Below are 57,671 nucleotides of genomic sequence, written 5' to 3' on the forward strand. Positions count from 1 at the left end.
CGAGCCGTATCGTTCACAGACCAACTGGCTGGCCAGTGCCGCCGCCGGTATTCGCGGTGCGGTGGTGTTGCTGCTGCTGGGCAGCTATTGGATCGCCACGGCCTGGCCCAGCGGGGCGACCATGACCTTGGTCGCCGCCGCCACCGTCGGCTTGTCGGCCGCCTCGCCGAACCCTCGGCGGATGTCGTTTCAGATGGCTTGCGGCACCTTGCTCGGGGCGCTGGTCGGCTTCTACACGACATTCTTCGTATTGCCCTGGATCGACGGTTTCGCGCTGCTGTGCCTGACGCTTGCGCCAGTGCTCACGCTGGGCGCCTTTCTTGCCTCGCGGCCGCGCTTCGTCGGTTACGGGCTGGGCCTGCTGATCTTCTTCTCCATGGGCTCGGTGCCCGGCAACCTGACCCAATACGATCCGTATGCGTTCATCAACGACTACATCGGCATGGTTGTGGGCATGCTGTTCTGCGCCGCCGCCGGGGCGATCATCCTGCCGCCCAACAGTCGCTGGATGTGGCAGCGCCTGGAGCAGGACCTGCGTTCCCTGGTGGTGTTCGCCATCAGCGGCAAGCTGCGCGGCCTGGGTTCGGCCTTCGAGAGCCGCAGCCGCGACCTGCTGCACCAGGCGTACGGTTTGGCAGCCGGACAGCCAAAGGTGCAGCGCAACCTGCTGCGCTGGATGTTCGTGGTCATGGAGGTAGGACACGCGATCATCGAACTGCGCCGCGAGCAGGAGCGCTTGCCGGTGCATCCGGCCTACGCCCCCTGGCAGCCCTGGCGCCAGTCGATCCGGGTCATGGGGCGCGCGCTGATGCGCCTGTTCATCCAGCCCCAGGAGGGCAATCTGCAGCGTGCCATGGCGGCGGTCGAACAGGCCATTCATCTGGTCAGGAACACCGATGAACCCTTCGCCCGACATTTCGACACATCGGCACTGCGCCGGGTCCAGAGCTACCTGCACTTCATCCGCAGTTCGTTGCTGGACCCGCAATCGCCACTCGCCGAACTGGCCGCTCCAGGAGCCGACCATGCCCCGTGAAATCGCTTTCCATGGCCTGTACATGCCGACCATGACCCTGTTGTTCGTGGTCGCCGCCGGTATCGCCTGGGCCTTCGATCGGCTGTTCGCCAGCCTGGATCTGTACCGTTTCTTCTGGCACCCGGCGCTGCTGCGCCTGAGCCTGTTCGTCTGTCTGTTCGGCGCGATGGCGCTGACTGTCTACCGTTGAGAACCGCGCAATGAAAAAGTTTTTCAGTCTGTTGGCTACCCTGTTGGTGCTGGGGCTGGCGATCTTCATCGGTCGTCAATTATGGGTGCACTACATGCAGACACCCTGGACCCGTGACGGGCGCGTGCGCGCGGACATCATCAACGTCGCCGCCGATGTGTCCGGCTACGTGACGGCGGTGCCGGTACGCGACAACCAGCGCGTGCGCAAGGGCGACGTGCTGCTGCAGATCGATCCGGCCCACTACCGTCTGGCCGTCAAGCAGGCCCAGGCGCTGGTGGCGTCGCGCAAGGCTGCCTGGGAAATGCGCAAGGTCAACGCCAGTCGCCGTGCCGACCTGGATGAACTGGTGATCTCCAAGGAAAGCCGTGAGGACGCTAGCAATGTCGCGGCCTCGGCCCTGGCCTACTATCAACAGGCCGAGGCGCGCCTGGAGGCGGCGCAGCTGAACCTGGATCGCACCCGCGTGCTTGCGACCGTGGATGGCTACGTCACCAACCTCAACGTCCATGTCGGCGACTATGCGCGAGTGGGCGAGGCGAAGCTCGCCGTGGTCGACGAGCATTCGTTCTGGGTCTACGGCTTCTTCGAGGAAACCAAGCTGCCCCACGTGCACGTGGGGGATCCAGCGCAGTTGCAGATGATGAGCGGTGAAACCCTCACCGGCCATGTGGAAAGCATCTCGCGCGGCATCTATGACCGCGACAACCCGCAGAGCCGCGAGCTGATCGCCGACGTCAACCCGACCTTCAACTGGGTGCGTCTGGCCCAGCGAGTGCCGGTGCGCATCCAACTGGACCCGGTGCCCGACGGCATCCTGCTGGCAGCGGGCACGACGTGCACGGTGATCGTCACGCCGACGTTGCCCTGACCGGCGCTTGCGCTGCTGTCAGAGGGGACGATCCAGCCCGAACTTTCTACGCAAGGCTTTCTCCAGCAACCCCTTGGGCATCCACATCGCCAGTAACGGTAGCGCGCGGCTGCCGTTGCCCAGCCGTACCAGGCGAGCCGGCTTGGGGCGCTGCACGGCCTTGAGCAGCGCCGTGGCGAATTCAGCGACCGAGGTAGGGCGATCCTGGGACGCGCGGGCCCGGGCGCGCACGTATTCGCGAACCGGCCACCAGGGCGAATGCTCACCGATGACCTGCTCCGCTTCGGCACTGGCATGGCGGGCGAACTGCGTACCGATCGCCCCAGGTTGCACCTCCATGACACGGATGCCGAAGGGCGCAAGCTCCATGCGCAAAGCATCGCTGATGGCGTGGATCGCAGCTTTGGACGCGCAGTAGGCGCCTGCGAACGGAGTCGCCAGCACACCGGAGACGCTGCCGATGTTGACCACCAGGCCGTGTCGCCGACGCAGCGCCGGGAACAGCGCGCGGGTGATGCCCACCAGCGCAAACACGTTGGTCTGGAACTGCCGTTGCAGGACCTCGGTGCCGCCATCGAGCAGCGGCCCCATGGTGCCGTAGCCCGCGTTGTTGATGAGGATATCCAACTCCGGCACGTCGTCGGCCAGACGCAACAGCGCAGACTGATCGTTCACGTCCAACGGGCGGGCATCGAAGCCGGCCGCGGCCAGGCGGGCAACGTCGTGCTCCTTGCGCGCGGTGGCTATCACGTCGAAACCGGCATCTTTGAAGGCTTCGGCGAGGGCTAGGCCAATACCCGACGAGCAGCCGGTGATCAGTACGCGCGTCATGCGTCGCTCCTTGCGTTATCGAGAAAAGCTGCCTTGCAGCCGTTCGGCACGAAACTCCAGAGTCTGTGGGCGGTAGCCGGGACGCAGCGGTGGCAGCGGCAGGCAGTCTTGCCAGTCGGCGCCGGCCTGCAGCTCACCAGGGCCACGGTAGCGGGGAGCGGTGTAGAGGTTTTCTGCCAGGTTGGCGGTCTGGCCCGGCGCGTAGGCCGCGATCTGCCATTGCAGCTCGACCATGGGGACGTTGTTGCCATTGTTCAGGTTCAGGCGCAACGGACGGTCGGCGGGGCAGCCTTGCGGATCGAAGGTGATGCGCATCTCCAGCCGGGCCAGGCGATGGGCTTCGCGCGTGTCGCTCATGATGACCCACAGCGCGAGCAATGCCAGGGCGAACACGGCGGCGCCGGAGATCGGCAGCGCCTTGGAGGGATAGCGGATCAGCAGGATGACCCAGGAAATGATCAGGAAGATGCCGATTAACATGACTGCCAGCCTTGGTGAAGAAGTGGGGCGTATCGTACAGAACGTTCGCGTGTCTGTGAAAACCACGCCCGCACAGGCTCAGTCGTCGGGCTGATCGCGCAGGAACACCAGGTGGTCGGGCCGCGACTCGTCGGCACTGTAGCGATAGCCCTGACGGTCGAACCCTTTGAGCTGCGCCGGGTCGTGGATCTTTTCGTCGATCACGAACCGGGCCATCATGCCGCGGGCTTTCTTGGCGTAGAAACTGATGATCTTGTATTGGCCATTCTTCAGGTCCTTGAAGTCGGCGGTGATCAGGCGCGCCTGCAAGGCCTTGCGTTTGACGGCAGAGAAGTACTCGTTCGACGCCAGGTTGAACAGCACGTCGTCGCCCTGGTCGGCCAGCGCCTGATTGAGCCATTCGCTGATGCGCTCGCCCCAGAACGCGTACAGGTCCTTGCCGCGGGCATTGGCCAGCTTGGTGCCCATTTCCAGCCGATACGGCTGCATCAGGTCCAGGGGGCGCAGCAGGCCGTAGAGTCCCGACAGCATGCGCAGATGTTTCTGCGCGTAGTCGAAACCGGCTTTATCCAGCGTCGTTGCATCCAGGCCGGTGTAGACGTCGCCCTTGAAGGCGAGCAGGGCCTGCTTGGCATTGTCGGGCGTGAAGTCGGGGGTCCAACTGCCGAAGCGTGCAGCGTTGAGTCCGGCCAGCTTGTCGGAAAGGTGCATGAGCTCGGCAATCTGCGCCGGGCTGAGTTCGCGCAGCTGTTCGATGAGCACCTGGGAGTGGTCGAGAAACTCAGGCTGGGTGTAGCGCTGGATGACCGGGGGGGTATCGAAATCCAGGGTCTTGGCGGGGGATATCACCATCAGCATGCAAAGGTTCTCCTGTGGGCGTCGGTAAATTCTGGAGCAGTGCCGGCACCTCGTCCACCCTTAAGCGTGGGGGCATCCAGATGGACCGCAGCGACCCCGGACGCGGCTCGCGCCGCTGCTACAGGGGATCGCGTGTGCCGTTCGTACGGCTCTCCTCTGTAGCAGCGGCGCAAGCCGCGTCCGGCCACACCGCGAACCCTCTGGCACACCCCCCAACCCCCCACCGTATTGACGCCATCAATCCCGCTCCCCCACAGTGCCCGGAAAAAAGGAAACCCGCGCATGGACTACGCACTCGTCGATTGGAGCATCATGCTCCTGGCCATCGCTGCCGCCTACATCGTCTTCGGCATCGCCGGCTTCGGCACGGCCCTGGCGGCAGGCCTGTGGATCGGGCGTCGTCTGACCCTGCGCATGTCCCGCGAGGCCTTCGTGCGGCTGGTGACCTGGCTGGTGCTGGCCAGCGGCCTGGCGCTGCTGTACCGCTATTTCAATCCTTGACCTGCGCCCGCAGGGGGCTATCCTGCCGGTTTTGCGTACCGTCGGGCCCTTGCATGAACACTCAGAACATTCTCGTTCCGCGCCTCTCCACCTTGCCGGTGCACGAGCCCCGTGCGCGGGCGATCCTGCGCTGGCTGGTACGCAAGGAGATCGTCGAGGAACAACTGAGCACCTGCGGTCGCAACGGCAATCGCATGGCCTACGCCATCGGACCGGGTGCGAGAAACGTCGTCGAACAGCCGGACCTGCTGCCCTATGGGCAGCTCGTCAATGGCCTGGAAGTAATCACCGACCGCTGCATCTTCACCCCCATCGATGGCTTCCTGCACGAGGCCGGCTGCCCGGAATGCCGCCAGGAAGTCGGCGAGGCCCTGTTCGATAGCCTGGAAGAATGGATGCCCGGCCTCACCGACAACTTCACCTGCCCCCTGTGCGGCCATGAAGACGACATCAACGGCTTCCTGTTCCTGCAACCCTGCGCGTTCTCCAACCTGGGGTTCATCTTCAATAACTGGGGCCAGACCTCGTTCAAGCCGACGTTCATCGCCGAATTCGCCGACTGGCTCGACCAGCCGATCGCGCAGGTGCTGGTGAAGTTCCAGGACAATTGATCGCCAGGCCATCTTTGCCTTTCTTGTGGGGGCATGTGTGGGTATAATGGCGCGCTTCCATTTTCCCGCTCGGGAGCCCCCGCATGCTGCGTATCAGCCAAGAAGCCCTGACCTTCGACGACATTCTCCTAGTGCCCGGTTATTCCGAAGTACTGCCCAATGAAGTCAGCCTCAAGACCCGTTTGACCCGCGGCATCGAGTTGAACATCCCGCTGATTTCCGCGGCGATGGACACCGTGACCGAAGCCCGCCTCGCCATTGCCATGGCTCAGGAAGGCGGCATCGGGATCATCCACAAGAACATGACCATCGAGCAGCAGGCTGCCGAAGTGCGCAAGGTCAAGAAGTTCGAGGCCGGCGTGGTCAAGGACCCGATCACCATCGAGGCTGATGCCACCGTTCGCGATCTGTTCGAACTGACCTCCCTGCACAACATCTCCGGCGTCCCGGTGCTGCATGACGGCAACCTGGTCGGCATCGTCACCTCGCGTGACGTGCGCTTCGAAAACCGCCTGGAAATCCCCGTCCGCGAAGTGATGACGCCCAAAGAGCGCCTGGTCACCGTCCGCGAAGGGGCCGACAAGGAGCTGGTCCGCGACCTGCTGCACAAGCACCGCATCGAGAAAGTGCTGATCGTCGACGGCGAGTTCCACCTCAAGGGCATGATGACCGTCAAGGACATCGAGAAAGCCAAGGCCTACCCGCTGGCGAGCAAGGATGACCAAGGTCGTCTGCGCGTCGGCGCAGCCGTCGGTACCGGCAAGGACACCGGCGAGCGCGTCAGCGCCCTGGTTGCAGCCGGCGTCGACGTGGTCGTGGTCGACACCGCCCACGGTCACTCCAAAGGCGTGATCGACCGCGTGCGCTGGGTCAAGCAGAACTTCCCCGACGTCCAGGTCATCGGTGGCAACATCGCCACCGGCGAGGCTGCCAAGGCCCTGGCCGAAGCGGGCGCCGATGCGGTCAAGGTCGGCATCGGCCCAGGCTCCATCTGCACCACCCGTATCGTCGCCGGTGTCGGCGTGCCGCAGATCAGCGCCATCGCCAACGTCGCCGCTGCCCTCGAAGGCACCGGCGTGCCGTTGATCGCCGACGGTGGCATCCGCTTCTCCGGTGACCTGTCCAAGGCCATCGTCGCCGGTGCCTACTGCGTGATGATGGGCTCGATGTTCGCCGGTACCGAAGAAGCACCGGGCGAGATCGAACTGTTCCAGGGGCGTTCCTACAAGGCCTACCGCGGCATGGGCTCGCTGGGCGCCATGTCCCAGGCCCAGGGCTCCTCGGACCGTTACTTCCAGGACTCCTCGGCCGGTGCCGAGAAGCTCGTGCCCGAGGGCATCGAAGGCCGTGTCGCCTACAAGGGCGGCCTGTCGGCGATCATCCATCAGTTGATGGGTGGCCTGCGTTCTTCCATGGGTTACACCGGCAGCGCCGACATCCAGGAAATGCGCACCAAGCCCGAGTTCGTCCGCATCACCGGCGCCGGCATGGCTGAATCCCACGTCCACGACGTGCAGATCACCAAGGAAGCGCCCAACTACCGCGTGGGCTGACCCCGGTAGCCCGTCTGCCGCCTGGTACCGGGCGGCGAGCGGACATTCAATCTAGCGGGGCTGTTCACTACAGCCCCGTGTTGTTTCCGAATACATCTGACGAGAATGAGTCATGGCCCTCGACATTCACGCCCACCGTATCCTGATCCTCGATTTCGGTTCCCAGTACACCCAGCTGATCGCCCGCCGCGTGCGCGAAATCGGCGTGTACTGCGAGCTGCACCCGTTCGACATGGACGATGAAGCGATTCGCCAATTCGCCCCGCGCGGCGTCATCCTCGCCGGTGGCCCCGAGTCGGTCCACGAAGCCAACAGCCCGCGCTGCCCACAGGCCGTGTTCGACCTGGGCGTGCCGGTCTTCGGCATCTGCTACGGCATGCAGACCATGGCAGAGCAGCTAGGCGGCAAGGTGGCCGGCTCCGATATGCGTGAATTCGGCTACGCCCGCGTCGACGTGGTCGGCAAGAGCCGCATCCTCGAAGGCATCGAAGACCACATCGACGCCGATGGCGTGTTCGGCCTGGACGTGTGGATGAGCCACGGCGACAAGGTCACCGAGATCCCCCAGGGTTTCAACGTGCTGGCCAGCACCCCGAGCTGCCCGATCGCCGGCATGTTCGACGACGACCGCAACTACTACGGCGTGCAGTTCCACCCCGAGGTGACCCACACCAAGCAGGGCGAACGCATCCTGTCGCGCTTCATCATCGACATCTGCGGTTGCGAAGCGCTGTGGACCCCGTCGAAGATCGCCGAAGACGCCATCGCCCAGGTCCGTGCCCAGGTCGGTACCGACAACGTCCTGCTGGGCTTGTCCGGCGGTGTCGATTCCTCGGTGGTCGCGGCCCTGCTGCACAAGGCCATCGGTGATCAGCTGACCTGCGTCTTCGTCGACAACGGCCTGCTGCGCCTGCACGAAGGCGAGCAGGTCATGGCCATGTTCGCCGAGAACATGGGCGTCAAGGTCATCCGCGCCAACGCCGAAGCGCAGTTCCTCGACAACCTGGCCGGCGAAGCCGACCCGGAGAAGAAGCGCAAGATCATCGGTCGCACCTTCATCGACGTGTTCGACGCCGAATCCTGCAAGCTGGACAACATCAAGTACCTGGCCCAGGGCACCATCTACCCCGACGTGATCGAGTCGGCCGGTGCCAAGAGCGGCAAGGCCCACGTGATCAAGTCGCACCACAACGTCGGCGGCCTGCCCGAGGAAATGAACCTCAAGCTGGTCGAGCCACTGCGTGAGCTGTTCAAGGACGAAGTCCGCCGTCTGGGCCTGGAGCTGGGCCTGCCGTACGACATGGTCTACCGCCACCCATTCCCCGGCCCGGGCCTGGGCGTGCGCATCCTGGGTGAAGTGAAGAAGGAATACGCCGACCTGCTGCGTCGCGCCGACCACATCTTCATCGAAGAACTGCGCAAGGCCGACTGGTACCACAAGGTCAGCCAGGCATTCGTCGTGTTCCAGCCGGTCAAATCGGTTGGCGTCGTCGGCGACGGTCGCCGCTACGCCTGGGTCGTCGCCCTGCGCGCCGTGGAAACCATCGACTTCATGACCGCGCGTTGGGCCCACCTGCCTTACGAACTGCTGGAAACGGTGAGCGGCCGCATCATCAACGAGATCGAAGGCATCTCGCGGGTGACCTACGACGTTTCGAGCAAGCCGCCGGCTACGATTGAGTGGGAGTGATCCCGCGTCCGGCATTGCCCGGCACCTACTAGCAGGAAATGCCCTGAAGCCCGCGTAATTGCGGGCTTTTTTGTTTCACTTCAACACATACCCCCCAATCAACCGCGAAATCTCCACCATCGACGTCTTCCCCGAGAACTCGAACCGCACCTTCCCCAGCGCCGAGAAATACACCTCCAGCTCCGAATCCAGATCGAACGTGCCCGAGGTCTCGATCGAGTACGCCACGATGTTCTTGTAGGGCAGGGAGGTGAAATCCTTCTTGCTGCCGGTCAGGCCCTGCACGTTCACGGCAATGATGCGCTTGTTGGTGAACACCACGCCGTCACGCATCGACTTGTAGGCGTCGACCACGTGCTCGTCTTCCAGCAGCAGCGCGGTGACGCGTTCGCCGTATTCTGCATTCTGCTTGAGTTTGAAGAAGCCTTTGTTGTTGAAGTCGATCATGGCCTTGAATCCTGCGAGCAGAAGGTTTGCCGAAGTCTACCTTGATGCTGGCGTCAGCGAGAGTGTTGGCGGCGTCGTCGGGCGCCTGGACGATGGGGCCAAATATGTAGGCCGGTCGGGTCCGGGGCAGTGGCCATACTCGCAGCCCGTTCAGAAATCGATCTCTTTGATATGACTGATGCACCTTCCAATACGCAATTAGGCGAGGTTCTCGCAGGCCTCGCGGGGCAAATCACCCACCGCTTGCCCAACCTGCACCAAATGGCCGTAGACGCGGCTACCCAACTGCTCACTTCCATGGGCATCGACGCTCACCCCGACGCCTTCTACTGGCATCGTTTCGACAACGCCCAATCCAGCCATCGTTCGTTCAGCGGGTACGCACACATGGGGCCACCGAGCGAATCGATGACGTTTACGGAGCTGGTGATGCGACGGTTTCGCGCGAGCGATCAGGATAATGCTGACTTGCTGCATGTCATGGGCGGGTTCTACACAGGTGATGCGAAGACGCTGTGGTTCGACGAGCGCAACGAGGTACGGCTGCAGCCGGACAAGGTATTGACCGCGTTATGGCACATCGACTTTGCGGCGGTCTATCACCAGGCCTTGGCGACGTTCTGGGCCGACAATGAGGAAGGGGTGCAGACGCTGATTCGGATCAACTGCCTGCGCGCTGCGGTAGATGCTTGCCAGGCCGGTCACATAACGCGCCGACAGGTGCAGTCGGTGTTCGATGGTTTGGGGTGCGAGTACGCCATGGCTCCGACCCTGGCCGGGTTGACCGGCACTCATCCGGCCACCCAGGGTGTCACGGTCTGTGCGCTGCAGATCGCCGGTCATGTCTTCCCCAGCGTCCTGTGCTTCAACACTGTGGCGGGCGAGCGTTTGCTCTACCTGGCGGGCCGCGACGTGGCCTTCCAGGTCTTCGCCGATACGAAAGCGATTCAGGCGTGGTTGTACCAACAGGTCCAGGCACAGACGAGCCGGGAGCGTTTGCTCGATCACGGCAGGCTGATCGAGGCTGCAGCGGCAGTGGCACGGGCTCGAAGCTTCGCGCTGCTGGCGCAGAAGCCACTGTCGTTGTTCGCGGCAAAGGTGACGTGGCCGGCCGTCTCTACGGATGCAGCGCACTGGCTGCACGTGCAGGCCCGCGAGCAGATGCTGGCCGAGGCCAACCTGCAACTGCATAGCAACAGCGAGCTGCGCAAGCAGTTGTGGATCGGTTATCTGGGCGCCGGGGTGCACCTGTTCGGCGCAGCGGCCATGGTCAGTTGGCCCATCGCGTTGATCGTAGTGGTGGCCAGCGCCGGGAAATTCGCACTCAATGTCGAGCGCGCGGTGAATGCGTCGGAGGCCACGGACCGTCGCGCAGCGCTGTATGCGTCGATAGTCAGTGGCATAGAACTGCTGTTGAACATGACGCTGCTGATTCCTCAGCGGGCACCACAGACCGCCGAGTTGCAGTCTCTGCAAGCGCATCCGCAGGTGTCCGCGCTGACGCCTCTGCTGCCGAGCACGGAAGGGTTGCTGACGGTCGAGGGCGAGCAGATGATCCGCTTACGTGGCGATCTGTATCGGGTGCGCTATGACTCCCACCTGGGTTACTGGATGATCGTCGATCCGCAGCGGCCCTTTGCGTTCACCGGCAATTATCCGGTGCGCTTCAACAGCCAATTGCAATGGGAACTGGTACCTGGCGGTTGCCTGCGTGGGGGCGGTGGCTGCATGAGTATTTCGGGTGAGGTAGAGCTTGAGCCTCCACCGGTGAGTTACGTGCAGTTCGAACGCTTGGCCAGTCGCTATGAGGTGCCACTCGTGGCACGTGCCGCGACGCGCGAGCTGTTGAGCGACCAGTTTCGAAAAATGCTGTCAGGTGATTATTTCGACCCCTATACACCGCTGAATCCGGTGCTCGACAGCCTCAACAAATTGCGTGTGCAACTGATCGAAGATGCCAATGCATTCATTGCCCAATGGCGCTCGCCAGGTAGATCGCCGTTACGTGCGCCTGATCCTTCGCTGCCTCCCTATGTAGCGGTGCGCCGTTTGCTGGATGAATCTCGGGGGCTGGTCATTGGCGAGTCCCATCAGTCCATCGCCAGCAAGCAATTTCTGATCGAGCATATGCCGGCCCTGGCTCGCGATGGCGTCGACACCCTGTACATGGAGCACCTGATGACCGATCTGCATCAGGCCGAGCTCGATCAAGTCGCCAGCGACGGGCGTCTGCCCAGCCAATTGCAGGACTACCTGCGCGACCAGGACCTGGGCCATCGCACCGACCCCACGCGTCGATACAATTACACCACACTGGTACAGGCCGCACGCCGCGAAGGCATTCAGGTGCGGGCGCTGGATTGCGCGGCCAGCTATCGACTCGACGGCATGGAGGATCTCTACAACGTGGGTGGGACTCTGCGGCATAGGGTGTTCAGCTACCACGCCAGCCGCGTGATCGCGGCGCGTGGTGTGCTGCCAGGCAGTGGCAAGTGGATCGCGTTGGTTGGCGATACCCATGCATCCACCTACAAAGGCATTCCTGGTCTTGCGCAGTTACACGATGTGACGGCGCTGCGCATCGTCGATGCTGGCGCAGGTCAACAGACCAACATCACTTTGGATCCTGGCGAATATTATCTGCCATCCATGGGCCACCCCGATGGTGTGGTCAAAGCCGATTGGCGCTTGGCATTGACCGTACGCGAAGCCCCCTTCACCTACCTGGATCCGTCGCTGGCACCACTAGGCGTGATCAGACCCTGATGCGTCAGCACGCATGCGGTTCGTCCGGCTCTGTAGCAGCGGTGCAAGCCGCGTCGGCGGCGCATGCGGTTTGTCTGGCACTGCGCGGTAAGGCCGGACGCGGCTCGCGCTGCTGCCACAGAGATCGCGAGCGTTACCGTGGCGGTGCAAGCCGCGTTCTGGGTCGCAGGAACCCCACCGCGCGGCAGTTCAAGTCTTAATCTTTCTCAATTGCAGGTGTATCGTGTCGGCCTTTCGCGTTCATTGAGCAGGTGCCGTCCCCATGTCTTTCACACGTCGACGATTTCTCGGTGGCCTGGCAGGTGTGGTGGCGGTCGGTGTGGGTGCCGGTGGTGCTGCCCGCTACTGGCTGGGAACGCCCGTCGACCAGGCCGGTGTCGACTATCAACTGATCGCTGCGCCGCTCGACGTCGAGCTGGTGGCAGGCCATCAGACCCCCGCCTGGGCCTTCGGCGGTTCGGCACCTGGCCAGGAACTGCGCGTGCGCCAGGGCGAATGGTTGCGGGTTCGCTTCATCAACCAGTTGCCGGTAGAGACCACCATTCACTGGCACGGCATCCGCCTGCCGCTGGACATGGACGGCGTGCCCTACGTGTCGCAGCTGCCGGTAAAGCCCGGTGAATACTTCGATTACCGCTTCCGCGTACCCGACGCCGGCAGCTACTGGTATCACCCCCATGTCGCCAGCAGCGAGGAACTGGGCCGCGGCCTGGTCGGCCCGTTGATCGTCGAGGAGCGCGAGCCGACCGGTTTCGCTCACGAGGCGGTACTCGATCTGAAGAACTGGCACGTGGACGAGGAGGGCGCGTTCCTGCCGTTCAGCATTCCCCGTGAAGCGGCGCGAAACGGCACTCTGGGGCGACTCTCGACGATCAACGGTGTGCATCGGGCAACCATCGATCTGCCGGCCGGGCAGATCGTCCGGGTGCGCATTCTGAACCTGGACAACACCGCCACCTACCGCCTGAATTTCCGTGGCGACGCCGAGATGCGCCTGTATGCGCTGGACGGCAACCCGATCGAGCCCCGTGCGTTCGGCAAGGATTACTGGATGGGCCCCGGCATGCGCGTCTGCCTTGCGGTCAAGATGCCGCCTGCCGGTGAAGAGATCGCCATCCGCGATGGCTCGGTGCGTCTGGGCACGCTGCGCTCGGTGCCGGCCGAGGCAGCGGCCAGCGACTGGCCACCTTCCTTGCCCGCCAACCCCATCGCCGAGCCGGACTTGGCCAACGCCGAAAAGCTCAATTTCAACTTCGAATGGGTAGGCGAGGTGTCCGACACCACCGAAGGCAAGCCGCCCAGCCTGTGGCAGATCAACGGCATCGCCTGGGACATCACAGACAAGACCTGCGCTGATCGCCCCATTGCCAAGATGCAGTTGGGCAAGAGCTACGTGCTGGAGCTGAAGAACATGACGCAGTATCAGCACCCCATTCACTTGCATGGCATGAGCTTCAAGGTGATCGCGTCCAATCGGCGCAAGATCATTCCGTACTTCACTGACACGTTCCTCCTGGGCAAGAACGAACGTGCCCAAGTGGCCCTGGTAGCGGATAATCCGGGTATCTGGATGTTCCACTGCCATGTGATCGACCACATGGAAACCGGACTCATGGCCGCAATAGAGGTTGCCTGAACGTTGAAGTACGCACAGATCATCGATCGCAGCCGCGATCAGTTCTTCATGGCCGAGGCCCTGGCCTTGGCAGCCCAGGGCGCGGCGCTGGGCGAGGTGCCGGTGGGCGCGGTGCTGGTGCAGCAGGGCGAAATCGTCGGGCGCGGATTCAATTGCCCGATCAGTGGCCATGACCCCAGCGCCCACGCCGAGATGGTCGCGATCCGCAACGCGGCGCAAGCGGTGCAGAACTATCGGCTGCCGGGCAGCACCCTATACGTCACCCTGGAGCCTTGCAGCATGTGTGCGGGGCTTATCGTGCATTCGCGCATTGCGCGGGTGGTGTTCGGTGCGCTCGAACCCAAGGCCGGTGTCGTGCAGAGCCAAGGGCAGTTCTTCAATCAGGGCTTTCTGAACCACCGGCTGGTGGTGGAGGGGGGGGTGTTGGCTGAAGAATGCGGGGCTATCTTGAGCGAGTTTTTCAGGGCGCGGCGGGCGAAGGGTTGAGATTGAAGGAAGGTGTCGAGGGCCTTTTCGCGGGCAGAGCCCGCTCCCACAAGATCACCGCGTGCTTTTAGAGGGGTGGGGTCTGCTGTGCGGGCTTTGACTGGTCGACACCCGGCACATGCAGGTTGCCATCGGCAACCTGGCTGCCTTCGAGCTGCGGCTGGGTTACCCAGGTGAGAATGTCGTAATAGCGGCGGATGTTGGCGACGAAGTGCACCGGCTCACCACCGCGGGCGTAGCCGTAGCGAGTCTTGCTGTACCACTTCTTCTGCGCCAGGCGCGGCAGCATCTTCTTTACGTCCAGCCATTTGTTCGGGTTCAACCCTTCGCCTTCGGCCAGCTTGCGCGCGTCGTCCAAATGACCACCGCCAATGTTGTAGGCCGCCAGCGCGAACCAGGTCCGGTCGGGCTCCTCGATGCTGGCGTCGAGCTGGTCCTTGACGTAGGCAAAGTACTTGGCACCGCCGTTGATGCTTTGCTTGGGGTCCAGGCGGTTGCTCACGCCCATGGCCTGGGCAGTGTTCTGGGTCAGCATCATCAAGCCGCGCACGCCGGTCTTGGAGGTCACGCTGGCCTGCCACATGGACTCCTGATAGCCGATGGCTGCCAGCAGTCGCCAGTCGACCTTTTCCTGCTTGGCGGAGGACTGGAAGGTTTTCTCGAACTTGGGCAGACGTTGTTGCAGGTGCTGGGCGAAGGTGTAGGCACCGACGTAGCCAAGGACGTCGACATGGCCGTAGTAGCGATCCTTGAGTCGCTGCAGGGTGCCGTTGCCCTTGACCTTGTCGATAAAGCGGTTGACCTCGTCTAGCAGGCTGTTGTCCTCACCGCTGGCCACGGCCCAGCGCTGATCGCGGCCATCGCCCAGGTCGAAGGCGACCCGCACATTGGGGAAATACACCTGGTTCATGGCGACTTCGTTGGAGTCGACCAGGGTCAGATCGATCTGCCCTTCGTCGACCATGCGCAGCAGATCCACGACCTCGACCGCGTCGGACTCTTCGTATTCAATGGCTGGATATTGCAGCTTCAGCTTGGCCAATTGCTCGGCGTGGCTGCTGCCCTTGAGCACCATGATCTTCTTGCCGACCAGCTCGGCGGCATCGGTGGGTCGGTTCTGGCCGTTGCGATAGATGACCTGCGGCGTCACTTCCAGGTAAGGGTGCGAGAAGCGCGCCTGTTTCTCCCGCACCTCGCTGGTGACCAGGCCAGCGGCTGCCAGCACCGGGCCCTGTGGCTGGCTCAGGCCGGCGAAGATATCGTCGAGATTGTCGGCGGTTTCGATCTTGAGCTCGACACCCAGGTCATCGGCGAAACGCTTGACCAGCTCGTATTCGAAGCCGGTTTCACCGTTGCGATCCTGGAAATAGGTCGCCGGGCTGTTGCGGGTTATGACGCGCAGCACGCCGTCCTCCTTGACCCGCTCGAGCGTGCTGGGTTTATCAACACAGCCACTGAGCAGCAGGAGAAGTCCGGTTGCGAAGAGCCATTTGGCGCAGCGCGAGCGTAAGACGGTCTGGGTGAGCATGGGTGCAGTATACGCAAACGGCCGCGTCAGCCATATCTCGACAGTATGTAGGGGAGTCTGCTAGAGCTGCCAGACCTGCGTGGCCACCCCTCGACCGCCCGTCCTGCGGGATCTGACGAACGAACGCGGTGTTTTCCATCCGTCGGGTGCCTAGCGCAACGGTTTAGGCTAGAATGCACGGCCTCCAAGCACACCCCCTTTCGAGGCTGTCCCGACGATGTTGATCCTGCGCGGCGCTCCTGCCCTTTCTGCCTTTCGCCACGGTAAATTACTCGAGCAACTGAGCCAGAAGGTCCCCGCTGTTACTGGCCTGTATGCTGAATTCGCCCACTTCGCCGAAGTCGAAGGCGAGCTGGCCAGCGACGACCAGCAAGTCCTTGCCCGTCTGCTCAAATACGGCCCCAGCGTTCCGGTTCAGGAGCCCACCGGGCGGCTGTTCCTGGTGCTGCCGCGTTTCGGCACCATCTCGCCATGGTCGAGCAAGGCCAGCGATATCGCCCACAACTGCGGCCTGACCCAGGTTCAACGTCTGGAGCGCGGCATTGCCTTTTATGTGTCTGGTGATTTCAGCGAGGCTGACGCCGAGCTGATCGGCGCCGTACTGCATGACCGCATGACTCAGGTGGTGCTGTCCCGTCTGGAAGAGGCCGCCGGCCTGTTCCGTCATGCCGAACCCAAGCCGCTCACCGCCGTGGACATCCTGGGTGGCGGTCGTGCCGCGCTGGAAAAGGCCAACGTCGAACTGGGTCTGGCCCTGGCCGAAGACGAAATCGATTACCTGGTCAGCAGCTTCCAGGGGCTGGCGCGCAATCCGCACGACATCGAACTGATGATGTTCGCCCAGGCCAACTCCGAGCACTGCCGCCACAAGATCTTCAACGCCAGTTGGGACATCGACGGCCAGAGCCAGGAAAAAAGCCTGTTCGGCATGATCAAGAACACCTACCAGATGCACAGCGAAGGCGTGCTCTCGGCGTACAAGGACAACGCTTCGGTCATCGTCGGCAGCGTGGCCGGGCGCTTCTTCCCGAACCCCGAGACCCGCCAGTACGGTGCGGTGCAGGAGCCGGTGCACATCCTGATGAAGGTGGAAACCCACAACCACCCTACGGCGATCGCGCCGTTTCCAGGTGCCTCCACCGGGTCTGGCGGCGAGATCCGCGACGAAGGCGCGACCGGCCGTGGTGCCAAGCCCAAGGCTGGCCTGACTGGTTTCACCGTCTCCAACCTGAACATTCCGGGCTTCGAGCAGCCGTGGGAAAAACCCTACGGCAAGCCCGAGCGCATCGTCACCGCGCTGGACATTATGATCGACGGTCCTCTGGGCGGCGCGGCGTTCAACAACGAATTCGGTCGCCCGGCCCTGACTGGCTACTTCCGTACCTTCGAGCAAAGCATCGACACCCCCCACGGCGAAGAAGTGCGCGGCTATCACAAGCCGATCATGCTCGCCGGCGGCATGGGCAACATTCGCGAAGAGCATGTACAGAAGGGCGAGATCACTGTCGGCTCCAAGCTGATCGTGCTCGGTGGCCCGGCCATGCTCATCGGTCTGGGCGGCGGCGCCGCCTCCTCCATGGCCACCGGCACCAGCTCGGCCGACCTGGACTTCGCGTCGGTACAGCGCGAAAACCCGGAAATGGAGCGTCGCTGCCAGGAAGTCATCGACCGTTGCTGGCAGCTGGGTGACAAGAACCCCATCAGCTTCATCCACGACGTGGGCGCGGGCGGTCTGTCCAACGCGTTCCCCGAGCTGGTGAACGACGGTGGCCGCGGCGGTCGCTTCGAACTGCGCAACGTGCCCAACGACGAGCCGGGCATGGCCCCGCTGGAAATCTGGAGCAACGAATCCCAGGAACGTTACGTGCTGGCCGTCGATGCGGCCGACTTCGAGCGTTTCCAGGCCATCTGCGAGCGTGAACGCTGCCCGTTCGCCGTCGTCGGCGAGGCCACCGCAGAGCCGCAATTGACCGTCACCGACAGCCACTTCGGCAACAGCCCGGTCGACATGCCACTCGAAGTGCTGCTGGGCAAGGCGCCACGCATGCACCGCAGTGCCGTGCGCGAGCAGGCGCTGGGCGACGACTTCGACCCGGCCCAGCTGGACCTGGCCGAATCCATCGAACGCGTGCTGCATCACCCGGCCGTGGCCAGCAAGAGTTTCCTGATCACCATCGGCGACCGCACCATCACCGGCCTGGTGGCACGCGACCAGATGGTCGGCCCGTGGCAGGTACCGGTGGCCGACGTCGCCGTCACCGCCACCAGTTTCGATGTCTACAGCGGCGAAGCCATGGCCATGGGCGAGCGCACGCCGCTCGCATTGCTCGACGCCCCGGCCTCGGCCCGCATGGCGGTCGGCGAAACCCTGACCAACATCGCCGCATCGAGCATCGCGAAAATCTCCGACATCAAGCTGTCGGCCAACTGGATGTCCGCGGCTGGCCATCCAGGTGAAGACGCGCGTCTGTACGACGCCGTGCAAGCGGTCGGCATGCAGTTGTGCCCGGCGCTGGGTATCACCATTCCGGTCGGCAAGGACTCCATGTCCATGAAGACCCAATGGAGCGAGGAGGGCACCGACAAGAGCGTGACCTCACCGATGTCGCTGATCATCACCGGCTTCGCTCCGGTGGTCGACATCCGCAAGACCCTGACCCCGCAACTGCGCATGGACAAGGGCGAAACCGACCTCATCCTCATCGACCTGGGTCGTGGTCAGAACCGCATGGGCGCCTCGATCCTGGCTCAGGCGCATGGCAAGTTGGCCAACCGGGCACCGGACGTCGACGATGCCGAAGACCTCAAGGCATTCTTCGCCGTGATCCAGGGCCTGAACGCCGACGGCCATCTGCTGGCCTACCATGACCGTTCCGACGGCGGCCTGTTGGCCAGCGTGGTGGAAATGGCCTTTGCCGGTCATTGCGGGCTCAACCTGCAACTGGCCACCGTGGCGCACAGCCGCGAGGAAGTGGGCGCAGTGCTGTTCAACGAAGAACTGGGTGCAGTGATCCAGGTCCGTCAGGACGCCACGCCGATGATCCTGGCGCAGTTCAGCGCTGCGGGCCTGGGTAATGACTGCGTCGCGGTGATCGGCCAGCCGATCAACAACGGTGCGGTGAACATCCGCTACCACGACGACGTATTGTTCAGCGGTGAGCGCCGTCTGCTGCAACGCCAATGGGCCGAGACCAGCTACCAGATCCAGCGACTGCGTGACAACGCCGTCGGCGCCGATCAGGAATTCGATGCGCTGCTCGAAGAAGACAACCCAGGCCTGAGCTTCAACCTCAGCTACGACGTCAACGAAGACATCGCTGCGCCGTACATCAAGAAGGGTGTCCGTCCACAGGTGGCCGTGCTGCGCGAGCAGGGCGTCAATGGCCAGGTCGAGATGGCCGCAGCCTTTGACCGTGCCGGCTTCAATGCCATCGACGTGCACATGAGCGATATTCTTGCTGGGCGTGTCGATCTCAACGAGTTCAAAGGCCTGGTCGCCTGCGGCGGCTTCTCCTACGGTGACGTTCTGGGTGCTGGTGAGGGCTGGGCCAAGTCGGCACTGTTCAATGCCCGTGCCCGTGATGCGTTCCAGCAGTACTTCGAGCGCAGCGACAGCTTCACCCTTGGCGTGTGCAACGGTTGCCAGATGATGTCCAACCTGCACGAACTGATTCCGGGCAGCGAGTTCTGGCCGCACTTCGTGCGCAACCGTTCCGAGCAGTTCGAAGCGCGCGTTGCGATGGTCCAGGTGCAGGAATCCAATTCGATCTTCCTGCAGGGCATGGCCGGTTCGCGCATGCCGATCGCCATCGCCCACGGTGAAGGCCACGCCGAATTCGCTTCGGCCGACGCCTTGCTGCAGGCCGATGTATCGGGCTGTGTGGCCCTGCGCTTCGTCGACAACCACGGCAAGGTCACCGAGCAATACCCGGCCAACCCGAACGGCTCGCCGCGCGGGATCACCGGGTTGACCAGCCGCGACGGCCGCGTGACCATCATGATGCCGCACCCGGAGCGGGTCTTCCGTGCGGTGCAGAACTCCTGGAAGCCTGAGGAGTGGAACGAGGACGGTGCCTGGATGCGCATGTTCCGCAACGCCCGTGTCTGGGTCGACTAAAGCGTGTTCAAACTGGCCTTCTTCGTTCCCGACAGCCATGTCGAGCTTGTCAAAAGCGCTGTATTCGCCGCCGGTGGCGGTCGCATCGGCGCCTACGACAGCTGCGCTTGGCAGGTGATGGGGCAGGGCCAGTTTCGGCCGCTTGCAGGTAGCCAACCCTTTTGCGGGCAAGCGGACGTCGTGGAAAAGGTCGAAGAGTGGAAGGTCGAGCTGGTCGTGGCCGATCCGCTCATCGCACAGGTGGTGCAAGCACTCAAGCTTGCCCACCCTTACGAAACGCCGGCCTATGAAGTGTGGCGGCTTCACGAGCTGTAAGCCGCCACTGTTCTTTAGCGCAGACGCATCTGGCCGTACACTCGTTTGGCCATGTCGAGATTGCCCCCGCGCACGTTCACCAGGTTGTGACTCTGCAGCTCGTTCACGCCTTGAGTTTCCTGCGCCTGATCGACTACCCCAGCCACCTTCAGACTCACGCCGTCGCTGGCCGACAAAGCGGACGCCTGGGCAATGCCCTGCCGGTCAGTACGCTTGAAATCGAAACGGCCTTGCTCTATCAGGCTGCCTGTACCTGCCAGACCATAGGCGTGCAAGGCTGCGGTTGCCGGTTCATTCCATTTGCCGGCAAGCAGTGCAGCCTCGCTGGCCAATGTGTCGGGCGCTAGCTTGCCACCCAGTTGAGCTTGTCCTTCCACGTTCAGCACCTTCACATCGTCACTGCGGCTGGTGACCACCAGATTGCCGCCCACGCTGCCCGTGATCGTCTGCGCCTGAACTTCGGCACCATTGAGTCGCAGTTGGCCCTGGGTATCGACAGTGACGGCATCGGCTACCAGCTTGGCGTTGCGATAGGTCTTGCTGTCTTCCTTGTACTGGGTGATGGCCAGTTGCGAGCCGCCGGTGGACGAGCCGATGCCGAACGTCTTCACGTCCGCCTGGGTGCGCTGAGTCGAAGCCTCAAGTTGCACGCCGCCATTGGTAGCCTGGAGTCGAATGCGGGCGGCATCGAGCTCGGTGCCTTGCAGGGTGATTGCCTGGTTGTGACGCGCCGATGCGCTCAGGTTGGCATCGTTGGCAACCCGCCACTGCGAATGCACTTGGCGATAGCTGTCCTGCTCGGTCTGGGTCATCTGCAGACCCTGCTCGCTGTTGGATACGTGATGGCCGGTGGCGGTCACTTTGTCGATGGCTGCCAGATTGAGCAATGTTCCGCCTGCGGAAATGTTCAGCGTGTCGACCTTCTGCTCCTGCGAACCGATTTGCACGCCTGTCAGCAAGGCATCACGTCCAGCGGAAAGGGCGACCGCGCCAGGTGTGTCGAAGCGTGCCACGACGGCTTGGCGCTCGTTGCGGGTACGCTGATCGTCAACGGACTGTCTGTGGTTGCTGGCCTGGTTCAGCGACAGTGCGCCTCCGGCGTTCACGGTGATCGGTCCCTGGGTACTGCTGAACGCTGTGCCTTCGTAGTGGCCATCGCCCTTGAGCTGGATGTCCACGCCAGCGCTACCGGCAATGACCCCTACCTTGGCCTGGCTCGTACCTTCGGCGGATTTGTCCGCAGCGGCCTTGAGGTCGTGGTTCTGGGCGGTGATGCGGGTCATGCCGGTGGTGCTGAGATAGGACGTTCCGACGTCGTTGATGTTGCCGTCGATCGATACATCCACCTCGCTGCCTTGATAGCGGCTGACCTGCGCCTGGTCCGCGTTGTTTCTCGCCGTGCTGGCTCGGATGCGCAAGGCGCCTTCGGCGACGGCATCCACGCCCTGGCTGCGCAGGGCATGCGCGGTCAGGGACAGCTCGCCTTGGCTGCGCAGCTGCGCGTCGGCCAGGTTGAGCTGTTGCGTGCTGTTCACCCTCAGCTCTGCGCTGCCCGCGTCGAGGCGTGCCTGTGGCGCCGGTTCATCGCCGCTGGCGCGGCCCTGCAGGGTGATATCGCCTGCGGCTGCGATGCTGATGCCTTTGTCCGCCTTCATCTGGACACCCGGCATCTTGATACCGGCACCTTCGTGGGTGCTGACGACGCGGATGCGACCCTCGCTGTCCATGGCGCCAAGCAGGTTGGCATCGATGCGCTTGGGCGTGCGCGTACTGCTGACGACTTCATTGCTGGCGTAATCGATGACATTGCTGCCGAGCAACAGGTCAACGTCGCCGGCTGCACGGATCGATCCGTTGCTGGCGATGCTGGGCGCTATCAGTGCAAGGCTGCCGTCCAGGTTGTTCACCCCGTTCTTGTCCACGCGCAGAACGCCCTTGGCGGCCTGCGTGTCGAGCTGGTGCAGTTGTCCATCCTGCAGCGTGGGCGAACCGACCACAAAGGTTGCACGCGGCACATTGGCCAGGCTCGCGCCGTTGAGGGTGATGCCGTTCGGGTTGGCCAGCACATAGTCTGCCGCCGCGCCGAAGACCACTTGTGGGCCGTTGATGTTGGAGCGGTTGTGCCCGACCACCTCGTTGAGGATGGTGCTGGCGGCCGTGCCACCCAGTTGCGGGTTGGCGTGCATCGCGCCGGCCAGTTCACTGTGCCCGGCCACCACGCTGTTGTTGAGCACCACACCCTCGGTGCCCACGTTGTATTCGCTGTAGACGTTATGCGAGAGGCCCGCCTGGTTGGGCGCGACGATGTCGATCACCGGCACGGTACGGTCGCTGTGGATGGTTGGCTTCGCAGCGGCCCCATCGAATGCTGTCAGGCCATCGGCGCCGGCGTATGAGCAAGGCACCAGCAGCGCAGCGGCGATGGCCAGCGGCAGTGAGCGTAGGGTCAGGTGGCGTAAGTGTTTTGAGGCGTGGGTCATCGAGGTCTTTCCTTAGGTCCAGGATTGGTCTGTGCATCGACCGATGGCCGATGCACAGTGGATTACCTTAGGAAGGGTGGGCGCGATGCGACAGGCGGACTGCGCGCAGCGCCCCGTAGGATGCGGCCTAAACGATTGTCAGGCCGCAGAGAGGTGTGCAACCCCGGTTCCACGGGGTCGCAATGGAAGGTCAGAGCGAAAGTTTTTCCACACCTCCTGTCAGGTACTGGGTGCGGTTGTGGCCGCCCTCACGGAACAGCCCGGTGTCGATCGTGAGTTCTTCCGGCTTGTCCTTCTGCAGATGGTCGTATACGTCCTTGATCGCGCCCAACGAAGGGGTCAGGGCCAGCAGCGACACAGTCACCAACCGGTCGCGCGAGTCCAGGTCACTGGTCTGCAGACGGTCGTTGTTCAGCGCCACCCGGTCGCTGGCAATCTGCAACTGTGCACCTTCCAACCGCGTCTGGTGAGTGACCTCCAGACCGATGCTGTCCCGGCCATTGAGGACCGTGCTGTGTGCCACGGTGTCACGCAGTTCGCGGCGCATGTCGAAGCCGAGCTTGGCCGAGACGGGCAGCGAGTAGGCAGCGTTCAGCTGGTCCAAGCGCTCTTTGGCCTTGGTACCCCATTCGCCTGCCACGCTCGCCAGGCCGCCGATTGCCCCCCACGGATCTCCGCCCATGCCGATTTCGGCCTCGGTCTTGACGGTGATGGCATCGACATGGTCCTTCATGCTGCGGGCGTGCAGACTGCCCACCGAGCCGTTGACCTGATCGGCGTGCACCTGCGCACCGGCCAGCCGCAGTTCACCTGGGCTGTTGAAGTCGACCGTGCCTGCGGTCAACCGAGCGTTGGCATAGGTGCTGCTCTGCAGTTTGTCGTAGTCGAGCTTGAACTGTGCAGCGAACTCATCGAGCGAATAGGTTCTGTTTGCACCGCCTGCCTGCCCTCCCAGGTTGAACGAGGCGGAAATCAGCTTGTTATCCCGCTCGCTGGTAGAGCGTGCTGCGTTGATGTGAATACCGCCCTTGCTGGCGTCCAGTGCGATACGGCCGGCGTTGGCCTGCAGCCCCTCCAGCAATATGGCTGCAGCATGGTCGCTGCCGGCTGTCACCGCCATGTCGCCGAGCACATGCCATTGCGCGCCGCGTCGCAGCGTCGAATCTTCGTCGGTCTGGCCGAACTCGAAACCTGCACCGCCCGCCAGTGGTCTGCCACCCGTTGCCGGCTGCGCGCTGACCCTCAGCGAGCCGCTGCCGCCATAGACGTTACCCTGCGCTGTGGCGGTATCGATGCTGGCAAGTACCACGACACTCTCGCCGGCATTGATGGACAGGCTCCCGACAGGGGCTTGCTGCGAGCCGATATCGGTACCCTGCATGATCACATTGCCCCCGGCGGTCAACGTGACTGCACCCGGCGTATCGAATCGACCGCCCACGCCGATGGTCTGCGTGCTGTCGAGTTCGGTGTACTGCCCACTACCGCCGATGGCTGCGCCGGTGATCACGGGCGCCGGCACCACAGTGCCACTGACTTGCACCGCACCGCGTCCACGGGTCCCGTCGTCATGCTTGACGATGCTGTTGCTGGCCTGGCGCAGTTGCAGGTTGCCCCCGCTGTCGATACTGATCGGCCCTTCTTCGCTGCTCATCAGGGTGCCTTCATACACACCATCGGTGCCCAACTGGATGGCGATACCTTTCTTGCCAAGCAGGCTGCCGACCACGGCGGTTTCGACGGTCTTGTGCTGAGCGCTGCTGTGGCCCCGGGCAGCGGCGCCGAACGTCCAGTCGGCACCGATCGACGTTTCCAGCCGAGCGATGGCGTCCACCCCCAGTGCGTCGATGGTGGTGCGCACGCTGTTTCGAGCAGCGTCCAGGGTATGGCTGCCAGCGCTCAAGGCGATCGCTCCGACCGTGCTCTCATACTGGGTCCCGATGTCGTGCAGCTTGCCGGTGACGGCAATATCGATGTCACCGCCCTTGAATTCCGTGACGCGGGCAATGTGGGTCAGCGACTGGCTGTTGCGATCCTGGTAGTCACCCTTGAGATTGATGCCCACGCTCCACGGCAGCAGGCTGTCCTCCAGGCCGGTGGAATACAGGCTGGTCTGATCGACACCCGTCCACAGCTTCTGTACCTGGCGGGTTATGGCACCGTAGTCCAACGAAATGCCTGCGCTGAGCTTGATCTTGTTGTAGTCCAGGGCGGTCTTGGTGGCGTCGGTGACAGCCTGGTTGCGAACCTCATCGGCGCGCACTCGCAATAGCCCCCCGGCTTCCACATGCGCCGCCTGGGTGGTCAGCGTTTTCGCTGTCAGGCGAGCGTCCTTACCCGCCTTGACGGTGCTGCGGGTGTGCACGCTTTCACTGCGCCCATCGGTGTCGGTCTGCAGGCTGAATGTGGACGCCACACCCACGCGATCGAGGCCTGAGGTGATCTCGTAGCCTACGGTCCTCCCGGTTTCCTGATTGCGGAAGCTGCGCAGTGCCTGTGTCGCCAGGATGCGGATGTCCTGAGCCGTGAGCACCGCGTCCTGCTCGGCCTCGACCGACGAGCCGAGCATGGCCAAGGTTTCTCCAGCCTCCAGCGTGACGTTTTTGCCCTTTAGCGTGCTGGCCTGGTGGGTGGTCAGTTGTGCGGTGTCCAATGTCCACTGCTGGCGCAACCCTGCGCCTACGTTCACTTGTCCAGATGCGCCTTGCGCATCGTCGACTGGCTGGCCCGAGCCGGGTCCGGCAGCCTCGACGAACACCGTCAGGTTCCAGTCCTTGCCCTTGAGTGTGGATTCGCTGCTCTGCTCACCGGCACGGACAGTCAAATGACCCTCAGTCTTGACCTTGAGATCGCCCTTGGCCGAAATGCTCGAGCCTATGATCTGAGTGTCGTACTGGCTCTCCAGGTTCACGGTGTCACTGGCCTGGAGCGAGCTACCTTGATAGGTGCTTTGGCTGCGGTCGTAGCTGCGATCGGACGATCTGAACAGAGCCGTATCCAGACGCGCATTTTCCAGGCGCTTGTGCGCTTGTACGCCTTCTATGGTGAGACCTTGGGAACCGCTTTGCAGGACGATATCCTTGGCCCGGACCTGCGCGGCGACAAGGTCCACGCGATCGGCCTTGGCCTCGACCTTGCCGGCGTCCGCCGTCAGCTGGCTGCCACGGTGGTCGATGGTCTTCTCGCGGTCGTGCATCTCAGTGCGCGAGCGCCGGACGATCACGTGCCCTTCGCGACTGTTTTGCTTCACCGAGCCATGCAGGGCGACGGTACCGATGTCCACCGAGTCGGTGCCCGACAGGTCGATATCACTGCGGCTGGTCAGATCACTGCCGGTGACCTTGACGGCACGCCCGGCCAGGCTGATCGATTGTCCGTCCAGGCGGCTGGACGCGGCGGTTTGCGCCGTCTGCGTGGCGGTGCTGTCCAGGCGCTGCGCACCTTGGCGTTGGTTGCTGACGGTCACGCGGTCCAGGGTTTGATCGACATTGGCGGTCCCTTCCAGCGTGTCGCCCGCGCGCACGGCAATCTCACCGCCGCTACTGATGTGGGTGGCGGCGAGCTTGGCGTTGTTGCCTGCGCTCAGGGTTACATTGTGCGTTGCGTCGAGGCTGTTGGTCAGGGGTTCGACCCGTCTTTTATCGACTGTGGTGATGGTTGCGCCCGCAGGCAGAAAGTACCAGTCGTTTTCCACGCCGTTTCTCAGGCTGGATTCAGTGGTGCGGGTCAAAGTGTCCAGGTTCAGGTTGGCACCGGCATCAGCGGTAATCGACGCGCCGCGCGCGCGCACCGACTTGAGGCTCAGATCACCGACCGCGCTGAGGCGAATATCGCCGTCACCAGCGTTCAATTCGCCCTGGGTCGCCAGGCCGTCGCGAAGGGCGGTGCTGGCCATGTTCAGATTGCCTTGGGACGCTATATCGATGCCCTGCCGCGCCTCGATCCGGCTGATGCCCATGTTGATACCGGCACCTTCGCGCGTGCTGAGGATATTGATCCGATTGGCATGCATGGCCCCCACCAACTGCGCATCGGTCTTGAAGCTGTTCTGCTGAATGTTGCTGATTGCCAGGCTGTTGGCATCGACCCGGTGGCTGCCTAACAGAATGTCGAGATTCTGCTCTGCATTGATCTGACCTTGCTGGTCGATCCTCGGCGCGATCAAGGCCAGCGAACCGCCGTTCACCGTGACACCTGTACCGTTCACCCGCAGTGCCGCGCGAGGGTCGACCGTACCGCCCGTGTCGAATCCGGCGATACGGCCATTCTCGACCTGAGGCCGACCCACCAGGAAGGTCGCCTGATTATTCACCCCAAGGTTCACCCGCGCGCCGTTCAGGGAAATACCGTTGGGGTTGGCCAGTACGTAGTCGGCTGCCTGGCCGAAGATCACCTGCTCGCCATTGATATCGGAGCGGCGCCGACCAATCACTTCATTGAGAATGGTACTGGCGGCCTGACCCCTGAACTGCGCATTGGCCTGGACATCCTGGAACTCTCCACCCACGTGGGCCTGACCGGCCTGCAAGCTGTTGTTCAGCACCACGCCAGGTAGGCCGACGTTGTATTGCTCGTAGCGATTGTGCGATAGGCCGGCGGCGTTGGGTGCGACGATATCGACGACAGGCGCACGGCCCGAGCCGTTGACGATGACTGGTGTAGGCCCCGACTCGAAGGCGGGCTGGATGACGTCGGCGCTGGCCATGTAAGGGGCCAGTACGATACTGGCAATCGCCAGGCGCAAGGTGTCGCGCTGAACACAACGTGATGGTTTTTTCATGGGGATGTGTACCTGTTTTTAGAAGTTTTTCAGAACGTGTTGGTCAGAACTTCCGTGTCAGAACTTCCATGTCAGAACGCGTGTTTCAAAAGGCTTGCGACAGCCCGAAGGTCCAGAAACCTGGCTCCGGTGATGTACTGGTGCGCCGATGCAATCCGCGTTGATAGTCCAGAGTCAGCTGTCCATCGGTCCAACTCAGGGCCGCACCCGTACTCAGGCCGACGGCCTGTTGGGTCTGGACCTGGTTGTAGGTGTGCTGGCCCCAGCCCAGGTCCAACCCGGCACGGGGTGTCAGGTACAGGCCGGGGGCCAGCAGGTGAGAGGTGCTCAGGGTGTTGCGCAGGGTGGCGCCGTTGGACACCGGCTGGCTGTCCAGGCGGTAGCCACGCACGTTGCCGCTGCCGGCCAGGCGCAACTGCTCCAGGCTGGGCAGCGGGTCGGGGCTGTACTGAAGATCCAGTTCGGTGTTCCAGGCCCAGCGCCGTTCGAGCAGGTTGAACAGCGAACGGCGAGTGACCGTGCCCCGGTACTTTTCGAAACGCGGTTGGGGCGCGTCATGGCGCAGCGGTGTGCTATCGCTCCCCAGCCAACCCTGCCCGCGGGAGTAGCCCAGGTACCCACTCCACACCGAATCGCCCAGGTGAGTCAGGTTCAGCCCGAAGCTGGCAACGCTCAGCGTCGTGCGGCCGTTGCGCACGGTCGTGCCGTCGAACAGCAGGTCGGTGCGAGTCTGGTCCAGGCGCAGGTGTGCGTTGAGCAGCGTGGTCTGGTTGCGCCACAGGCTACGGTCCAGCTTGAGCCCGTAGCTCTCCAGGCTCTGCGCCACGTTGTGGCGATTAGCCAATGGTGCCCGCGATTCGAAACGACTCGCTAAGGTATTCAGCGTCCAGCGCCCGTAGGGTATTTCGTAGAACAGCCCACCTTGGCGACTGAAGCCTGCGCCACCGTCCAGGCTGTGGGCATAGCTGGCAGCCAGCGAATCGTTGAGGTGCAACGGGTTGTCCAGGCTCATGCTCAATTGCGCCTGGTGCCGCCCGGAACTGTCGCTGCCGCGGTTGTTCAGACCGGCGCCCAAGGTCCAGGATCTGCGTGTGCCTCGCGGACGCAGAATGATCCGCGTGCCGCCCACTTGCTCGCCGGGCGCGATGTCCAGGGTCAGGTCGACCGAACGCAAACGGTTGAGCTGGTCCAGGCCACTTTCCACATCGGTGAGTTTGAGCGGTCGGCCAATCATTCCGGGGAAGGCGCTGCCCAGCGCCAGATCGGTACTGCCATCGGCGATTTCGATCGACTCGATAAAGCCTTCGAGCATGGCGAGGACCAGTTCGCCATCGGCTTCGGGCAACCGAAGGACGTAAGGTCGGGCGGCGATGTAACCGGCCTTCACATAGGCACCCGTCAGCGCGAGCAGCATCTGATTGATGTCGCTGACGCCGATGCACGGCGAAACCCAAGGCTTGAGAACGGCTTGCAGCGTATCGGTATCCAGCAGATGGTTGTCCTGCACCTGCACGGCGGAAACCGGCCAGCAATCGGCATCGCTCTCGACCCGTTGGGGGGCGGCCGGCGCTTGCACCGCTGTGTCTTTATGAAGGGTTTCCAGTCGTTGTGCTCGTTCGGTCGCTTCGCGCTCCAGACGCTGGCTATCGAACTGGCGCAAAATCTGGTCATCCAGCTTGGGCACGCCTGTTTCGGCCAGCGCCAGGGCAGGTCCCAATAACAGCATGGATAACAGGCAGTCTTTGCGGAAAATCGTCATTGCAGCCCAGCCCCAGTTGTCGACCAATCAATAGGGGGCCACTTTATGAGGCAGGACTTCCCAGGGAACGGGCAGGGGAGAAGGGTTGTAGGTAGGAAGAATCTGACAGACAGTGGGAAAGCGAGGATTAGAAAAAGGAACCACTCGTAGGATGGTTCCTATGATGCCTGAAGGACCGTCACGATTGCGCCGCTGCAGAAAGCCTTCGGCTCAAGGCCGGATCTCGATCATCGTGCCGTCCTTGACCAGGCTCCACACCTCTCGCATGTCGTCGTTTTTCATGGCGATGCAGCCATCGGTCCAGTCCAGGGTGGCGAAGTACCATTCCGGGTACTCCGCGTCGATCGGAGTACCGTGGATCATGATCATGCTGCCGGGTGGAACGCCCTCGCGGCGAGCCCGGGCCGCGTCGCTGATATTGGGGTAGGAAACGTGCATGGCCAGGTTGAACCGATCGCTGACCTTGCGCCAGTCGAGCCAATAGAAACCTTCGGGGGTGCGTTTGTCGCCCTCTCGTTCCTTGGCACCGTTGGGTTGCTTGCCCAGGGAGATGCGATAGCTCTTGAGCGGCTCGCCGCCGCTGATCAATTGCAACTGGCGGCTGGTCTTGAGCACCAGCACCTTGTCGATCGGGTCCACGCCCAGGCGCTTGCCCGGTTTCGCCGCAACGCCGATCTGGTCAACCGGCTTGCGTTCCACGGTAACGGTGAAGGCCGCCTGGGCGCTCACGGCGAAGCACAGGCAGAACAGGGCGGTCAGGCAGCGCATCGATGGAGTATTCCTGCAATGAATACGCACCGCGGGTGCCGGTGCGTCGGGTCAGGTCTGAGGCGGCTGCGCGAGCAGCGGCCCCACACACTCGTTGCGGACCGGATAGTTGTGCTCCAGCCGGTCAGCGAAAAAGTATTCTAAGGTACGCCCGACGGTGGGGAAAGCGAGCTCCGCCCAAGGGATCTGATTTTGCGCGAACAATCCCACTTCCAGGCTTTCCTCACCCACGGCAAACACAGGCTCGGACATTTCGGCACGGTAGAACACCTGCACCTGGCTGATGTGAGGCAGATCGAAAACGGTGTACAACGCAAGGTCGGTCACCTGGGCGCAGGCTTCTTCCATGGTTTCGCGGCTGGCGGCCTGCTGCAGAGTTTCGCCATTTTCCATGAAGCCTGCGGGCAGGGTCCAGAAACCACGGCGCGGCTCGATGGCCCGCCGGCACAACAACACCTGCCCCTGCCATACGGCAATGCAGCCTGCCACCACCTTGGGATTCTGGTAATGAACGAGGTGGCAATGTCCGCAGACGAATCGGGGACGTGTGTCGCCGGTGGGGATGCGCAGGGTCACCGGGTTGCCGCAATGGCTGCAGAAATTCATGCTGAGATCCTTGATGGCTGCCGCTATCTTGGCCGTACTGTCCAAGGGCCGCAAGCCTGCGGCGGGGCAAATCGGGCTTGGGCTGCCAGCGGCTTTTGGTGCATCATGCCAGCAGGCCACGGATCGAGAAACGCCATGCTGGACGAGCTACTGCGCCGAGTGAGCAGCCACACCCCACGCACGCTGGAAACCGACAGCCGTTTTCCCGAAGCGGCGGTGCTGCTGCCCATCACTCGCAGCGACGAGCCCGAACTGGTCCTGACGCTACGTGCCTCGGGGCTCTCCACCCACGGCGGCGAGGTGGCCTTTCCGGGCGGGCGGCGCGACCCGCAGGACCCGGACCTGGTGTTCACGGCCCTGCGCGAGGCCGAAGAAGAAATCGGCCTGCCGCCGGGGTTGGTGGAAATAGTCGGTCCGCTCAGCCCGCTGATCTCCAAGCACGGGCTCAAGGTCACGCCTTTTGTCGGGATCATTCCCGACTACGTCGAATACCAGCCAAACGATGCCGAAATCGCTGCCGTGTTCTCGGTGCCGCTGGAGTTCTTCCGCCAGGATCCGCGCGAACATACCCACCGCATCGATTACCAGGGGCGCAGCTGGTATGTGCCCAGCTACCGCTTCGGCGAATACAAGATCTGGGGGTTGTCGGCGATCATGATCGTCGAGCTGGTCAACCTGATGTACGACGCCCGGATCAGCCTGCACCGGCCTCCCGAGCATTACACCGCCATCTGAGCGTCGCTCGGCCAAGTGCCGTGCCGCTCGCTGCTGCCTCGAGGACATCACATGAAATACCGTCTGGGCGACTCTCGCGTCGAAACCCATCCCGACAGCTGGACCGCACCCAACGCCACCCTGATCGGCAAGGTGCGTCTGCAGGCCGGCGCCAGCGTGTGGTTCGGCGCCGTGCTGCGCGGCGACAACGAACTGATCGATATCGGCGAGCACAGCAACGTTCAGGACGGCACCGTGATGCACACCGACGCAGGCGTGCCGCTGACCATCGGTCGCGGCGTCACCATTGGCCACAATGCCATGCTGCATGGGTGCACCGTGGACGACTTCAGCCTGATCGGGATCAACGCGGTTATCCTCAACGGTGCCAGGATCGGCAAGCACTGCATCATCGGAGCCAACTCGCTGATCGCCGAAGGCAAGGAAATTCCCGATGGATCGCTGGTCATGGGGTCACCGGGCAAGGTCGTGCGCGAACTGACCGAAGCCCAGAAGCGCATGCTCGAAGCCAGCGCCGCGCACTACGTCCACAATGCCCAGCGTTACGCGCGCGAACTGACCGAGCAGGATTCATGAATCCTCTACCCAAGCCGGTCAAGTCACCCTGCATCAGCGTGTGTGCACTGGACGAGGACGATGTGTGCACAGGCTGCCAGCGCACCGCAGTCGAAATCACCCAGTGGGGGCGCATGAGCGACGAGCAGCGTCGCGACGTCCTGCGTCTGGCTCATCAGCGCGCCGTGGCCCAGGGCCTGATGTTGCCGAGCCTTTAGTCGAGCTCGTGCCCTCGGGCGGCGGTACTGGCGCGCGCAACGCCGTGTTGGGTTAAAATGCCCGCCCCTGTCGGGCAGGCGTGCGTGCTGCCCCTCGATCCAGACGCTTCCCTGAGGACCTGAAATGACCCGTATCGGAACCCCCCTGTCGCCGACCGCGACCCGCGTATTGCTGTGTGGCTGCGGCGAGTTGGGCAAGGAAGTGGTGATCGAGCTGCAGCGCCTGGGCGTCGAAGTCATTGCCGTCGATCGCTACGCCGATGCGCCCGCCATGCAGGTTGCCCACCGCAGCCACGTCATCAACATGCTTGACGGCGCCGCCTTGCGCTCGGTCATCGAAGCGGAAAAGCCGCATTACATCGTGCCCGAGATCGAGGCCATCGCCACGGCCACTCTGGTGGAGCTGGAGTCCGAGGGTTTCACCGTGGTGCCGACCGCGCGTGCGGCCCAACTGACCATGAACCGTGAGGGCATCCGGCGCCTGGCTGCCGAAGAGCTGGACCTGCCGACCTCGCCGTATCATTTTGCCGACACCTTCGAGGACTACGAGCGGGCCGTGCAGGACCTTGGCTTCCCCTGCGTGGTCAAGCCGGTCATGAGCTCCTCGGGCAAGGGCCAGAGTCTGTTGCGCACGCCTGCCGATGTGCAGTCTGCCTGGGACTATGCCCAGGAAGGCGGACGCGCCGGCAAGGGCCGGGTGATCATCGAAGGCTTCATCGACTTCGACTACGAGATCACCCTGCTGACCGTCCGCCATGTGGGCGGAACGACGTTCTGTGCACCGGTCGGCCACCGTCAGGAAAAGGGCGACTATCAAGAGTCCTGGCAGCCACAGGCCATGAGCCCGGTGGCTCTGGCCGAATCGGAGCGTGTGGCTCGCGCGGTGACCGAAGCCCTGGGTGGGCGCGGCCTGTTTGGTGTCGAGCTGTTCATCAAGGGCGATCAGGTGTGGTTCAGCGAAGTCTCGCCGCGTCCGCACGATACCGGTCTGGTCACGCTGATTTCCCAGGATCTTTCCCAGTTCGCCCTGCATGCCCGTGCCATTCTCGGCCTGCCGATCCCGCTGGTTCGTCAGTTCGGGCCGTCGGCCTCGGCGGTGATTCTGGTCGAAGGCAATTCCCGCCAGACCGCCTTCGACAACCTTGGAGCTGCGTTGGCCGAGCCGGATACGGCACTGCGTCTGTTCGGCAAGCCTGAAGTCAATGGACAGCGGCGCATGGGCGTGGCCCTGGCCCGCGACGAATCGATCGAAGCGGCCCGTGCAAAGGCCACACGGTCCTCGCAGGCGATCAAGGTCGAGTTGTAAGGCGTAGGTCGACTGGCGCCTGTCGAACGGCGGCGCCAGTCAAGACGGCTTGCTAAGTTGGTGTCATGCCGCAGGCAGGCTACTTGCGTGCCAGATCAGTACCCGCGACGCACGGTTTTCCTCGGTTTCGAGAATCTCCATCCGATAGCGGCCTATCTTCAGGCAGACGGCGCTGGCCGGGATGCTTTCCAATGCCTCGGTCACCAGACCGTTCAGGGTCTTGGGACCGTCACTGGGCAGGTGCCAGCCCAGGCTCTTGTTGATGTCACGGATGGAGGCCTGACCCTCGACCACGAAACGTCCGTCCAGCTGCGGGTGGATATGGGGGTTGGCCAGGGCGTCGTCATCTTCGAACTCGCCGACGATTTCTTCCAGAATGTCTTCCAGGGTAACGATGCCCTGTACCTCGCCGTACTCGTCGACGACGATGCCCAGCCGCCGCTGCTGTTTGTGGAAGTTGAGCAGCTGCATCTGCAGTGGCGTGCTTTCCGGCACGAAATAGGCTTCGTAGCAGGCGGCCAGCAAGGCTTCCAGGGTCAACTCGCGTTGAGGCAGCAAGTGACTGATCTGGCGTGTGTTGAGCACCCGCTCGACATGGTTGATGTCATTGTGGAAAACCGGCAGGCGGGTGTGCCGGCTGATCATCAACTGGTCGATGATTTCGTCCAGCGAGTCTTCCAGGTTGATGCCGTCGATCTCGTTGCGCGGCACGAGAATGTCGTTGACCGTGATCTTGTCCAAGGCATGAATGCTGTTGGCCAGGTGCGGCTTGTTGCTGCGCGCCTCGGCGGCCAATTCATCGAGCACGCTACGGGGCTGGGCAGGTTCCTGCTGGGCGCCCTGGTTGGATTCCTTGCGAGCGAAGGGAACGACCAGCAAGCGCGCAGCGCCGTCCAGCAACCATGCCAGCGGCCAGACCAGCTTGAGCAGCGGAGCCATCAGCGCATTGGCCATGCCGATGAACGGTCGTGGATAGCGCCGGGCAAGATGGCGTGGTAAGTAGTCGGCCAGTACCAGCAAAGCGATCGCTGTACCCAGACCCCCAAGCCAGGCGCCATGGGCGCCGCGCAGATAGATGCCCAGTGTGACACCCAAAGTCACGGCCAAAGCACGGACCAGGGTAGCGAGCAGTACCAGGCTGGGTAGAGGCGCCTCCAGCGCCGGGCGATCGCCATTGCGGCCAGTGGGGCGCTGTGCGGCCAACGTGTGCAGCGCCGCGTCCACTGCACACAGCAGCGCGGCGAGGAGAATGGCCAGCGCCAGCGCGCCGAGCATCGGCCCTAGGGGCAGAGTGTCCATGGGTGACCTGTCAGATGTGCAGAATGTATTCGCGAACCAGCTTGCTGCCGAAATAGGCCAGCATCAGCAGGCAGAACCCGGCCAGCGTCCAGCGAATGGCCTTATGTCCGCGCCAGCCCAGGCGGTTGCGCCCCCACAGCAGCACGCTGAAGACGATCCAGGCCAGACAGGCCAGCAGGGTCTTGTGGACCAGATGTTGCGCGAACAGGTTCTCGACGAACACCCAACCCGAAATGAGTGACAGCGACAGCAATACCCAGCCAGCCCAGATGAAGCCGAACAGCAGGCTTTCCATGGTCTGCAGCGGCGGAAAGTTCTTGATCAGGCCTGCCGGGTGCTTGTGCTTGAGCTGGTGATCCTGCAGCAACAGCAGCAGCGACTGGAACACGGCGATGGTGAACATGCCATAGGCCAGGATGGACAGCAGGATATGTGTAAGGATGCCGGGCTCTTCGTGGATCAGTGGCGCGGTCCCGCCGGGCACGAACTGCGCGATCAGGATGGTGGCCAGGCCCAGGGGGAACAGCAGTACCAGCAGGTTTTCCACGGGAATCTGACTGGTCGCCAGCAGGGTCAGGGCGATCACCGCCACGGCGATCAGGCTGGCGGCGCTGAAGAAGTCCAGGCTCAGCCCCAGCGGTGTCAGCAGTTGCGAGAACAACGCGCAGCCATGGGCGATGACGGCCAGGAAGCCGAACAGGTAGAGCAGGCGCTTGTCAGCCTTGCTGCCCTGGCCAATGCGGGTCGCCTGATAGGCAGTCGCAGCGGCGTACAGGCAGGCGGCGCCGAGGGTGGGTAATAGACTGGGTGACAAAGGGAGCATAGGTCCTGTGGAGCACAAGCCGGAAAGTGCCTGAGTTTGGCATCAAATGCCCGCCGACGAAAGACTGCATACCGCGCAGTGTCCGTGGCACCCACTCTTGGTTATAATCGCCGGCCTGCTCTTGCCGCCACAACCTCGGCTCAACCAGAGCCAGAAAGGATCGCGACATGTTTGAAAACCTTACAGACCGCCTCTCGCAGACGCTTCGCCACGTTACCGGCAAAGCCAAGCTGACCGAGGACAATATCAAAGACACCCTGCGCGAAGTGCGCATGGCGTTGCTCGAAGCCGACGTCGCCCTGCCGGTGGTGAAGGAGTTCGTCAACAAGGTCAAGGAGCGTGCGGTCGGCACCGAGGTTTCGCGTAGCCTGACCCCGGGCCAGGCGTTCGTGAAGATCGTCCAGGCCGAGCTCGTCGAAATGATGGGCGCCGCCAACGAGGAGCTGAGCCTAGCGGTGACCCCGCCGGCAGTCATCCTGATGGCCGGTCTGCAGGGTGCGGGCAAGACGACCACCGCCGGCAAGCTGGCGCGCTACCTCAAGGAGCGCAAGAAGAAGACCGTGATGGTGGTGTCGGCCGACGTCTACCGTCCGGCGGCCATCAAACAGCTGGAAACCCTGGCCAGCGATATCGGCGTGACCTTCTTCCCGTCCGACATCAGCCAGAAGCCGGTGGACATCGCCCACGCCGCGATTCGCGAGGCCAAGCTCAAGTTCATCGACGTGGTCATTCTCGACACCGCCGGCCGTCTGCACATCGACGCCGAGATGATGGGCGAGATCCAGCAGCTGCACGCGGCGGTCAAGCCGGCCGAAACCCTGTTCGTGGTCGACGCCATGACCGGTCAGGACGCGGCCAACACGGCCAAAGCCTTCGGCGATGCGCTGCCGCTGACCGGTGTGATCCTCACCAAGGTCGACGGCGACGCCCGTGGCGGTGCCGCGCTGTCGGTGCGTGCCATCACCGGCAAGCCGATCAAATTCATCGGTATGGGCGAGAAGAGCGAAGCGCTCGAGCCGTTCCACCCCGACCGGATCGCTTCGCGCATCCTGGGCATGGGCGACGTGCTCAGCCTGATCGAGCAGGCCGAACAGTCGCTGGACAAGGACAAGGCCGACAAGCTCGCCAAGAAACTGAAGAAGGGCAAGGGTTTCGACCTCGAAGACTTCCGTGACCAGCTCGTGCAGATGAAGACCATGGGCGGCCTCGGTGGCCTGATGGACAAGTTGCCCAGCATCGGCGGTGTGAATCTCTCGCAGATGGGCAATGCCCAGAATGTCGCCGAGAAGCAGTTCAAGCAGATGGAAGCCATCATCAACTCCATGACCCCGGCCGAGCGCCGCGATCCGGACGTGATCAGCGGCTCGCGCAAGCGCCGTATCGCCATGGGTTCGGGCACGCAGGTGCAGGACATCGGTCGCTTGATCAAGCAGCACAAGCAGATGCAGAAGATGATGAAGAAGTTTTCCACCAAGGGTGGCATGGCCAAGATGATGCGCGGCATGGGCGGCATGCTGCCCGGCGGCGGTGGCGGCATGCCCAAGATGTAACGCATTCCGTCGGCACGAGAGCCCTGTGGGAGCCTGCTCCCACACCTCCACCTTCCGTGCCGATGAATACCCTGGCCATGTGGCCAAACTCCGTTGCTTGCAACGGCTTATAGGCAAATCCACGCTGCAAGCCCCGACCTATCGGAAAAAGGCATTTGCAAATGTCCGTGTATTCCTTGAGAATATGCGGCCTTTCGGGCACCCGTGTGCCCGCTGTGCATTATGATTTGCAGCACCGACTACAGGAACGATGTTCAATGCTAACCATCCGTCTTGCCCGTGGCGGCTCCAAAAAGCGCCCGTTTTACCAACTGACCGTAACCGATTCGCGCAACCCGCGTGACGGTTCCCACAAAGAGCACGTGGGTTTCTTCAACCCTGTTGCCCGTGGTCAGGAAATCCGTCTGTCCGTGAACCAAGAGCGCGTCAACCACTGGTTGAGCGTGGGTGCACAGCCTTCTGAGCGTGTTGCTCAGTTGCTGAAGGAAGCTGCCAAGGCCGCGGCCTGAGCAATATGAACGCGACGCCAGATTCCGCTGATGACTTGATCGTCGTCGGCAAGATTTTCTCGGTACACGGCGTTCGCGGCGAGGTGAAGGTCTTTTCCTTTACCGATCCGATAGAAAACCTGCTCGACTACAAGACCTGGACGCTCAAGCGCGAAGGGGTTGTCGTCAAACAGGTAGAGCTGGTCAGCGGCCGATCCACACAAAAGGATCTGGTTGCCAAGTTGAAAGGCCTGGATGATCGCGACGAAGCCCGTCTTCTGTCCGGTTACGAGATTTGCATCTCGCGCAGCCTTTTGCCCGACCTGGCCGAAGATGATTACTACTGGTATCAGCTTCAGGGCCTGAAGGTCATCGATCTGCAGGAGCAATTGCTCGGCACCATCGATCACCTGTTGGAGACCGGCGCCAACGATGTAATGGTGGTGAAGCCCTGCGCGGGCAGCCTGGATGATCGTGAACGCCTGTTGCCCTATACGGCGCAATGCGTGTTGAAGGTCGACCTGGCCGCTGGCGAGATGAGGGTGGATTGGGACGCGGACTTCTAGGCGATGGCAACCCTTCGCGTTGAAGTGATCACCCTGTTCCCCGAGATGTTCTCGGCCATCAGTGAGTACGGCATTACCAGCCGCGCGGTGAAACAGGGGTTGTTGCAACTGACCTGCTGGAACCCGCGGGACTACACCACGGACCGTCACCACACAGTGGATGACCGGCCCTTCGGCGGTGGTCCGGGAATGGTGATGAAGATCAAGCCCCTGGAAGACGCGTTGGTTCAGGCCAAGGCAGCAGCAGGGGAAGCGGCGAAGGTGATCTACCTCTCGCCCCAGGGCCGACCGCTGGTACAGGGCGCCGTGAAACAACTGGCGACTTCCGAATCCCTGATTCTGATCGCCGGGCGGTATGAAGGCATCGACGAGCGTTTCATTGAAGCTCATGTCGATGAAGAGTGGTCTGTTGGCGACTATGTGCTGTCGGGCGGTGAATTGCCCGCCATGGTCCTGATCGATGCGGTTACACGACTGCTGCCCGGAGCTTTGGGGCATGCGGACTCCGCGGAGGAAGACTCCTTCACGGACGGTCTGCTGGATTGCCCGCACTACACCCGACCGGAGGTGTATGCGGATCAGCGTGTTCCCGACGTATTGCTTAGCGGCAATCATGCACACATCCGGCGCTGGCGTTTGCAGCAGTCCCTTGGGCGGACCTACGAACGACGTGCCGATCTTCTGGAAAGACGCTCGCTTTCTGGAGAAGAGAACAAGCTGCTGGCGGAGTATCTCCGCGAGCGGAACGATAGTTAACGTATCGATGGCAATTCAGACGATTTGCCTTAGGAGCACAGCATGACCAACAAAATCATTCTGCAACTCGAAGCCGAGCAGATGAGCAAAGAAATCCCTCCCTTTGCCCCGGGCGACACCATCGTCGTTCAGGTGAAAGTGAAGGAAGGCGATCGTTCCCGTCTGCAGGCGTTCGAAGGCGTTGTCATCGCCAAGCGCAACCGCGGCGTGAACAGTGCTTTCACCGTACGTAAAATCTCCAACGGTGTTGGCGTAGAGCGTACTTTCCAGACCTACAGCCCGCAGATCGACAGCATGGCCGTGAAACGTCGTGGTGACGTGCGTAAAGCCAAGCTGTACTACCTGCGCGACCTGTCTGGTAAAGCAGCACGTATCAAGGAAAAACTGTCCTGAGAACAGTTTGTTTCTGATGCAGAAAAAGGCAGCCTTCGGGCTGCCTTTTTTGTGGGTGAAGGTTTGTGGGCGAGTGTTGGCAGGTGAGTGCTCAATGGCAATGTTCATGTGGGAGCGCGCTCTGCCCGCGAAGGCGTCGCCCTGACTCTGCGCCCTGTTATCATCCCCGGACCCCCACAACCCTACGATCTCGATGCCAGCCCTAGACCACCCCCTGATCGACCAATTCCTCGATGCCTTATGGCTGGAAAAAGGCCTCTCGCAAAACAGTCGCGACGCCTATCGCAGTGACCTTGCCCTGTTCAACGGCTGGCTGCATGAGCGCGGCATCGCGCTGGAGGCCGCCGGCCGCGAGGTGCTGCTCGATCACCTGGCCTGGCGGGTCGAACAGGGTTACAAGGCGCGTTCTACAGCGCGGCTGCTGTCGGGCGCACGCGGTTTCTACCGGTACTTGCTGCGCGAGAAGCTGATCGGCAGCGATCCGACCTTGCAGATCGATATGCCGCAGCTGGGCAAGCCGTTGCCCAAATCATTGTCCGAAGCCGACGTCGAGGCGCTGTTGCAGGCGCCGGACCTGAGCGAGCCGATCGGCCAACGTGACCGCGCCATGCTCGAGGTGCTGTATGCCTGCGGCCTGCGGGTGACCGAATTGATCAGCCTGACCCTGGATCAGGTCAATCTGCGCCAGGGCGTGTTGCGCGTGGTGGGCAAGGGCAACAAGGAACGCTTGGTGCCCATGGGCGAGGAGGCCGTGGTTTGGGTCGAGCGCTACCTGCGCGATGGACGCCATGAACTGCTTGGCGGCAGGCCCAGTGATGTCGTCTTTCCCAGCCAGCGTGGCGAGCAGATGACCCGGCAGACGTTCTGGCATCGCATCAAGCATCAAGCTCAGGTCGCCGGCATCGCCAAGTCGTTGTCGCCGCACACGCTGCGTCATGCGTTCGCCACCCATCTGCTCAACCATGGCGCGGATCTGCGCGTGGTGCAGATGCTGCTCGGCCACAGCGATCTGTCGACCACGCAGATCTATACCCACGTGGCACGCGCGCGTCTGCAGGATCTGCATGCCAAACACCATCCACGGGGATGAAATCGGACGATTCGGCTCTGTGTCGAGCGTTGTCCGCAGTCGGTCTTGCCCAATGAATGTGGTAGGCTTGCCCGGTTTATGCAGCGGGCCGTGACGAGTTGATCGTCCATCGCCCCTCAAGTCCGTCGCTCCAGGAGTTCCCATGCGCGTGACCCGTCTTTTCGCCGCCGCAGCCCTTGCGTTGGCCAGCACCTTTGCCGTGGCCGACCCGGCTGCGGAGCAAGCCATTCGCAAGACCCTGCAGACCTTGCAACTGGAAGTCCCTATCGAAAGCGTGGGCGCAAGCCCGCTCAATGGCCTGTACGAGGTCAAGCTCAAGGGCGGTCGCGTGCTGTATGCCAGCGCCGACGGCCAGTTCGTCATGCAGGGCTACCTGTTCCAGATTCAGGACGGCAAGCCGGTCAACCTGACCGAGAAGACCGAACGGCTAGCCATCGCCAAGACCATCAACGCCATTCCGGTCGCCGATACCGTGGTGTACCCGGCGGTGGGCGAAACCAAATCGCACATTACCGTATTCACCGACACCACCTGCCCGTACTGCCACAAGCTGCACGCCGAAGTCCCCGAGCTGAACCGCATGGGTGTCGAGGTCCGCTACGTGGCGTTCCCGCGCCAGGGTCTGAAATCGGCCGGTGACGAACAACTGCAGGCCGTCTGGTGCTCCAAGGACCGCAAGGCGGCCATGGACAAGATGGTCTCGGGCGATACCATCAAGGCACCTTCCTGCGTCAATCCGGTTGCCAAGCAGTTCGAGCTGGGCCAGTCGATCGGTGTCAGCGGCACGCCAGCCATCGTGCTGGAAAACGGGCAGGTCATTCCTGGCTACCAGCCGGCTGCGAACGTGGCCAAGCTGGCGCTCGACGCGAAAGGCTGAGCGGCACTCGCACGTCATCAATAGCCGCGGGCTCAGGGCCTGCGGCCAGTATCACGACCGTCATCTGGGCGGTCGTTTCATGGGGAGTTCAGAGTGAAACCGGTCAAAGTAGGCATCTGTGGGTTAGGTACCGTCGGTGGCGGCACCTTCAACGTACTTCAGCGCAACGCCGAGGAGATTGCCCGCCGTGCCGGGCGCGGTATTGAAGTGGCGCAGATTGCGATGCGCTCGCCGAACCCCAACTGCCAGATTACCGGTACCCCCATCACCAACGATGTCTTCGCAGTGGCCGGCAACCCGGAGATCGATATCGTCATCGAGCTGATCGGTGGCTACACCGTCGCGCGCGAACTGGTGCTCAAGGCCATCGAGAACGGCAAGCACGTGGTCACCGCCAACAAGGCGCTGATTGCCGTGCACGGCAACGAGATTTTCGCCAAGGCGCGCGAGAAGGGCGTGATCGTCGCGTTCGAAGCTGCGGTTGCCGGCGGCATCCCGGTGATCAAGGCGATTCGCGAAGGTTTGTCGGCCAACCGTATCAACTGGGTAGCGGGCATCATCAACGGTACGGGCAACTTCATCCTGACCGAAATGCGCGAGAAGGGCCGTACCTTCGAAGACGTCCTGGCCGAAGCACAGGCACTGGGCTACGCCGAAGCCGATCCGACCTTCGACGTGGAAGGCATCGATGCCGCGCACAAGCTGACGATCCTGGCGTCCATCGCCTTCGGCATCCCGTTGCAGTTCGACAAGGCCTACACAGAAGGCATCACTCGCCTGACCACGGCCGACGTCAACTATGCCGAAGCCCTGGGCTACCGCATCAAGCACCTGGGCGTGGCACGCAGTACCGAGCGCGGCATCGAGTTGCGCGTCCATCCGACGCTGATCCCGGCTGATCGCCTGATCGCCAATGTCAATGGCGTGATGAATGCGGTGATGGTCAACGGCGATGCAGCCGGTTCCACCCTGTTCTACGGTGCCGGTGCTGGCATGGAGCCCACCGCTTCGAGCGTGGTCGCCGACCTGGTCGACGTGGTCCGGGCCATGACCTCGGACCCGGAGAATCGTGTTCCCCACCTCGCTTTCCAGCCAGACTCGCTCTCCGCCCACCCGATCCTGCCGATCGAGGCGTGTGAAAGTGCCTACTACCTGCGTATCCAGGCCAAGGATCATCCGGGAGTGCTGGCACAGGTGGCGAGCATCCTGTCCGAGCGCGGCATCAACATCGAGTCGATCATGCAGAAGGAGGTCGAGGAACACGACGGCCTGGTGCCGATGATCCTGCTGACCCACCGCGTCGTCGAACAGCACATCAATGATGCCATCAAGGCGCTGGAAGCCTTGCAGGGCGTCGTCGGGCCGGTTGTGCGCATCCGTGTCGAGCACTTGAACTAAGCGGCAGCTGCCAGAGGAATTCGCAATGCGTTATATCAGTACTCGCGGTCAGGCCCCGGCCCTGAACTTCGAAGAGGTCCTGCTCGCCGGCCTGGCCAGCGATGGCGGCCTGTATGTGCCGGAGAATCTGCCGCGTTTCACCCAGGAAGAAATTGCCTCGTGGGCAGGCCTGCCTTACCACGAGCTGGCCTTCCGAGTGATGCGCCCGTTCGTCACCGGCAGCATCCCGGATGCCGATTTCAAGAAGATTCTCGAAGACACCTACGGGGTGTTCGCCCACGCCTCGATCGCGCCGCTGCGCCAGCTGGGCGGCAACGAGTGGGTAATGGAGCTGTTTCACGGCCCAACCCTGGCGTTCAAGGACTTTGCCCTGCAGTTGCTGGGTCGTCTGCTCGACTACGTACTGGCCAAGCGCGGCCAGCGTGTGGTGATCATTGGCGCCACCAGTGGTGACACCGGCTCGGCGGCGATCGAAGGCTGCAAGCACTGCGAGAACGTCGACATCTTCATCCTGCACCCGCATGAACGCGTATCGGCAGTGCAGCGTCGGCAGATGACCACGATCGGCGGCGACAACGTGCACAACATCGCCATCGAAGGCAACTTCGACGACTGCCAGGAAATGGTCAAGAACAGCTTCGCCGACCAGAGCTTCCTCAAGGGCACGCCGCTGGTTGCGGTGAACTCGATCAACTGGGCGCGGATCATGGCCCAGATCGTCTATTACTTCCATGCCGCGCTGCAGCTGGGCGGGCCCGCGCGTTCGGTGGCATTCTCGGTGCCGACCGGCAATTTCGGCGACATCTTCGCCGGTTACCTGGCACGCAACATGGGCCTGCCGATCAACCAGTTGGTGGTGGCCACCAACCGCAACGACATCCTGCACCGCTTCATGAGCGGCAACCAGTACGTCAAGGAAACCCTGCACGCCACGTTGTCGCCGTCGATGGACATCATGGTGTCGTCGAACTTCGAGCGTCTGCTGTTCGATCTGCACGGTCGCAACGGCGCGGCCATTGCCGGCCTCATGGACAACTTCCGCAAGGGCGGCGGTTTCAGTGTCGAGCAGGAGCGCTGGACCGAGGCGCGCAAGTTGTTCGACTCGCTGGCGGTCAGTGACGAGCAGACCTGCGAGACCATCGCCCAGGTGTTCGCCGAGTGCGGCGAAGTTCTCGATCCGCACACGGCCATTGGCGTGCGCGCGGCCCGCGAGTGCCGACGCAGCCTGGATACGCCCATGGTCGTGCTGGGTACCGCGCATCCGGTCAAATTCCCTGAGGCGGTACAGAAGGCGGGTGTGGGCAGGGCGCTGGAGCTGCCACCGCACCTGGTCGATCTGTTCGAGCGCGAAGAGAAGTGCACTGTACTGCCCAATGACCTGTCGGCCGTACAAGCCTTCGTGAGTCAGCACGGCAACCGCGGCAAGCCGCTCTGACGGTACGCAGCAGCGCGCCTGACGCGATCTGAAACACATAAAGCCCGCTCGATGCGGGCTTTCTGCTTTTTACAGTGCCAAGCTTATGCAACTTTTTCCCAGGCCCTTTCGGCCCGCAGGCAAGGATGCACGGCATGAGACCCAAACCGACCTCGTTTTTCACGCGCGCAGGGGCGATGGCGTGGGCGGCGGGGCTTTTGGTGGGCGCCTGCATCCTTTTGCCCGGCTTGGCCACTGCCGCCCAGAGTCTGCCTTTCGCGCTCGTCGCACCGTTCGCCCAGCTCGCGCCCCTGCCGCTTTCCAGTGCCGAGCAGCAATGGTTGCAGCGCCACGGGACGCTCCGCGTCGGCGTTTCATTGGCTGACTATGAACCCATCGATATCACCAGTGAGCGCAACCGCTATCAAGGCGTGAGCGCCGATTACCTGAGCCTGATCGGTAGCCGCCTGGGGGTTGAATTGCGAGTACTGGGCTTCGCCCAGCGCAGCGAAGCGGTGCAGGCACTCAAGGATGGCGAAATCGACCTGCTGACCAGCGCCAATGGGTATGAACAGGCTATCGGCGGCCTGGCGTTCACCAAGGAGTACATGCCCGACCATGGTGTTATCGTGCGGCGCGTCGGTAGCAGGGGGGGGAGCGGCCTGGCTGGACAGAAGGTCGCGCTGGTGGATGGCTACGCCGACGACGCTACGGTGCAGCGCGTGTATCCGGACAGCCGCATCGTCATGGCACCCAGCCTGAGCAGCGGCCTGCAAGCGCTGCATCAGGGCGATGTCGATGCGATGATCAGCAACGAAGTCATCGTGCGTGCCTACAATGCGCTGCGTCCCTACCTCGATCTGGACATCATCGGCCCCAGTGGCCTGCCCCCGGTGGGGTACACCATCGCCAGTCGCAAGGCCGATCCTTTACTGGGACAGATGGTCGAGCGGGCGCTGGCCAGCATCGACGACGGTTTGCGCCGTGAGATCCTGACCCGCTGGACCACTGGGCTGGGTTCGGAAATCGGTCACCACCGGGTCCCGCTGGAACCCGCCGAGCAAGCCTGGATCGCCCGGCACCGACAGGTTCGCGTGGTTGCGACCCAGTATCCGCCCTACCTGTACCGAGATCGGCAGGGGAACTGGGTAGGGCTCAACAGTGAGGTGCTGGCGACCCTGTCGCACATGACGGGACTGCAGTTCGTCTATCTGCCTTCCAGTTCCATGGCCCAGAGCCTGGACATGCTCAAGCATGGCCAGGCCGACATGAACACCACGCTCTCGGAAACCCCGGAACGCAAGGCGTTCCTCAGCTTCAGCCATTCCTTCGGGGGCCAGGGTTGGGTCTTCATCGTTCGCGCCGAGGATCTGCCCATCGGCCATCTGGACGAGCTCGCCGGCAAGGTACTGGCGATTCCGGCCGAACATGCCCTGGAAAGCGCGATCCGCAGCCAGTACCCGCAGATCAAACTGGTTCTGGTCAGCACCTACGACAAGGCGCGCGAGATGGTTGCCAGTGGCGAGGCGGATGCAACCATCGACAGTGAAGTCGGGGCCTATCGCGCAGTGGGACGGTATCCGCCTGGCGTGCTCAAGGTCGGACGCAATGTCGATGGCGAATGGTCACCCGATCGTTTCGCCATTCGCGCCTCGGAGCCCGAGCTGACGGCGATCATCAACAAAGCGCTGGAAGCGTATCCGGTAGCCGAACTGCGCGCGGCGCGCTTGAAATGGCTGGGTGCGGTGGTGCCGCCAGAGCCCATGTGGCAGCGCATTGCCACGTGGGTCTATTGGCTGCTGGCAGTGGCCCTGGTGCTGGGCGCCGTGTCACTGGTGTGGAGCGGCCGACTCAAGGCGCAGATACGTCAGCGACTCGAGGCCGAGCATGCGCTCAACGATCAGCTCGCCTTCCAGCGCGCATTGCTCGATGGCATTCCCAGCCCCATCTATGTGCGCGATCTGCAGGCACGGCTGTTGTCCTGCAACAAGAGCTACGAGCAGAGCTTCGCGACGCGCTTGCAAGACATCAAGGGTCGCACGTTGCAGGAGGTTGTCGTGGTGAACTCGGACGAGGCCGAGCAGATGCATCGCGACTACCTCAAGCTGCTGGACGATCAGCAACCGGTATCCGCTGATCGGCAGATCCAGATGCACGGCCGCAAGGTGCATGCCTGGCAATGGATCGTGCCGTTCTACAATGCCGAGGGCCAGCTTCAGGGCTTGCTGGGCGGCTGGATCGACATTTCCGAGCGCAAGCGCCTCGAAGATCAACTGGTAGAGGCTCGGCACACCGCCGAGCAGGCAAACCAGGCCAAGAGCGCCTTTCTGGCGACCATGAGCCATGAGATTCGTACGCCCATGGCGGCCATCATCGGCTTGCTCGAGTTGGAGCGTGAGCGACGCCGGCGGGACGAGCAACCGGTGTCCGAGGCGCTCGAGGGGGCCTGGCGTTCGGCCCAGGAGCTTGTCGCCCTGATCGGCGACAGTCTGGACCTGGCGAAGATCGAATCAGGCAGCCTGCAACTGGCCGAGCAGGTGACCGAAGTCCGGCCGTTCTTCGAAGGCATGCTCAGCCTGTTTTCGGCCCAGGCACAGCGCAAGGGCATTGCGCTCGATCTCGACATCGCACCGGCCATGGCCAGCACGTTCTGGTTCGATCCGTTGCGGTTGCGGCAGGGGGTGCACAACCTGCTCGGCAACGCCTTGAAATTTACCCGCCAAGGCAGCGTGCGCCTGGCTGTCGACGCGCAGCTGCTCAACCCGGGCCAGTGGCGGATGACCATTGTCGTCAGCGACACGGGCGCGGGCATGACGCCTGGGCAACAGGCCAGATTGTTCAAACCGTTCGTTCAGGGTGGCGTGGACCTGCAACAGGAATCCATCGGTACCGGCCTGGGTTTGACCATCTGCAAGCAGTTGGTCCAACTGATGGGCGGCACGATCAACCTGCACAGTACCGAAGGCGTGGGAACGCGAGTCGAAGTGCAGATCGATGTACGCCACGATGCAGAGCCCGCGGCGGCAATGGCTCCTGTCCAACCGAGGCCCGACACCGCCGCGCTGGACATTCTGGTGGTGGATGACCTGTCGGCCAATCGGATGGTGTTGACCCAGCAGTTGCAGTTTCTGGGGCATCGGGTGCAGGACGCCAGCGACGGTGTGACGGCGCTGGCTGCCTGGCAAGCCGGGCATTACGATCTGGTGCTCACCGACTGCAACATGCCAGGCATGAATGGCCACGCCCTGTGCCAAGCCATCCGCCAGCAGGAAGCGCTATCCGGTGCACGTCCGGTTCGGGTTATCGGCTGTACCGCCAATGCCATGCAGGATGAGCGGTTGCGCTGTGCCGAAGCGGGCATGGATGAACTGCTGGTCAAGCCAATAGCCCTGGACAGGCTGGCTCAGATCATCGCCGACCTGCAGCAGGGTCCGGCATTCTCCATGCAGGCGCTGCAACGTCTGACCCAGGCCAATGAAAAGGTCATGCGACGAATGCTCGACGAGTTCTCCCGGAATCTGGAGGCAGAGGCCGGAGCGCTGACCGAGGTCGTCGAGGCGCTCGACTGGTTACGCCTGCAAGAGGTGCTGCATCGGCTTCAAGGCATTGCTCGTCTTATCGACGCGGAGCCATTGATGCGCGCGCTCGCCGAAGTGGATGCGTGTTGTCAGTTGGGCGATGAGCAGCGATTGCTCGTCGAGGGCAAGGAGCTCCATTGCGAAATCGCAAGGTTGGCCACGGCCATAGCGCGCTGTCGAGAAAATTCCTCGGAAATTTAGGACTTGTCCTATCCCAAGCGTTCCACTTGCCCTTTAGAGTGCCAGGCAATGCGCAGCTCGATGCGCTCCTTCGAGGTTTTCACTCATGCGTTCGCTCAGAGTTCTGGTGCTGGAAGATATTCCGTATCAGTTGATCGCCATGCATCAGGTGCTCAATGCCTGTGGGGTATTCGACGTCCTCACCGCTCAGAGCTTCAACGCGGCCTGTCTCTCGCTGGAAAAGCGCCATGGGGCGGACGTGGCCATTTGCGAGGTGACGATGGCCGGGTTGGACATGGGCGAGCTGATCCGCCATCTGGCCGCGACCGGGCTGGCACGGGCACTGATCCTCTACAGCAATGGCTCGCAGTCAGTCGAACCGCTGGCGGCACTGGCTCGCCAGCATCGGTTGCCATTGTTGGGCGTGTTGTACACGCCCGTGTCGGCTGTCGCGGTGCATGGGCTGCTGCAGGATTACCAGCGTCGAATGGATGTACAGGCCTTGCTACCCTTGCCTGACGTGCACGAGATCAGTTCCTGCGACGGCGTCTGGTCTCTGCCTTTGCGCCCCTAGCGCCGCCCGGTGGTGCGATGCAGGCCCGTCCCGATCCCGGTCATTTCAATCCGTGGGCCTGCATGTAGATATACAACGCCGCATCGTTATCGATGCCCAGCTTGCGCATGGCGCTGACCTTCTGCGCGCTGATCGTCTGCTTGCTGCGGTTGAGTTGGAGAGCGATTTCGTTGACCGAGAGGCCTTGGGCCAGCAGACGTGTTATTTCAAGCTCGCGCGGAGACAGGTCGACATGGCCCGTGAGCTGGCTTGCGGGATTATCACCTGGCAGGGCCAGGATACTTCTTATCGACTGCGCCACGAACGGCTTGTTGCGCTTGAGGCTGGCAATCGCTGCCGGCAATTCGTCGACGAGGCTGGCTTTGCCCAACAGCCCGACCACGCCCAAGTTCAGGATTGCCCGCAGCAGCCCTGGATTGGTCAGCATGGTGACCACCATTACAGGCAGCTTTGGCCAATGCCGGCCGACATACCCGATCAGCCTCAAGCCATCACTCTGATCCCGAGAGGGCATCATGTAGTCGGTGATCAGCAGGTCGCATTCGGTTTCATTCAGGCAGTGCGTCAGCTCCTGTGGCGAGGCGGCTTCGGCCACTACGCGCAAGCCGGGGTCTCGCTCCAGCACGGCGCGCAGGCCGATACGAAAGATCGGATGGTCATCGGCCAGCACGATCCGCAGGGGTGCGCTCAGTGGGTCGGTCAAGGCAGGCTCCGGTGACGGGTAAATCAGGCGGTGAATTCTGGCACAGCTGTGGTCTATTCCTGATCTGTTTTGTAGTCCATTTCTGGCCCTGTAGCCACCAAGCCGCACAATCAGAAAAGTCTTACATTCGTACTGTCATATTCCGAAGGCACTGTCGGAAATAGTCTGACATGGCGAGCCCAGAACTTTTCTCGCTGGGGAGGGGTCAGTGTCATGCACCTTAAGAATTCGAACAGACGAGTGGTGATGCGATGAAGAATATCAGCCTGTTGCTCAATGAAGCCCTGACACCGTATCGCGTGACTCTCGAAGGGCAGGATAGTCTTGGCAATTGCCAGGTCGTGGTCATGGGCGCGGCTGGAAGCGTAGTGACCCAGCGTTCGGTCAACCGCAGCCAATTCGAGGACTTGCGCTCCTTTACCGATGTGGTCGATGGCTTGCGCCGTGACCTGCTGGTTGCCGAGGGGCGCCTCGAACCGTCGATGATTGCAGCGCTGCGCAATGTTTCGCAAAGTGCTGGCTTCAGCCACGCGCTGGCCTGAGCTTGATCAGGCCCTGGCTGTCCAAGAGGTAGGGCCTTTGGCGGGCAGCGCCCGCGCCGCGGCCCTGCCATTTTCCTTCCTACCGCTGGCTGCTCAAGGCCTCGGTGCTCTGTGTATTGAACCTCCGCGCATTGAACAATGCACGGGTTTCGAGCAGATAATCCGACCTCTCATGGGGTGCCAGCCATTGCGCATACAGCTGCGCTAATTGACCACTGCGCAACTCCAGCAGCAAAGGGTTCAGGGCGTCCACTACGCGGCGGCCGGTGGGGCTGTCAGAGCAACCCACATGTACGATCTGTGTTCTTGCCGCGCCCTTGATCGGGACCTGCACCATTTGCTGAGGATCCAAACCTTCCTGGCGCGCCTGATAGCGAGCCTCCAGCCAGTAGCCCAGCAGGGCATGGATCCGCCCCAGTCTTTCCATGCGCAGCAGGCTCCCCATGGCGTCGTTGCCATGATGGGCGAGGATCTGGCGGCTGTCGGCTTCGGCCAGAATGCGGTCGACGACGCTGCCGTAGCTGCGACCGGCAATGATGCCCAGGGCCAGAGTACCGCTGCGCAGCAGGGCGCCAAGGTCGACCTTGCCGTCGTCCATGAAATCGGCGATCAGCGGCAGGTCGATTCGCTGCATGACCAATGTACTGCCCAGCACGTGCATGCTGGGCACTGAATAAAAGATGGTCTGCGCGCGCTGGCGCGTCCAGAGCAGCGCAGGGTCGCAGTAAAGCCCCGGCTCGGCGAGCATCTGCGAGGCGCGCGCGCGGTTGACCCTGAGCACGCTGTGATCGTAGTCCGGCAGCGCTGCGCGCATCAGTGGCAGGGCCTGGTCGACGGCGCCGCGGTTACGGTCAGGCCCTCGGGCTATGGTCAGCGGTGCCAGGTCGCGCAACAGCCATGTGATGGTTTCCCGGCCATGTGCATGGGGTGTGATAAGCAGGCAGGCGCACAGCGCCAGTGACAGTAAAAGGCTGCCGGCCGGCAGGATTTTGAAACATGAGTCCATGGCAGTCCTTGCGCAGGGAGTAGGGCAGGTTGTCCGTTTTTGAAACACCGCACCATCTTTGCACACCCAGGCGTATGATCAAAACGCACCGCAGCGTCGCAGTGGTCTGTGGTGGTCGTTGATCAAGGCCGCATCGGGTAGACTAGCGGCCTTTTCCCGTTCCCAAGAAGCCTGCCTAATGGCCCAGCCGTCGACCACGTACAAATTCGAACTGAACCTGACCGATCTTGACCGCAGCGTTTATGAGAGCGTCAAGCAGACCATTGCCCGTCACCCCTCCGAAACCGAAGAGCGGATGGCGGTGCGCTTGCTGGCGTATGCCCTGTGGTACAACGAGCACCTGTCTTTCGGCCGCGGTCTGTCGGATGTCGATGAAGCCGCGCTGTGGGAAAAAAGTCTGGACGGGCGGATCCTGCATTGGATCGAGGTCGGTCTGCCTGATGCGGAACGTCTCACCTGGTGTTCGCGGCGTACCGAGCGTACCAGTCTGCTGGCCTATGGCAGCCTGCGCGTGTGGCAGACCAAGGTGGTCGATGCGGTCAAGAACCTGAAGAACGTCAACATCGCCGCAGTGCCTCAGGAAGTGCTCGAGACCCTGGCCAAGGACATGCCTCGGGTCATCAAGTGGGACGTCATGATCAGCGAGGGCACGGTGTTCGTCACCGATGACCGCGGTCAGCACGAAGTCCAACTCGAGTGGCTGTTGGGCGAGCGCTAGGCCGCCCGGTTTCACCTTTCCTCTTTTGTCTTGCAGTGAGAACCGCCCCAGGCACCATGCGCATCGAACCCCGTCAGTTGCCCCAGATCCTGCCCTTCCTCGGCGATATGCCGCCCCTGCTGAATCGCCTGTACGCGGCGCGTGGCGTATCGAGTGCGCAGGAGCTGGACAAGAGCCTGGCGCGCCTGATTCCCTTCCAGCGGCTCAAGGGTATCGAAGCCGCTGTCGAGCTGTTGGTGACGGCCATCGACCAGCGTCAGCGCATTCTCATCGTAGGCGACTTCGATGCCGACGGTGCCACAGCCAGTGCGGTGGGGGTGCTCGGGCTGCGCCTGTTGGGCGCTGCCCATGTCGATTACCTGGTGCCCAATCGCTTCGAGTACGGCTACGGCCTGACCCCCGAGATCGTCGAAGTTGCCTTGCAGCGCGAGCCGCAGTTGCTGGTGACGGTCGACAACGGTATTTCCAGCGTCGAGGGCGTGGCGGCGGCCAAGGCTGCCGGGCTGCAGGTGCTGGTGACCGACCACCACTTGCCGGGGCACGAGTTGCCGGCTGCGGATGCCATCGTCAACCCCAATCAGCCGGGCTGCGAGTTCCCGAGCAAGAACCTGGCCGGGGTCGGCGTGATTTTCTACGTGTTGATGGCCCTGCGCGCACGGCTGCGTGAATTGGGACGCTATGCCCAGGTGGCGCAGCCCAACATCGGCGAACTCCTCGATCTGGTGGCGCTGGGCAGCGTGGCCGACGTCGTGCCGCTGGACGCCAACAACCGCATTCTGGTGCATCAGGGGCTGGAGCGAATTCGTGCGGGTCGAGCCCGGCCCGGTATCACAGCGATTCTGGAGGTGGCACGTCGCGAGGCTGCGCGGATCACCTCGACCGATCTGGGCTTTATCCTTGGGCCGCGCCTTAATGCCGCCGGGCGCCTGGACGACATGAGCCTGGGCATCGAGTGCCTGTTGAGCACCGATCTGCCCAGCGCCCAGGCGATTGCCTCGCAGCTCGACGGGTTGAACCAGGACCGCAAGTCGATCGAGCAGGGCATGCAGCGCGAAGCCCTGGCCCAGCTCAAGGACCTGGCGGTGGAATCCATGCCGTTCGGCCTGTGCCTGTTCGACGCGCAATGGCATCAGGGTGTGATCGGCATCCTTGCCTCGCGGCTCAAGGAGCGCTACCACCGGCCAACCATTGCCTTCGCCGATGCGGGCGACGGTTTGCTCAAGGGCTCGGCGCGTTCGGTGCAGGGCTTTCACATTCGCGACGCACTGGATGCCGTGGCGGCCAGTCATCCGCAGTTGATCAGCAAGTTCGGTGGGCATGCCATGGCGGCGGGACTGACCTTGCCGCAGGAGAACTTCCCGGCGTTCTGCGAAGCGTTCGATGCCCAGGTGCGCAGCCAGCTGTGCGAGGAAGACCTGACCGGACGCCTGCTGTCCGACGGCACTTTGGGCGTCGAGGAGTTCCACCTGGAGCTGGCGCGCGCCCTGCGCAATGCCGGGCCCTGGGGGCAGCATTTTCCCGAGCCGATGTTCCATGGCGTGTTTCAACTGGTGGAGCAGCGAGTGGTTGGCGAGCGTCATCTCAAGGTCACGCTCAAGACCGAGTGCGGCAGCGTCAGCCTGGACGGTATCGCCTTCGGCGTCGACCGCGAAGTATGGCCCGACCCATCGGTGCGCTGGGTGCAGCTGGCGTACAAGCTGGACCTCAACGAGTTTCGCGGGCGCGAGACGGTGCAGTTGCTCATTACCCACATCGAGCCGCGCTGACAGGCGGAACCACGGTCGCGGCCGGGTTGTCGACTGGTCTTCAAGAGCGAGATGGGTACGTCCGCCACGGCTATCGGCCGACGGCCTCTCGTCCCACGTGGAACTGCCAACCGAGGTGCCCGATGAGCATGCTGCTCGAACCCTATACCCTCCGCCAGCTGACCCTGCGCAACCGCATTGCGGTTTCACCGATGTGCCAGTACTCCAGCGTCGATGGCCTGGCCAACGACTGGCATCTGGTGCACCTGGGCAGTCGTGCCAGCGGCGGTGCCGGTCTGGTCTTCACCGAAGCCACCGCCGTGACGGCCGATGGTCGCATCACACCGGAAGACCTCGGTCTGTGGAACGACGAGCAGATCGAACCGCTGCAGCGCATCACCCGCTTCATCACCTCACAGGGCGCGGTGCCGGCGATCCAGTTGGCCCACGCCGGGCGCAAAGCCAGTACCTGGCGACCCTGGTTGGGCAAGCATGGCAGTGTGCCGGTCAATGAAGGTGGCTGGGTGCCCGTCGGGCCCTCGCGGATCGCCTTCGACCCACAACACACCGCACCTACTGCGCTGGACGAAGCCGCCATCAAGGACATCGTCCAGGCGTTCGTCGCCGCCACCAAGCGCGCACTGACCGCCAACTTCAAGGTGGTCGAGGTCCATGCGGCCCACGGTTATCTGCTGCACCAATTCCTGTCGCCGCTCAGCAATCAGCGTCAGGATCAGTATGGGGGTAGTTTCGAAAACCGAATTCGTCTGACCCTGGAGGTCACTCAGGCGATTCGAGATGTGTGGCCGGCGGAATTGCCCGTGTTCGTCCGCGTATCCGCGACCGATTGGGTCGAAGACGGCTGGAACCCGGATGAAACCGTGGAGTTGGCCAAACGCTTGAAGGCGCTGGGCGTGGACTTGGTCGACGTGTCGTCGGGTGGTACTTCGGCCAATGCCGAAATTCCAACCGGACCAGGCTATCAGACGCGCTTTGCCGAGCGGGTTCGCAAGGAAGCGGATCTCGCCACGGGCACCGTGGGCATGATCACCGACCCGGCCCAGGCCGAGCACATCCTGCGCACCGGTCAGGCTGACATCATCCTGCTTGCGCGTGAACTGCTGCGTGATCCGTACTGGCCCCTGCACGCCGACGAAGACCTGGGCGGTCGCCTGGCGACCTGGCCAGCCCAGTACCAGCGCGCCACCCACCGCGATCAGCCGATCCTGGAATCGGATCTGCGCGACTGATCGCCGTCTGGCGTTTCAATGATGGCATCTTTGCCCCTGGAACCTGGGGGCAAAGATGCCAGGCCGCTTCAGTCCATCAGACGTACTTGCGCTTTTCCGGAGCCGGAGGGAAGTACTGGTAGAGCCAGGTTTCGCTCAACGTGCGCCCCTGGGTCTTGATGAACAAGCGCATGTCCACCGGATCGACGCTGTCGCTGGTGGGGTACCAGTCGAACAGCACGCGGAAGCCCTTGATGTCAGGCAACTCCAACACCTGAATGTCCTGCACCTTGCCGCCCGAGGCCGTGATGATGGGTTCGATCGGCGTTTTCAGCGATTCCAGCCCGCCACCGGTGAAGTCCACGGCGAACCGTCGTGCCCAGACGTTGGGGTAATGCTCGCCCGGCGCCCAGCCTTCGGTGAAACCACCCATCCCGGAGCGCGTTGCCGCGACACGCGCAAGGGGCGTGCCGACCGGTGCCAGGGCACTCCAGTACAGCTTGTAGCCGAAATTCAGGGAATTGCCGGCCTTGACCGGATTCTTGGGTGTCCAGAAGGCGACGATGTTGTCCATGGTTTCACCGGTGGTCGGCAGCTCCACCAGATCGATGGCGCCTTCGCCCCAGGCGGTGGTTGGCTCGACCCACAGGCTCGGACGCTTGTGGTACCAATCGACCGTATCCTGATAGTTGCTGAAGTTGTGGTCGGTCTGGATCAGGCCGAAGCCTTTTGGATCGACATCGGCAAAAGCGTTGAACCGCACGCGGTCCGGGTTGTTCAGCGGTCGGCAGATCCATTCGCCATTGCCGCGCCACATGGCCAGGCGATCCGAATCGTGGATCTGTGGATGGATGGTGTCGCACATGCGCCGCTCGTGGTTGCCGCAGCTGAACATGCTGGTCATCGGTGCCACTCCCAGCTGCTCGATGTCCTGACGCGCGTTGATGTGCGCATCGATGTCCATGACCACGCGCTCTGCCTGGCAATCGATGTCGAAGCGATAGGCGCCGGTGGCACTCGGTGAGTCGAGCAGGGCGTAGACCACGAAGCGGGTGCTGTCCTTGCTTGGCGTTTCGAACCAGAACTTGGTGAAGTCGGGAAATTCTTCCTGCTTCTTGGCATAGGTGTCGATCGCCAGGCCGCGCGCGGACAGACCGTACTGGCCTGTGGCATCGACGGCGCGGAAGTAGCTGGCGCCGAGGAAGGACACCACGTCATGGCGTTCGAGGTTGGGCGCCTTGAACAGCTTGAAGCCGGCGAAGCCCAGGTCGCCCTTGAGCTGCGAGGTGTCGACCGTGGTGTTCTGGTAGTTGAACAGCGGCGGATGGAAATGCACTTCGCGCGCCTGCTTGCGATCGGCATCGACGCTGTACATGCGCACCGGGGTGCGGAAGCCCATGCCGACGTGGAAGAACTGTACGTCCAGCTGGCCATTGAGGTCGTTCCACAACGAATGGTTGGCGTCGTAGCCAATCGCATTGAATTGCTGTGGCGTCATGTTTGCCAGGGTCGGGGGCAGGGTCTGCTTGTTGCTGACATAGGCCTGTGCGGCCAGGCTCTTGGCCTGGGCCTTGAGCATGTCGAAGCTGAACGGCTCGGCTTCGCCATCGGCGGTGGCGGCCAGGGCCTGGGCGGCGAACAGCCCGGTGCCGGACAGTCCGGTATAGGCCGCGAGGGCCATCGACGCTTTCAGAAGGTGTCTGCGGTGCATAGCTAACCTGTTCTGAATCAACCTCGGTCGCTCCAAGCGACCTGCGAGGCTCAAATGGGAAGGTTTGGGCCTGCCTTGTCCAAACGCAGCGAACTGTACACAGATACCGGAATGACGGATGTGTTCGCAAACTCCTGTAAAAAAGTTTTCCGGATATGTCCCCGTCGCCCCCTCGATCGACCGTTGTGGTCGAGCATTTGCGCAACATCCCGAAGCAAATCACCATTCGAGCCAAGCAACGGAATGCCCTTACTCTCGTCAAACGTTTCTCCCATTGACGAGACCAAAAAATGAACACGCGTGGCTTGCTCGACCAGTTGTTCAAATCCGGCCAGGAGCTGCTGAAGAACAAAAGCGGCGGTGGCTCTTCACCTCTGGGTGGCGCCGGTGGTGCCGGTGGTGTCGCCGGTGCACTCGGCGGTCTGCTTTCCGGCAAAGGCGGCGCGGGCGGCGCGTTGGGTGGCCTGTTGTCCGGCGGCAAGGGCGCGCTGACCGGTGGCGCCATGGGCCTGCTGCTCGGCAACAAGAGCGCACGCAAGTACGGCGGCAAGGCGTTGGCCTATGGTGGCCTGGCAGCGTTGGGCGTCATTGCCTACAAGGCCTATGGCAACTGGCAGGCCCAGCAGCAGAGCGCGCCACGTGGCGAGCCGCAGACGGTCGACCGGGTGCCGCCCCAGCAGGTCGAGGAACACAGCCAGGCCATCCTCAAGGCGCTGGTTGCGGCAGCCAAGTCCGACGGCCATGTGGACGAACGCGAGCGTGAACTGATCGAAGGTGAGTTCACCCGTCTGGATTCGGACAACGAGCTGCAGCAGTGGCTACACGCCGAATTGAACAAGCCGCTGGACCCGGTGGATGTAGCACGCGCTGCCAAGACCCCGGAGATAGCCGCCGAGATGTACATCGCCAGCGTCATGATGGTGGATCAGGAGCACTTCATGGAGCGGGCCTACCTGGACGAACTGGCCAAGCAGCTGTCCCTCGACCCTGCGCTGAAACTGGAACTGGAAAAGCAGGTTCGTCAGGCCGAAGCCCAGGTCGCGTGAGGTGAATAGACGGGTTGAACGGAGGGCGTCACCGTTCATCCGTCGATCGCGACGTCGGTCGGCAATAGTCATGCATTGATCACGCGGCAACTGGCATTACCCTCGCTGATGAACGAAAGTTGAGCAACAGCGCGAAATCGCCTGAGGTAGGGCTATACTCAGGCGATTTTTCGTTTGTGCTGTAGGAATTTTCGAGGGTTGACTGTGAAGAACTGGTCCTTGCGCCACCGCATCCTGGCGAGTTTCGCCGTTGTCATCGCAATCATGTTGTTGATGGTCGTGGTGTCCTATTCACGTCTGCAGACCATCGAGACCAACGAAACCAAGGTGCGCACCGACAGTGTGCCGGGCGTGGTATTCAGCTCCATGATCCGCAGTGCCTGGGTGGACAGCTACGTCTATACCCAGCAGCTGGTGGGCCTGAGCTATCAGCGCGAGCTGATCACGGCCGACGAGGACCAGTACAAGAGCTTCGCCGAGCGCCTGACCCAGCAGATGGCCAATTACCGCAGCACCGTCCAGGACAGCGAAGACCAGGCCGCTTTCGAAGAATTCGCGCGGATGCGCGTGACCTATGAAAAGACCCTGGCTGACGTGCTGGAAGCCTATCGCCTGCGCAAGTTCAGCGAAGCCCAACAGATGGCCATCGACGACCTGACGCCAGCCTGGGTCGCCGGTCGCAAGCAACTCAACACCTTGATTGATCGCAATCGCGAGGGGGCCGAGAAGGCCACTTCGGCCATCGACTCCTCGGTGGCCGCGGCCAAGGTCAGCCTGGTGATCTCCCTTCTGGTGGCAATCATCGTCGCCGGTGTCTGCGGGCTGTGGCTGCTGCGTACCATCATGGCGCCCATGCAGAAGA

Annotated in this window: 47 protein-coding genes and 1 pseudogene (2 of these 48 running past the window's edge); 33 read left to right on the forward strand and 15 right to left on the reverse strand. The window is 62.7% G+C overall.

Annotated features, from left to right (window positions below; translation table 11 throughout):
- The 3 genes in view from AC788_RS14250 to AC788_RS14260 are tightly spaced (at most 10 nt apart) and all read left to right on the forward strand, a layout consistent with a single transcriptional unit that may run on beyond the window.
- A protein-coding gene (locus tag AC788_RS14250) for an FUSC family protein (protein WP_049861246.1) crosses the window boundary here: on the forward strand, positions 1-1,036 show its 3' end. It extends 1,130 nt beyond the left edge of the window; the window shows 1,036 of its 2,166 coding nt (coding positions 1,131-2,166); its start codon lies off the left edge, out of view; it ends in the stop codon at positions 1,034-1,036.
- On the forward strand, positions 1,026-1,226 hold the full coding sequence (locus tag AC788_RS14255) for a DUF1656 domain-containing protein (RefSeq protein WP_049861247.1): 201 nt from the start codon (positions 1,026-1,028) through the stop codon (positions 1,224-1,226). The genes AC788_RS14250 and AC788_RS14255 overlap by 11 nt, the downstream gene beginning before the upstream one ends.
- A gap of 10 nt (positions 1,227-1,236) precedes the next feature.
- Positions 1,237-2,097: an efflux RND transporter periplasmic adaptor subunit gene (locus AC788_RS14260; protein WP_049861248.1), complete on the forward strand. Its 861-nt coding sequence runs from the start codon at positions 1,237-1,239 to the stop codon at positions 2,095-2,097.
- A gap of 18 nt (positions 2,098-2,115) precedes the next feature.
- Here AC788_RS14260 and AC788_RS14265 read toward each other — a convergent pair whose 3' ends face one another.
- The 3 genes from AC788_RS14265 to yaaA all read right to left on the reverse strand — a co-directional run bounded on the left by AC788_RS14265 (position 2,116) and on the right by yaaA (position 4,266).
- The gene (locus AC788_RS14265; protein ID WP_049861249.1) at positions 2,116-2,928 is read right to left on the reverse strand and encodes an SDR family oxidoreductase; all 813 of its coding nucleotides are present in this window, start codon (positions 2,926-2,928) and stop codon (positions 2,116-2,118) included.
- Between the two features lie 15 nt (positions 2,929-2,943).
- Positions 2,944-3,408, reverse strand: a complete 465-nt coding sequence (locus tag AC788_RS14270; protein WP_049861250.1) for a hypothetical protein — start codon at positions 3,406-3,408, stop codon at positions 2,944-2,946.
- Between the two features lie 78 nt (positions 3,409-3,486).
- Positions 3,487-4,266: a peroxide stress protein YaaA gene (gene yaaA / locus AC788_RS14275; protein WP_049861251.1), complete on the reverse strand. Its 780-nt coding sequence runs from the start codon at positions 4,264-4,266 to the stop codon at positions 3,487-3,489.
- A 372-nt stretch (positions 4,267-4,638) separates the two neighbouring features.
- On the opposite strand from yaaA, the pseudogene AC788_RS21645 reads away from it, so the two are divergent.
- The 4 genes and pseudogenes from AC788_RS21645 to guaA all read left to right on the forward strand — a co-directional run.
- Positions 4,639-4,767, forward strand: a pseudogene (locus AC788_RS21645) (sulfite exporter TauE/SafE family protein); the annotation flags it as partial.
- 53 nt (positions 4,768-4,820) lie between these two features.
- Positions 4,821-5,378, forward strand: a complete 558-nt coding sequence (locus tag AC788_RS14285) for a hypothetical protein (protein ID WP_049861253.1) — start codon at positions 4,821-4,823, stop codon at positions 5,376-5,378.
- 83 nt (positions 5,379-5,461) lie between these two features.
- The gene (gene guaB / locus AC788_RS14290; protein ID WP_049861254.1) at positions 5,462-6,931 is read left to right on the forward strand and encodes an IMP dehydrogenase; all 1,470 of its coding nucleotides are present in this window, start codon (positions 5,462-5,464) and stop codon (positions 6,929-6,931) included.
- A 112-nt stretch (positions 6,932-7,043) separates the two neighbouring features.
- Positions 7,044-8,621 (forward strand): glutamine-hydrolyzing GMP synthase, encoded by a 1,578-nt coding sequence (gene guaA, locus AC788_RS14295; protein ID WP_049861255.1) that lies wholly within the window; start codon positions 7,044-7,046, stop codon positions 8,619-8,621.
- Positions 8,622-8,696: 75 nt separating this feature from the next.
- Here guaA and AC788_RS14300 read toward each other — a convergent pair whose 3' ends face one another.
- Positions 8,697-9,068 (reverse strand): PH domain-containing protein, encoded by a 372-nt coding sequence (locus AC788_RS14300; RefSeq protein WP_049861256.1) that lies wholly within the window; start codon positions 9,066-9,068, stop codon positions 8,697-8,699.
- A 171-nt stretch (positions 9,069-9,239) separates the two neighbouring features.
- On the opposite strand from AC788_RS14300, the gene AC788_RS14305 reads away from it, so the two are divergent.
- The 3 genes from AC788_RS14305 (at position 9,240) to tadA (ending at position 13,956) form a co-directional block, all read left to right on the forward strand.
- Positions 9,240-11,834: a membrane-targeted effector domain-containing toxin gene (locus AC788_RS14305; RefSeq protein WP_049861257.1), complete on the forward strand. Its 2,595-nt coding sequence runs from the start codon at positions 9,240-9,242 to the stop codon at positions 11,832-11,834.
- A gap of 262 nt (positions 11,835-12,096) precedes the next feature.
- Positions 12,097-13,470: a multicopper oxidase family protein gene (locus AC788_RS14310; protein WP_049861258.1), complete on the forward strand. Its 1,374-nt coding sequence runs from the start codon at positions 12,097-12,099 to the stop codon at positions 13,468-13,470.
- Between the two features lie 3 nt (positions 13,471-13,473).
- Positions 13,474-13,956: a tRNA adenosine(34) deaminase TadA gene (gene tadA, locus AC788_RS14315; RefSeq protein ID WP_269082580.1), complete on the forward strand. Its 483-nt coding sequence runs from the start codon at positions 13,474-13,476 to the stop codon at positions 13,954-13,956.
- A gap of 67 nt (positions 13,957-14,023) precedes the next feature.
- On the opposite strand, the gene mltF is transcribed toward tadA, so the two are convergent.
- Positions 14,024-15,484 (reverse strand): membrane-bound lytic murein transglycosylase MltF, encoded by a 1,461-nt coding sequence (mltF, locus tag AC788_RS14320; protein WP_049861259.1) that lies wholly within the window; start codon positions 15,482-15,484, stop codon positions 14,024-14,026.
- A gap of 217 nt (positions 15,485-15,701) precedes the next feature.
- Here mltF and purL point away from each other — a divergent pair, with 217 nt between their 5' ends.
- Both purL and AC788_RS14330 read left to right on the forward strand, forming a co-directional pair.
- Positions 15,702-19,601, forward strand: coding sequence for a phosphoribosylformylglycinamidine synthase (gene purL / locus AC788_RS14325; RefSeq protein WP_049861260.1), 3,900 nt, complete (start codon positions 15,702-15,704; stop codon positions 19,599-19,601).
- Between the two features lie 3 nt (positions 19,602-19,604).
- Positions 19,605-19,916 carry a Nif3-like dinuclear metal center hexameric protein gene (locus AC788_RS14330; protein WP_049861261.1) on the forward strand — a complete coding sequence of 104 codons (312 nt, stop codon included), beginning with the start codon at positions 19,605-19,607 and terminating at the stop codon, positions 19,914-19,916.
- 14 nt (positions 19,917-19,930) lie between these two features.
- On the opposite strand, the gene AC788_RS14335 is transcribed toward AC788_RS14330, so the two are convergent.
- From AC788_RS14335 to AC788_RS14355, 5 genes are all read right to left on the reverse strand, one after another.
- A complete protein-coding gene (locus AC788_RS14335) occupies positions 19,931-22,396 on the reverse strand; it encodes a two-partner secretion domain-containing protein (protein ID WP_049861262.1) in 2,466 nt (821 codons plus the stop codon).
- Positions 22,397-22,586: 190 nt separating this feature from the next.
- Positions 22,587-27,176 carry a hemagglutinin repeat-containing protein gene (locus AC788_RS14340; protein ID WP_049861263.1) on the reverse strand — a complete coding sequence of 1,530 codons (4,590 nt, stop codon included), beginning with the start codon at positions 27,174-27,176 and terminating at the stop codon, positions 22,587-22,589.
- 85 nt (positions 27,177-27,261) lie between these two features.
- Entirely contained in the window at positions 27,262-28,902 is a 1,641-nt protein-coding gene (locus AC788_RS14345) for a ShlB/FhaC/HecB family hemolysin secretion/activation protein (RefSeq protein ID WP_049861264.1), read from the reverse strand.
- Positions 28,903-29,145: 243 nt separating this feature from the next.
- Positions 29,146-29,703: a L,D-transpeptidase family protein gene (locus AC788_RS14350; protein WP_049861265.1), complete on the reverse strand. Its 558-nt coding sequence runs from the start codon at positions 29,701-29,703 to the stop codon at positions 29,146-29,148.
- Between the two features lie 51 nt (positions 29,704-29,754).
- The gene (locus AC788_RS14355) at positions 29,755-30,309 is read right to left on the reverse strand and encodes an NUDIX hydrolase (protein WP_049861266.1); all 555 of its coding nucleotides are present in this window, start codon (positions 30,307-30,309) and stop codon (positions 29,755-29,757) included.
- Positions 30,310-30,444: 135 nt separating this feature from the next.
- Here AC788_RS14355 and AC788_RS14360 point away from each other — a divergent pair, with 135 nt between their 5' ends.
- The 4 genes from AC788_RS14360 (at position 30,445) to purT (ending at position 33,123) form a co-directional block, all read left to right on the forward strand.
- Positions 30,445-31,044, forward strand: a complete 600-nt coding sequence (locus AC788_RS14360) for a CoA pyrophosphatase (RefSeq protein WP_049861267.1) — start codon at positions 30,445-30,447, stop codon at positions 31,042-31,044.
- A gap of 51 nt (positions 31,045-31,095) precedes the next feature.
- Positions 31,096-31,620, forward strand: coding sequence for a gamma carbonic anhydrase family protein (locus AC788_RS14365; protein ID WP_049861268.1), 525 nt, complete (start codon positions 31,096-31,098; stop codon positions 31,618-31,620).
- A complete protein-coding gene (locus AC788_RS14370; protein WP_049861269.1) occupies positions 31,617-31,817 on the forward strand; it encodes a DUF1289 domain-containing protein in 201 nt (66 codons plus the stop codon). The genes AC788_RS14365 and AC788_RS14370 overlap by 4 nt, the downstream gene beginning before the upstream one ends.
- 124 nt (positions 31,818-31,941) lie before the next feature.
- Positions 31,942-33,123 (forward strand): formate-dependent phosphoribosylglycinamide formyltransferase, encoded by a 1,182-nt coding sequence (gene purT, locus AC788_RS14375; protein ID WP_049861270.1) that lies wholly within the window; start codon positions 31,942-31,944, stop codon positions 33,121-33,123.
- A gap of 63 nt (positions 33,124-33,186) precedes the next feature.
- On the opposite strand, the gene AC788_RS14380 is transcribed toward purT, so the two are convergent.
- Positions 33,187-34,422: a transporter associated domain-containing protein gene (locus AC788_RS14380; protein ID WP_049861271.1), complete on the reverse strand. Its 1,236-nt coding sequence runs from the start codon at positions 34,420-34,422 to the stop codon at positions 33,187-33,189.
- Between the two features lie 10 nt (positions 34,423-34,432).
- Positions 34,433-35,245, reverse strand: coding sequence for a cytochrome C assembly family protein (locus AC788_RS14385; RefSeq protein ID WP_049861272.1), 813 nt, complete (start codon positions 35,243-35,245; stop codon positions 34,433-34,435).
- A gap of 167 nt (positions 35,246-35,412) precedes the next feature.
- Here AC788_RS14385 and ffh point away from each other — a divergent pair, with 167 nt between their 5' ends.
- From ffh to AC788_RS14440, 11 genes are all read left to right on the forward strand, one after another.
- Entirely contained in the window at positions 35,413-36,795 is a 1,383-nt protein-coding gene (gene ffh / locus AC788_RS14390; protein WP_049861273.1) for a signal recognition particle protein, read from the forward strand.
- A gap of 257 nt (positions 36,796-37,052) precedes the next feature.
- A complete protein-coding gene (rpsP, locus tag AC788_RS14395) occupies positions 37,053-37,304 on the forward strand; it encodes a 30S ribosomal protein S16 (protein ID WP_008366201.1) in 252 nt (83 codons plus the stop codon).
- Positions 37,305-37,309: 5 nt separating this feature from the next.
- A complete protein-coding gene (rimM, locus tag AC788_RS14400; protein WP_049861274.1) occupies positions 37,310-37,849 on the forward strand; it encodes a ribosome maturation factor RimM in 540 nt (179 codons plus the stop codon).
- 3 nt (positions 37,850-37,852) lie between these two features.
- Positions 37,853-38,605 carry a tRNA (guanosine(37)-N1)-methyltransferase TrmD gene (gene trmD / locus AC788_RS14405; RefSeq protein WP_049861275.1) on the forward strand — a complete coding sequence of 251 codons (753 nt, stop codon included), beginning with the start codon at positions 37,853-37,855 and terminating at the stop codon, positions 38,603-38,605.
- A gap of 42 nt (positions 38,606-38,647) precedes the next feature.
- Entirely contained in the window at positions 38,648-38,998 is a 351-nt protein-coding gene (rplS, locus tag AC788_RS14410) for a 50S ribosomal protein L19 (RefSeq protein ID WP_049861276.1), read from the forward strand.
- Positions 38,999-39,191: 193 nt separating this feature from the next.
- Positions 39,192-40,088, forward strand: a complete 897-nt coding sequence (gene xerD, locus AC788_RS14415; protein ID WP_049861277.1) for a site-specific tyrosine recombinase XerD — start codon at positions 39,192-39,194, stop codon at positions 40,086-40,088.
- Positions 40,089-40,230: 142 nt separating this feature from the next.
- Positions 40,231-40,965: a DsbC family protein gene (locus tag AC788_RS14420; protein ID WP_049861278.1), complete on the forward strand. Its 735-nt coding sequence runs from the start codon at positions 40,231-40,233 to the stop codon at positions 40,963-40,965.
- A gap of 93 nt (positions 40,966-41,058) precedes the next feature.
- Positions 41,059-42,363 (forward strand): homoserine dehydrogenase, encoded by a 1,305-nt coding sequence (locus AC788_RS14425; protein WP_049861279.1) that lies wholly within the window; start codon positions 41,059-41,061, stop codon positions 42,361-42,363.
- Positions 42,364-42,388: 25 nt separating this feature from the next.
- Positions 42,389-43,798 (forward strand): threonine synthase, encoded by a 1,410-nt coding sequence (gene thrC, locus AC788_RS14430; RefSeq protein ID WP_049861280.1) that lies wholly within the window; start codon positions 42,389-42,391, stop codon positions 43,796-43,798.
- A 134-nt stretch (positions 43,799-43,932) separates the two neighbouring features.
- On the forward strand, positions 43,933-47,556 hold the full coding sequence (locus AC788_RS14435) for a transporter substrate-binding domain-containing protein (protein ID WP_236690527.1): 3,624 nt from the start codon (positions 43,933-43,935) through the stop codon (positions 47,554-47,556).
- 85 nt (positions 47,557-47,641) lie between these two features.
- Positions 47,642-48,109 carry a response regulator gene (locus tag AC788_RS14440; protein WP_152965752.1) on the forward strand — a complete coding sequence of 156 codons (468 nt, stop codon included), beginning with the start codon at positions 47,642-47,644 and terminating at the stop codon, positions 48,107-48,109.
- A 40-nt stretch (positions 48,110-48,149) separates the two neighbouring features.
- Here the strand turns inward: AC788_RS14440 and AC788_RS14445 are convergent, their stop codons facing one another.
- On the reverse strand, positions 48,150-48,812 hold the full coding sequence (locus tag AC788_RS14445) for a response regulator transcription factor (RefSeq protein WP_152965753.1): 663 nt from the start codon (positions 48,810-48,812) through the stop codon (positions 48,150-48,152).
- A gap of 251 nt (positions 48,813-49,063) precedes the next feature.
- On the opposite strand from AC788_RS14445, the gene AC788_RS14450 reads away from it, so the two are divergent.
- Complete coding sequence (locus AC788_RS14450; RefSeq protein ID WP_049861281.1) at positions 49,064-49,354, forward strand: DUF3509 domain-containing protein; 291 nt, start codon at positions 49,064-49,066, stop codon at positions 49,352-49,354.
- Positions 49,355-49,433: 79 nt separating this feature from the next.
- Here AC788_RS14450 and AC788_RS14455 read toward each other — a convergent pair whose 3' ends face one another.
- Positions 49,434-50,360: a TIGR02285 family protein gene (locus tag AC788_RS14455; RefSeq protein ID WP_236690528.1), complete on the reverse strand. Its 927-nt coding sequence runs from the start codon at positions 50,358-50,360 to the stop codon at positions 49,434-49,436.
- Positions 50,361-50,538: 178 nt separating this feature from the next.
- Between AC788_RS14455 and AC788_RS14460 the strand changes: the two genes are divergently transcribed.
- From AC788_RS14460 to AC788_RS14470, 3 genes are all read left to right on the forward strand, one after another.
- Positions 50,539-51,078: a YaeQ family protein gene (locus tag AC788_RS14460; RefSeq protein ID WP_049861282.1), complete on the forward strand. Its 540-nt coding sequence runs from the start codon at positions 50,539-50,541 to the stop codon at positions 51,076-51,078.
- Between the two features lie 56 nt (positions 51,079-51,134).
- Positions 51,135-52,844, forward strand: a complete 1,710-nt coding sequence (recJ, locus tag AC788_RS14465) for a single-stranded-DNA-specific exonuclease RecJ (RefSeq protein WP_049861283.1) — start codon at positions 51,135-51,137, stop codon at positions 52,842-52,844.
- A gap of 122 nt (positions 52,845-52,966) precedes the next feature.
- Positions 52,967-54,073, forward strand: a complete 1,107-nt coding sequence (locus AC788_RS14470) for an NADH:flavin oxidoreductase/NADH oxidase (protein ID WP_049861284.1) — start codon at positions 52,967-52,969, stop codon at positions 54,071-54,073.
- A gap of 76 nt (positions 54,074-54,149) precedes the next feature.
- Here AC788_RS14470 and AC788_RS14475 read toward each other — a convergent pair whose 3' ends face one another.
- Positions 54,150-55,763: a glucan biosynthesis protein D gene (locus AC788_RS14475; RefSeq protein ID WP_049861285.1), complete on the reverse strand. Its 1,614-nt coding sequence runs from the start codon at positions 55,761-55,763 to the stop codon at positions 54,150-54,152.
- A 290-nt stretch (positions 55,764-56,053) separates the two neighbouring features.
- Between AC788_RS14475 and AC788_RS14480 the strand changes: the two genes are divergently transcribed.
- Positions 56,054-56,809: a tellurite resistance TerB family protein gene (locus tag AC788_RS14480; protein ID WP_049861286.1), complete on the forward strand. Its 756-nt coding sequence runs from the start codon at positions 56,054-56,056 to the stop codon at positions 56,807-56,809.
- Positions 56,810-57,013: 204 nt separating this feature from the next.
- Positions 57,014-57,671, forward strand: the start of a protein-coding gene (locus tag AC788_RS14485; RefSeq protein WP_049861332.1) for a methyl-accepting chemotaxis protein. The gene runs 965 nt beyond the window's last position; 658 of the gene's 1,623 nt are visible here — the first part of the coding sequence; its start codon is at positions 57,014-57,016; its stop codon lies beyond the right edge, outside the window.

It is taken from the genome of Pseudomonas sp. RIT-PI-a (genome assembly GCF_001187875.1).
Taxonomy (GTDB): Bacteria; Pseudomonadota; Gammaproteobacteria; order Pseudomonadales; family Pseudomonadaceae; genus Aquipseudomonas; species Aquipseudomonas coleopterorum.

What these genes read in the sequence shown, in the direction of transcription:
- AC788_RS14440 (WP_152965752.1), top strand. Translation starts at nt 47,642, where the DNA reads ATGCGTTCGCTCAGAGTTCTGGTGCTGGAAGATATTCCGTATCAGTTG.
- AC788_RS14380 (WP_049861271.1), bottom strand. Translation starts at nt 34,422, where the DNA reads ATGGACACTCTGCCCCTAGGGCCGATGCTCGGCGCGCTGGCGCTGGCC.
- purL (WP_049861260.1), top strand. Translation starts at nt 15,702, where the DNA reads ATGTTGATCCTGCGCGGCGCTCCTGCCCTTTCTGCCTTTCGCCACGGT.
- AC788_RS14360 (WP_049861267.1), top strand. Translation starts at nt 30,445, where the DNA reads ATGCTGGACGAGCTACTGCGCCGAGTGAGCAGCCACACCCCACGCACG.
- rplS (WP_049861276.1), top strand. Translation starts at nt 38,648, where the DNA reads ATGACCAACAAAATCATTCTGCAACTCGAAGCCGAGCAGATGAGCAAA.
- AC788_RS14270 (WP_049861250.1), bottom strand. Translation starts at nt 3,408, where the DNA reads ATGTTAATCGGCATCTTCCTGATCATTTCCTGGGTCATCCTGCTGATC.
- rimM (WP_049861274.1), top strand. Translation starts at nt 37,310, where the DNA reads ATGAACGCGACGCCAGATTCCGCTGATGACTTGATCGTCGTCGGCAAG.
- guaB (WP_049861254.1), top strand. Translation starts at nt 5,462, where the DNA reads ATGCTGCGTATCAGCCAAGAAGCCCTGACCTTCGACGACATTCTCCTA.
- AC788_RS14285 (WP_049861253.1), top strand. Translation starts at nt 4,821, where the DNA reads ATGAACACTCAGAACATTCTCGTTCCGCGCCTCTCCACCTTGCCGGTG.
- trmD (WP_049861275.1), top strand. Translation starts at nt 37,853, where the DNA reads ATGGCAACCCTTCGCGTTGAAGTGATCACCCTGTTCCCCGAGATGTTC.
- guaA (WP_049861255.1), top strand. Translation starts at nt 7,044, where the DNA reads ATGGCCCTCGACATTCACGCCCACCGTATCCTGATCCTCGATTTCGGT.
- AC788_RS14475 (WP_049861285.1), bottom strand. Translation starts at nt 55,763, where the DNA reads ATGCACCGCAGACACCTTCTGAAAGCGTCGATGGCCCTCGCGGCCTAT.
- thrC (WP_049861280.1), top strand. Translation starts at nt 42,389, where the DNA reads ATGCGTTATATCAGTACTCGCGGTCAGGCCCCGGCCCTGAACTTCGAA.
- recJ (WP_049861283.1), top strand. Translation starts at nt 51,135, where the DNA reads ATGCGCATCGAACCCCGTCAGTTGCCCCAGATCCTGCCCTTCCTCGGC.
- AC788_RS14340 (WP_049861263.1), bottom strand. Translation starts at nt 27,176, where the DNA reads ATGAAAAAACCATCACGTTGTGTTCAGCGCGACACCTTGCGCCTGGCG.
- AC788_RS14265 (WP_049861249.1), bottom strand. Translation starts at nt 2,928, where the DNA reads ATGACGCGCGTACTGATCACCGGCTGCTCGTCGGGTATTGGCCTAGCC.
- xerD (WP_049861277.1), top strand. Translation starts at nt 39,192, where the DNA reads ATGCCAGCCCTAGACCACCCCCTGATCGACCAATTCCTCGATGCCTTA.
- AC788_RS14450 (WP_049861281.1), top strand. Translation starts at nt 49,064, where the DNA reads ATGAAGAATATCAGCCTGTTGCTCAATGAAGCCCTGACACCGTATCGC.
- AC788_RS14435 (WP_236690527.1), top strand. Translation starts at nt 43,933, where the DNA reads ATGAGACCCAAACCGACCTCGTTTTTCACGCGCGCAGGGGCGATGGCG.
- AC788_RS14305 (WP_049861257.1), top strand. Translation starts at nt 9,240, where the DNA reads ATGACTGATGCACCTTCCAATACGCAATTAGGCGAGGTTCTCGCAGGC.
- AC788_RS14480 (WP_049861286.1), top strand. Translation starts at nt 56,054, where the DNA reads ATGAACACGCGTGGCTTGCTCGACCAGTTGTTCAAATCCGGCCAGGAG.
- AC788_RS14420 (WP_049861278.1), top strand. Translation starts at nt 40,231, where the DNA reads ATGCGCGTGACCCGTCTTTTCGCCGCCGCAGCCCTTGCGTTGGCCAGC.
- yaaA (WP_049861251.1), bottom strand. Translation starts at nt 4,266, where the DNA reads ATGCTGATGGTGATATCCCCCGCCAAGACCCTGGATTTCGATACCCCC.
- AC788_RS14335 (WP_049861262.1), bottom strand. Translation starts at nt 22,396, where the DNA reads ATGACCCACGCCTCAAAACACTTACGCCACCTGACCCTACGCTCACTG.
- purT (WP_049861270.1), top strand. Translation starts at nt 31,942, where the DNA reads ATGACCCGTATCGGAACCCCCCTGTCGCCGACCGCGACCCGCGTATTG.
- rpsP (WP_008366201.1), top strand. Translation starts at nt 37,053, where the DNA reads ATGCTAACCATCCGTCTTGCCCGTGGCGGCTCCAAAAAGCGCCCGTTT.
- AC788_RS14350 (WP_049861265.1), bottom strand. Translation starts at nt 29,703, where the DNA reads ATGCGCTGCCTGACCGCCCTGTTCTGCCTGTGCTTCGCCGTGAGCGCC.
- AC788_RS14355 (WP_049861266.1), bottom strand. Translation starts at nt 30,309, where the DNA reads ATGAATTTCTGCAGCCATTGCGGCAACCCGGTGACCCTGCGCATCCCC.
- AC788_RS14470 (WP_049861284.1), top strand. Translation starts at nt 52,967, where the DNA reads ATGAGCATGCTGCTCGAACCCTATACCCTCCGCCAGCTGACCCTGCGC.
- ffh (WP_049861273.1), top strand. Translation starts at nt 35,413, where the DNA reads ATGTTTGAAAACCTTACAGACCGCCTCTCGCAGACGCTTCGCCACGTT.
- AC788_RS14310 (WP_049861258.1), top strand. Translation starts at nt 12,097, where the DNA reads ATGTCTTTCACACGTCGACGATTTCTCGGTGGCCTGGCAGGTGTGGTG.
- AC788_RS14365 (WP_049861268.1), top strand. Translation starts at nt 31,096, where the DNA reads ATGAAATACCGTCTGGGCGACTCTCGCGTCGAAACCCATCCCGACAGC.
- AC788_RS14370 (WP_049861269.1), top strand. Translation starts at nt 31,617, where the DNA reads ATGAATCCTCTACCCAAGCCGGTCAAGTCACCCTGCATCAGCGTGTGT.
- AC788_RS14255 (WP_049861247.1), top strand. Translation starts at nt 1,026, where the DNA reads ATGCCCCGTGAAATCGCTTTCCATGGCCTGTACATGCCGACCATGACC.
- AC788_RS14385 (WP_049861272.1), bottom strand. Translation starts at nt 35,245, where the DNA reads ATGCTCCCTTTGTCACCCAGTCTATTACCCACCCTCGGCGCCGCCTGC.
- AC788_RS14345 (WP_049861264.1), bottom strand. Translation starts at nt 28,902, where the DNA reads ATGCTGTTATTGGGACCTGCCCTGGCGCTGGCCGAAACAGGCGTGCCC.
- AC788_RS14455 (WP_236690528.1), bottom strand. Translation starts at nt 50,360, where the DNA reads ATGGACTCATGTTTCAAAATCCTGCCGGCCGGCAGCCTTTTACTGTCA.
- AC788_RS14460 (WP_049861282.1), top strand. Translation starts at nt 50,539, where the DNA reads ATGGCCCAGCCGTCGACCACGTACAAATTCGAACTGAACCTGACCGAT.
- mltF (WP_049861259.1), bottom strand. Translation starts at nt 15,484, where the DNA reads ATGCTCACCCAGACCGTCTTACGCTCGCGCTGCGCCAAATGGCTCTTC.
- AC788_RS14300 (WP_049861256.1), bottom strand. Translation starts at nt 9,068, where the DNA reads ATGATCGACTTCAACAACAAAGGCTTCTTCAAACTCAAGCAGAATGCA.
- AC788_RS14260 (WP_049861248.1), top strand. Translation starts at nt 1,237, where the DNA reads ATGAAAAAGTTTTTCAGTCTGTTGGCTACCCTGTTGGTGCTGGGGCTG.